The sequence below is a fragment of the Sandaracinobacter neustonicus genome, assembly GCF_006385875.1.
In the GTDB taxonomy this organism is placed as follows: domain Bacteria; phylum Pseudomonadota; class Alphaproteobacteria; order Sphingomonadales; family Sphingomonadaceae; genus Sandaracinobacteroides; species Sandaracinobacteroides neustonicus.
Genome location: NZ_VFSU01000032.1, coordinates 55,501 through 111,104, shown reverse-complemented (window position 1 = coordinate 111,104; position 55,604 = coordinate 55,501). Strand labels below are relative to the sequence as shown.

Sequence of the window (55,604 nt, the reverse complement as noted above, 5' to 3'; positions counted from 1 at the left end):
CCGCAAGGCGTTTTTCGTCGATCAGGTCGCAGACGATTCCTTGCCCGGCCGGTGCCACCGAAACTGCAAGCGTGGCTTCGGCCAGCCCATAGCTGGGGGTGAAAGCCTCCGCGCGGAACCCGGCGGGTGCAAAGGCATCGACAAAGGCCTGGCAGATATCGGGGCGGATCATGTCCGCGCCATTGCCCGCGATTTTCCAACGGGACAGGTCGAAGCGGTGCGCCACATCCGTCTGCGTGGAGACGCGGCGGGCGCAGATGTCATAGCCGAAGGTGGGCGAGTAAGAGAGGCTGTTGCCCGGATTGCGGCTGATCAGCGTCAGCCAGCTGAGCGGACGCCGGGCGAAATCGTCGGTGGCGATGAAATCCACCGACAGCTGCACCGCCATCGGCGACAGGAAGGTGCCCACCAGCCCCATGTCATGATACCAGGGCAGCCAGCTGATGCCGCGATCGCCCACGGCCAGCTCCATGCTCAGCGCATGGCCCGTCAGGTTCGCCGTCACCGCGCGGTGCGTTACGGCGACACCATGCGGGAAGCGGGTGGAGCCGCTGCTATATTGCAGATAGGCGATGGCGTCTGGGTTGGCGGCGGGCAGTTCGGCGGCGGGGGCAGGCAGCGCTTCGAACTCGGCCCACCCCAGTGCGAGGGAAAGCCCTTCGGCGGCTTCCGCGAACATTGGCTTCAGGCTGTCCGGCCCCAGCACCAGCACCGGATCGCAGCTGGAAAGCTGCACGCGAATCTGTTCCACATAGGCTTGGCGGCCGCCGAAGCTGGTGGGCAACGGCAGCGGCACCGGCAGCACGCCCGCATAGAGCGCGGCATAGAAGGCGGCTGCGAATTCAGCCCCGGTTTCAGCGATCAGCGCAACCCGGTCTCCGGGCTTCACGCCATGGGCGATCAGCCGCAGCGCATGGGCGCGCGCGGTTTCGCGCAGCTCCGCATAGGGCAGCACGCGCACGAGATTGGCCCGCGCGTCATAGAAATTATAGCCGGTGGCACCCGTGGCGGCATAATCCAGCGCTTCGGTCAGCGTCTGGTAGCGGCCCGTCACGAACGGGATTCCGGACAGAAGGGGGGTCGGCGTCAGCTCGGCGGCAGCCGGGATGGTGTTGGCGTCGTCCACGGTCATTCCAGATCAGGGCCTCTCCAGGGGCAGCAGGCGTGCGACTTGCCGAAATCCGGCCTGGCATCTTCGGCCCATAGCACGGTTAACGGCATCCTGCATGCCGCCAATGAACCCTCTAGTGGTTCAAAACAGGCCCGAACTGTGGCAGCAAGGTGGCAGATGGGCCGGGATACACGCAGCAAAGGGCCGAAAAAGCCCCCGCCCCCGCTGGATCAGGCGGCGCTGGAGGCGATTGCGCTGCGCTATCTGGAGCGATTCCAGACCAGCCGCGCCCGTTTGCTGCGATTGCTGCAGCAGAAAATCCGCGCGCGCGGCTGGAAAGAAGATGCCCCCCCACCAGACCCGGAGGCCATCGCCGAACGGATGGTGACGCTGGGCTATGTGAACGACGCCGCCTTCGCCGAAGCGCGAACGCGAGGGTTAGCCCGGCGCGGCATGGGGGCAGGGCGGGTACAGGCGGCGCTGAGCGCCTATGGAATCGACGCAGACACCCGCAGCACAGCGCTGGAAGGCCATGACCCATGGGCCGCAGCCCTCGATTTCGCCCGCCGCAAAAGGCTGGGGCCATTCGGCCCGCCGATCAACGATCCGAAGCTGCGCAACCGGCAAATGGGGGCCTTTGCTAGAGCAGGGCATCCACACGGGTTGGCGAATCGAATAGTGGCAGCACAGAGCGAGGAGGACTTGGAGAGCGAGTGAGGCGCGCTTTTAATGCTGCCGTCCGAAATCCGGGTCTGCCGTATCCTGTCCGGCGTCGATGATGGCGCGGCGGATGTCTCGGCTGCTGGCGAAGCGCTGGAACAGGGCGTCGCCTTCGCCCCAGCGGATCGCCCGTTGCAGCACGGCGAGATCTTCGCTCACTCGGCCCAGCACTTCCAGCACGGCGTCCTTGTTGGTCAGGAACACGTCGCGCCACATCGTCGGGTCTGATGCGGCGATGCGGGTGAAATCGCGGAAACCGCCTGCGGAATATTTGATCACCTCGCCGCGCGTCACCCCTTCCAGATCGGCGGCGGTGCCGACGATGGAATAGGCGATCAGGTGCGGGATATGGCTGGTGACGGCCAGCACCAGATCATGGTGGCGCGGCTCCATTAGATCGACTTTGGAACCAAGGCGGCTCCAGAATTCCGACAGCCGCGCGAGCGCCGTTTCATCCGCGCCGGGCGGTGGGGTGATGATGCACCAGCGACCCTCGAACAGCGTCGGGAACCCGGCGTCCGGCCCGGAGCGTTCGGTGCCCGCCACCGGGTGCGCGGGGATCAGATGGATCGTTTCGGGCAGCAACGGCCCCAGCGAATCGACGACGATCTGCTTGGCGGATCCCACGTCAGACACCACGGCACCCGCCGCCAGTTCCGGGGCGATCTCTGCGCCCACCGCCGCGAACGCGCCCAGCGGCACGGCCAGCACCACCAGATCGGCATCCACCACAGCCGCACCCGGCGAATCCGCCACATCGTCCAGCAGGCCCAGTTCGCGCACCCGTTCGCGCACGCCCGGATCGGCATCGGTTCCCGTGATGCGAACGGTCGGCATCTTCGCCCGGATCGCGCGCGCCAGGCTGGAGCCGATCAGCCCCAGCCCGATGATGGAGACGCGCGCGAACGGCAGCATCAGGCGCTGGCCGTGATGTCGTTCAGTGCCTCGATCACGCCGCCGGTTTCATCCGCCGTGCCGATGGAAATGCGCACGGCATGGGGAAGCCCTTGCCCCGGCAGCCAGCGGGTCATGAAGCCGCGCGCCGCCAGCCCTTTATACACCGCTTCCGCCGTCAACGGGCCGGTTTCGGGGCAGGTCATCAGGATGAAATTGCCTTCGGAGGGCACGGCAGTGAAGCCCTTGTTGCCCAGCCGGCCGATGGCGGCGGCCAGCCGTTCGCGCTGTTCGCGATTCCATGCGCGGCAACGGGCGACGAAATCCTGATCGTCGATGGCGGCTTCGGCTGCGGCCAGCGCGGGCACGGAAATGGGGAAGGGCGCGCGCACCCGGTTGATCTCGCCGATGATGGCGGCATGGCCGGTCGCCCAGCCCACGCGCAAGCCTCCCAGCCCGTAAATCTTTGAAAAGGTGCGGGTGACCAGCACATTGTTGGCGCTCTGCGCCAGTGCAAGGCCGCCATCCGGATCGGCTTCGTCCAGATACTCGCAATAGGCCTGATCCAGCACCAGCAGGATATCGTGGCGCAGCCCGGCGTGCAGCCGCGCGACTTCGCTGCCCGGAATCATCGTGCCGGTGGGGTTGTTGGGGTTGGCGAGATAGACGATGCGGGTGTCGGGCCGCACGGTGGCCAGAATCGCGTCGATATCGGCGGTGTAATCCACATCCGGCGCGGCCAGCGGCACGGCCCCGGCGCGGCGGGCGGCGATGGGGTAAACCATGAAGCCGTGGTTCACATAGACCACGCTGTCGCCCGGCTTGCAGTAGATTTGCGGCAGCAGCTGCAAAATCTCGTCGGACCCGGTGCCGCACACCACCAGCTCGGGGTTCAGCCCGTGCAGCGTGGCAATCTTGTGGCGCAGCTTTTCCGCCGTGCCGTCCGGGTAGCGGTTGCTGCCGTCGGCGGCCTCGGCCAGCGCCCGCAGCGCCAGCGGACTGGCACCCCACGGGTTTTCGTTGGAGGAGAGCTTCACCGGTTTCACAGCGCCGCTGCCCGCAGAGCCGGGCTTATAGGCTTCGATTTCGGTGATCCATGGATTGGGGGTCGGTCCGTTCATGGGCGTTGCCGTTACGGTGCTGGCGCGCAGGGAGCAAGAGGGCGAGCAAGAGAGCGAGCAAGAGGGTGGGGGCTTTGCCACGCGCCGCTTGCGCTGCTAGGCGCTCGCCTCGTGTCGCCCAAAGTCGCCCATCACAGCCTTCGCCTCCCCGCAGACCTGCCGCTGGACAGCGGGCAGACGCTGCCGCGCCCGGCTGTCGCCTTCGAAACCGTGGGGGAACTGAACGCGGACAAATCCAACGCCATCCTGATCTGCCACGCGCTGACGGGCGATCAATATGTGGCGAGCCAGCATCCGCTGACGGGGAAGCCCGGCTGGTGGCAGCGCATGGTGGGGCCGGGGAAACCCATTGATCCTGAACGGCATTTCATCATCTGTTCCAACGTGATCGGCGGCTGCATGGGCAGTGAAGGCCCCGCCAGCCCCCACCCGGAGGATGGCAAGCCATGGGCGCTGCGCTTCCCGGTGATCACCATCGCCGACATGGTCCGCGCGCAGGCGGGCCTGCTGGATATGCTGGGGGTGGAGAAACTGCTGGCCGTGGTGGGCGGCTCGATGGGCGGGATGCAGGCGATGCAATGGGCCGCCAGCTATCCGCACAGGCTGCGTTCGGTGCTGGTGATCGCCAGCGCGGCGCGGCACAGCGCGCAGAACATCGCTTTCCACGAAGTCGGGCGGCAGGCGATCATGGCCGATCCCAAGTGGAAGAACGGGGCCTATGGCGCGGGCGAAGGTCCGGCCAAGGGGCTGGCGGTCGCACGGATGGCGGCGCACATCACCTATTTGTCGGAAGCGGGGCTGACGGCGAAGTTCGGGCGACATCTGCAACAGGGCGATGTGAAAAGCTTCGGCTTCGATGCGGATTTCCAGATCGAAAGCTACCTCCGGCATCAGGGGATGAGCTTTGTCGACCGGTTCGACGCCAACGCCTATCTCTATATCACCCGCGCGCTGGATTATTTCGATCTGGCAGAGGGTTATAGCGGCCAGTTGGCGCATGCTTTCAAGGCGACATCGGCGCGATTCTGCGTGATTTCCTTTGACAGCGACTGGCTTTACCCCACTGCCGAATCGCGCCGCATCGTGCAGGCACTGGTGGCGGCGGGGCGGCACGCCAGCTTCGTGGAACTGAACAGCCCGTTCGGCCATGACGCCTTCCTGCTGGAAACGCCCGGCCTTACCGAAGTGGTGGATGGCTTCCTGAAGGCGGTGGAGCAGGAACCATGAGCGGCCTTCCCATCCGCCTGCAACAGGTGGCGGATCAGATTCCCACAGGTGCCTCCGTGCTGGACGTCGGCTGTTCAGACGGGCGGCTGCTGGCATGGCTGCGCGATATGCGGCAGGTGGACGGGCGCGGCATCGAGATCGACGCCGAACGGGTCGCCGCAGCCGTGGCGCGCGGTCTGTCCGTGGTGCAGGGCGATGCGACGCATGATCTGGCCGCCTTCCCCGGCGGCTCGGTGGATTATGCCGTTCTTTCGGAAACGCTGCAGGCAATGGAGGCGCCGCACAAGGTGCTGGCCGAACTGGTGCGGATCGGGCGGCGAGCTGTGGTGGCCTTCCCCAATTTCGGCTTTTGGCGGGTGCGGGCGCATCTGGCGCTGCACGGCCGCATGCCGGTTACGCGCAGCCTGCCCGTCAGCTGGTATGAAAGCGAGAATATCCACTTCTGCACCATCGCCGATTTCAAGGCTTTAGCGACGGAGATGGGGCTGACGATCGAACGAGAGGCCTATCTGAGCGGCGATCAGCGGGTCAGCAGCTGGCCCAACCTGCGCGCCGATCACGCGCTGTTCGTACTTTCAAAGTAACGAGCGCACCTGATCCGCACACAGGATCAGGAACAGCAGCGCCGCTGCGCCCAGCAACGCGTTGGAGAGCCAGCCGGAGCGCCATTCGCGCGGCGTCCGCGATGAATTCAGCAGCCAGATCAGCGTGATGGCAAGAAAGGGCATGAAAAAAGCCCCGAACGCGCCATAGGCGATGATCAGCGCGAAAGGCTGCCCCAGCAGCAACAGCAGCATCGGCGGAAACGTCAGCCAGAACAGATAGAAGCGGAACGGCGCGGTGGTTTCCAGATCATGTGCCAGTCCTGCGTCCGCGCCCCCGCGCAGGTTGCGCACGAAATCGGCGAACAGCAACGAAACCCCGTGCCAGACGCCCAGAATCGACGAGAATGTGGTGGCGAAAAAGCCGAACAGGAACATGGTGGCGACAGGCCCGCCAAAGCGCTGCCGCAGCACATCGGCAAGGTCCAGCAAGCCGCGATCCCCGCCGGACAGGGCGATATGGGCGCTGTGCAACAGCTCCGCACCCACGATCAGCATGGCGACGACGAAGATGCCGGTGGCGATATAGGCCACGCGATTGTCCAGCCGCATCATCGGAATCCACGCCGGGCCGCGCCAGCCCTTGGCATTCACCCAATAGCCATAGGCCGCCAGCGTGATGGTGCCGCCCACGCCGCCGATCAGCCCCAGCGTGTAAATGGCGGAGCCATCCGGCAGGCTGGGCACAAGGCCCGACAGCGCCGCGCCGAGGTCGGGCGCGACCAGAAAGGCAAGGCTGACGACTGTGATGAACATCAGCGCGATGAAGATCTTCATCACCGCTTCGAACATGGCATAGCGGTTGAACAGCACGAACACCGCCCCGGCGATGCCAGACATCGCCCCCCACGCCCAAAAGGGCAGCACATCCGGGAACAGCGCGGCCAGCGGCAGGGCCGTCGCGCTCATGGCGGTGCCGCCATACACAAAGCCCCACAGCAGGATGTAGATGCCGAAATACCAGCTGGTCCAGCGGCCCAGCGAGCGCCAGCCTTCCAGCATGGTGGAGCCGGTGGCGAGGTGGTAGCGCCCCGTGGCCTCCGCCAGCGCGATCTTCAGGATGCAGCCGATCACGGCCGCCCACAGCAGGGCATAGCCATAACGCGCCCCGGCGACGAGCGTCGCAACAAGATCGCCCGCGCCGACCCCGGTGACGGCCACGACGATTCCGGGGCCGACCATGCGCCAGCGGGACGTGCCGGTGGGCGGAGATTCAGGGGCGGACATCAGCGGAGATCCCAAGAAGTTCCTGCAAATTTAGAACTATTTCGATCAACCCATTGGTTCCAAAGAAAAAGGCCGCGGGCGGTTTCCCGCCCGCGACCCGTTTCAAGCCATCCGGCTATGATCACGCCTTGGCTTCGCCAAGCTTCGCCATCACCGCCTTGTGTAGCCAGATGTTCATTTCGGCGCTGCCGTCCAGCGCGCCGGTGTAGCCCAGTTCCTGCGCCATTTCCTTGCGGTTCGCCAGCGACGAATCCATGCCCACAAGCTTCATCAGATCGACGATGGACGTCTTATAGTTGGAGGGCTGGCCGCGCTTTTCCGCCATATAGGCCAGCGTTTCGTCCAGATCGACCGGCTGCAGCACCGGCGGTGGCGGCGCAACGGCGGCGGGCGGCGGCGGAGGCGCCTTCTTCACGGCCACTTCCTTCGCCTCGGCGCTGCCGAAGATTGCATCCTTCAAACTCGAAAACAGACCCATGTGATCCTCCTGTTGGGTGGTGCTCTGGCATGACTTTGCCCCGCCAGCCGCCGGTTGCAAGCTCTATCCGCCAAACGGCATGAAATCAGCGCCGGATCAGCACTGTTGCGGGTATGAAATATTTGAGTTATTAAGCGGTTGGCCTTCGGAGAGGGGAGGCCAGAACATGAGCCAAGGTCGCCACAGGCGCAGCTATCCGGCCGTTCATGGCGTTGGAAAACTGGCGTCGGACATCTTCAGCCGCATTGCAGGCGGCCACAACCAGCCGGGGGCGGCCACCAGTTTCGACTGGCTTGCCGGGCATGTCGATGCCCCGGCCCCCGATATTCTGGCGGCCCTTGCCGAACTGGAACAGGCGCACGCGCTGGTGCGCTGCCCGGATGGCTGGGAACTGGCGGGCTGCTGCCTCGAACCGCGCAATCCCGTGCTGGCGCGTCATCGCCCCGGCCTCGAATCACTGCTGGCGGCAGCGGTGGCCGGCATCACGCCGGGGCAGGCGGCAGGGCTGTTTTCCGCCTATGACAGGCTGGCGGGGCTGGCCGGAGACGGCTCGGCCGCAACCCGCGCGGCGGCCTATGGGCTTTACCTGCGGCGGCTGGCCGAAGCCACGCCGGACGCCGGATTCGCGCCCTTGGTGGAGCTGTTTCTGGCTGAAGCAGGTGAAACCGTCAGCGCCTTCACGGCGCTACAGATCGAACGCCGACCGCCCGATCCGGACGAACCGCTGGCCCGGCTGGCCCGCGCGTTGATGGCGGGGAGAGCTGAGGAAGCGGCTGCAGCATTCGCGGCCCATCTGGACGAACTGGCGGCGGCCTGAGCCCTCAATGGCTGCGCGACAATTCCCGCGTCGCGCGCTCCAGCCCGTCCAGCGTCAGCGGGAACATGCGGCCTTCCATCAGCGTCTTGATCATCTGGATGGACTGGCTGTGCCCCCAATGCTGCTCCGGAATCGGGTTCAGCCAGGCGGCCGAGTGATACACACCCGTCAGCCGCTTCATCCATGTGTCGCCCGGCTCTTCGTTCCAATGCTCCACGGAACCGCCCGCATAATTGATCTCATAAGGGCTCATCGAGGCGTCGCCTACGAACAGCAGCTTGTAATCATGCGGGAATTTGTGGAGCACATCGAAGGTCGGCGTGCGTTCGGACCAGCGGCGCTTATTGTCTTTCCATACCGCCTCGTAAGGGCAGTTGTGGAAATAGAAATATTCCAGATGCTTGAACTCGCTGCGGGCGGCGGAGAACAATTCCTCCATCACCTTGATGTGCGGGTCCATCGATCCGCCGACATCCAGAAACAGCAGCAATTTCACCGCATTGTGCCGTTCGGGGCGCATCACGATATCCAGATAGGCCTTGCGCGCGGTTCCCTTGATGGTGGCGTCCAGATCCAGCTCGTCGGCCGCCCCTTCGCGCGCGAACTTCCGCAACCGCCGAAGCGCGACCTTGATGTTGCGGGTGCCCAGCTCAACCGTGGAATCCAGATTCTTGAAATCGCGCTTGTCCCAGACTTTCAGCGCCTTGCCCTGACGATTCTTGTCCTGCCCGATGCGCACGCCTTCGGGGTTGTAGCCGTTCGCGCCAAAGGGGGATTTGCCCGCCGTGCCGATCCACTTGTTGCCGCCTTCGTGGCGCTTCTGCTGTTCCTCCAGACGCTTCTTCAGCGTCTCCATAATCTCGTCCCAGCTGCTCAGCGACTTGATCTCGGCCATTTCCTCCGGCGTCAGATACAGCTCCGCCAGCTTCCGTAGCCATTCTTCCGGAATTTCCGCCGTCTGTGTTTCAACATCGGTTTCCAGACCCTTGAAAACCTTACCGAACACCTGATCGAAGCGATCCAGCAGCCCTTCGTCTTTCACATAGATCGCGCGGGAGAGGTAATAGAAATCCTCCACCCGGTTCTCGATCACGCCCACCTGCATCGCTTCCAGCAGCATCAGATGCTCCTTCAGCGAGGCGGGGATTTTCGCGGCGCGCAGTTCATCGAGAAAGTGCAGGAACATGAATGCAGTCTAGGCGAGCGAAGGGCCGACGACCAGCCCGCCAAAAGCGGGGGGCTTACTGAAGGCGGACAGGCCGTGCGGTGTCGCGCCAGCCATCCTTATGCTCTTCCATGCTCTTGATCTGGGAGTCGGCCATTCCGGCAGTGATGACGATGTCCGTCGCCTTACCTTCGTCAGAGCGGGAGATGGCGACGAGCGCGCCGCCTTTTCCGGCCCCAGCCTTCCCGGCGAACATCCGCACGGCGCTGTCCGGCTCGTTCACCACCATCACGGCCTTCACGCCCTGTTCCTTCGCGCGGGCATCATAGAAGGCGGCGACCTTTTCAATGGAATCGGCGGTTTCGAACACCACCAGCCCACCCTTCGAGCTGTTCGCGGCATCCGCCAGCTGGGTGCGCACGCGGGCACCGGGATAGGCGGGCGCGAACGCGGGAAGCTCGGTGGACAGCTCCAGACTCTCTCCGGCGGAGGCGCTTTCAACGGTCGCCCCATCAGACGAGGTGATGAAGGCGGTTTTGCCATCGGTCTGCACCACGGCTTTCGGCTCATCCTTGCAGGCGGCCAGCAAAAGCGCGCCGCCAAGCGCCATCACAGCCACGGATTGCACGCGGAACGGGGAACGAGAGAGCATCCAGAAAACTCCATGCCTGGGCCGGACACAGCCAGCCATCCAACATTCCCCTCGCGGCGGTTCATGCGGAAATGATGCGGCGCGGCAACCGGCAAGATGGGCCATGCTGAACATGGGCCTTGCACTGCTGGGCAGGGTTGCCCGCCGTCCGGGCGGCGGACTTACACCGGCAGCAGGCAGGGCAAGTGGTGCAGAAAAAGGCCACACCACCTTGTTTTTCAAGCCATATTCAGGCCTTCCCCTTTCTTTTGCCCGGTTGCCATAAGGCGACGATGGCGCTCCCTTGCCTGCACGAACTGGCCGCGCGGCTTTGCTGCGGCCTTGATTGGGGAGGGATTCGAATGAGCAACCCATGGCCGGAATTCAAAGGCAAACGCGTGCTAGTCACGGGTGGCAGCCAAGGCATTGGGCTGGCCGCCGCGCAGGCGTTTAAGGCCAATGGTGCCACCGTGCTGATCACCGGCACGCGGGGCTCGGCGGCCGATTATGCGGATGATCTGTCTGGGTTCGCATATATCGCTGCCGATTTCACCCGGCCTGAGGCTGCCGCCCAAGTGGCCGCCGCTGCCGGGGCGATCGACGTTCTGGTGAACAATGCGGGCACCGGTCGCGCCGATGAATATAGCGATTCCGGCTTCCGCGCCGTGATCGATGTGAATCTGAACGCAGTCATGGCGCTCAGCGTGGCGCTGCATCCCGCACTGGCGGAGCGGAACGGATCGGTGGTGAACATTGGTTCGCTCGCGAGCTTCCTCGCACTTAGGGAAACGCCCGCTTACACCGCGTCGAAGGCTGGGCTACTGGGACTGACCCGCGCTCTGGCGGACAAATGGGCACCTGACGGCATCCGGGTGAACATGGTGGCCCCCGGATTCATCCGCACCCGGATGACGGAGATTCAGCGCACCGACGCCGACTATGAAAAGCGGCTGCTGAAGGCAGTTCCCATGCGCCGCTGGGGTGAACCGGAGGAAGTGGCGGAAACGGTCCTGTTTCTCGCCTCGACCCGCGCGCCCTACATCACGGGCCAGTCGCTGGCGATCGACGGTGGGCTGATGCTGCGCTGAAAGCCCGCTTGGGAAATCGGCAGTTGAGGGGCTGCTAGGGATTTTTCGGGTTGGTGAGGAGCGAATGCGGTTCGATGCGGAGCCATCGGGCCGTGTTTCGGGACAAAGCCAGCGCGGAAAAGACCCGCAGAAGCGACCCGCCAAATTCCCAAACGGGCTCTGAGCCCCCGCCTCAGCGTGCGGCGGTGTCTGCCGGTTCAGAAGGCGCTGGCGCTGCCGCAGGGGGCGTTGCGACCGGTTCCGCGGGCGCTTCGGCAACCGCTTCTCTGGGCGCGGCGACAGCCTTTTTCGGCGTGGGCTTGTCACGTTCGTCCTTGCCCGAATTGCCAGCGAGTTCAGCGACGGAGCGGTTGACGGTGACGGGCGCACGGGTGGCGGCTTCGGCGGCGCGGATATCGGCATTGGCCCGTGCCACGCCGTCTGCGGTGCTGCCGTCGCCGGTTTCGCCGGAGCTGCCGCACGCGGCCAATAGCGCCGCCAGCAGGATCAGGGGCAGTTTGCGGCCTGTCATTGCGGTTGCTCCGGGCTTTCCGGCGTTTCGGGTGCCAGCTGCGGATCGTCCGGCGGGGGAGGGATGTCATCTTCCTCATCGTCGGGCAGGTTGCCGTCGAAAATCTGGTAGCGCCGCAGTTGCAGCCAGGCTGAGCGGGTTGTGGCGTAAGGGTCCGCGGCACCAGCCAGCAGTTGCTCGCCCTGATCGCGCAGGCTGGATCGGATATCCAGCACCCGCACGCCCAGCGTCGCCAGCCGCTCTTGCTGCGACATCAGCCGATTCTGCACCAGATCCACGGGATCGAACAGGAAGTCCACGAAGAAGCCGACACTGTCCCGCGCGGTGTTGGGGCCAAGGAAAGGCAGCATCACAAACGGGCCGGATGGAACGCCCCACACCGCCATCGTCTGGCCGAAATCATGCGATTGTGATACCAGCCCCATGTCGCTGGCATGATCCGCCACGCCAAGGCCCAGGAAGCTGTTGATCAGAATGCGATCAAAGGCGCGGAAGGCGCTTTTCACCTTACCCTGCGCCACCGCATTGCCGAGATTCGTCGGCTCCTGCAGCAGATTATAGGCGTTGGAAATGCCATGGCGCGGGGCATCCGGGACAACAGTGCGGTACACATTGGTCACCGGCTTCAGCGCGTAACGGTCCAGCTTCATCGAAAGTTCGAAGACGTGCCGGTTGGTCTTTTCCCACGGGTCGCGATGGGCGACATCGGTGATGGCGACCTTGTCCAGTTTTTCCCCGCTATGAGCGCAAGCGCCCAGAAGGGGCAGGCAGAGCAGCAGGAACAGCGTGAAGCGCGGCATGCAATTGCGGTAAGGCCAGTTCTCTGCGCACACAAGAGGGGGCGGCTCGTTGCTCGTCTTGACCGGATATAAAGACATGTTTAAGTCTTTACCCGATGGATAAGGTTCAGGACGTTTTCGCCGCATTGGCCGACCCGACACGGGCGCGGATTCTGCTGCTGGTGCGCGACCTGCAATTGTCTGTTGGGGAATTGGCCGACATTCTGGATCAAAGCCAGCCGCGCGTGTCTCGCCATGTGCGGATACTGGCTGAAGCCGGGCTGGTGCGGCGGCAGAAAGAAGGCGCATGGGTGTTCGTGGGCGGCGGCGACCCGGCGTTGATCGAGCGAATTCATGACTTGATTTCAAATCTTTGCGACGGCGTTGATCCGATCGGGGCAGAACGGGCGCGGCTGGCGCAGGTGCGCGCCGAACGGCAGCGCCGGATCGACGGCTGGTTCGAGGCGAACGCCGGGGAGTGGGATTTGCTGCGCCGTCTGGGCGGGCAGGATGCAGCGGTAGAGGCTGCGCTGGTGGCGGCAGCCGGTCCGAATGTTGGGCGGCTGCTGGATATCGGCACCGGCACCGGCCGGGTGCTGGAACTGCTGGCCGGGCAGACCGAGAGCGCGACAGGGATTGATCGGTCGCCGGAAATGCTGCGGCTGGCGCGCGGAAAACTGGCGGGCCGCGGCAACCAGTCCGCCGAACTGCGGCAATCCGATATGGGGGCGCTGCCCTTTGCCGATGCCAGCTTCGAGACCGTGACGCTGCACCATGTGCTGCATTTCGCCGACGAACCGGCAGCCGTGATCGCGGAAGCGGCGCGGCTGGTTGTGCCGGGCGGGCGGCTGCTGGTGGCGGATTATGCGGCGCACGAACTGGAAGAGCTTCGCACCCGCTTCCATCACAGCCGCCTTGGGTTCGAGGACGAGGCTCTCGCCGACTATATGCAGGCGGCGGGGCTGTCGCCCCGGCTGCTCTCCAGTCACCCGGGGCCGGAACTGACTGTCAATTTGTGGGAGGGGCGGCGATGACGGCCGAAGACCTGGCCGCTGGCGCCCCGCTTTACGCGGATTTGCCCGGCGATATTGAAGTTTCGTTTGAATTTTTCCCGCCAAAGACCGAGAAAATGGCGGAAACATTGTGGAGCAGTGTGCAGACGCTGGCGCCGCTGAAGCCGCGCTTCGTCTCCGTCACTTATGGCGCGGGCGGCACCACGCGCGAACGCACCCACGCCACCGTGGCGCGGATCGTGGCGGAAACGGATATTCCGGCCGCCGCGCACCTCACCTGCGTAGACGCCAGCAAAGACGAGATCGCCGCCGTCGCAGATGCCTATTGGGAGGCCGGAGTTCGCCATATCGTGGCGCTGCGCGGCGATCCGCCCGTGAAAGACGGCCAGTTTCAAAAGTTCGTCGCCCATCCGCAAGGCTATCGCGACGCAGCCGATCTGGTGGCCGGGCTGGCCGCGCGCCACCCCTTCGAACTGAGCGTGGGCGCCTATCCCGAAACCCACCCGGAAGCCGCCAGCGCGGAAGCCGATCTCGCGCATCTGAAGCGCAAGCTGGATGCAGGCGCCAGCCGCGCGATCAGCCAGTTCTTCTTCGAACCCGAAGCCTTCTTCCGCTTCCGGGACCGGGCCGCCGCCGCCGGAATCACCGCCGATCTGGTGCCGGGCATCCTGCCGGTGGCCAGCTTCGCCAATGTGCAGCGCATGGCCGGGCAGTGCGGCACGCACATCCCGGATTGGATGGCGCGGCTGTTCGGAGGGCTGGACGACAAGCCGGAGGCGCGCCAACTGGTCGCCGCCACCATCGCCGCCGAAATGGTGCGCCGCCTCTATGCCGGCGGCGTCCGCCACTTCCACTTCTACACGCTCAACCGCGCGGAACTGGCTTATGCCATCTGCCACCTGCTTGGGGTTCGCCCACAATGATTGCGCCTTCCGCGGCCGAAGCCGCCTTCCGTGCCGCCTCCAAAGAGAGAATCCTTGTGAAGGATGGCCCCTATGGCACTGCGATTCAAAAGCTTGGACTTCAGGAATCCGATTATCGTGGGAATCTCACGGTCAACCATGACCAGAAGGGCAATAACGATATCCTGAACCTCACCCTGCCGGATGCGATTGCCGCAGTTGGGCGCAGCTATATCGACTCCGGCGCGGACCTGCTGGCCACGAACACGTTCAACGCCAACAGCATCAGCCAGGCCGATTATGGCACGGAAGGGCTGGTCCGCGAGATCAACCTCGCCGCCGCCCGCATCCTGCGCGCCGAGGCCGACGCCGCCACCGCGCGCGACGGCAGGCCGCGCTTCGTGGCGGGCGCGCTGGGGCCGACCAACAAGACGCTCTCGCTCAGCCCGCGCGTGGAAGATCCGGGCTATCGCGAAGTCGATTTCGATGGCGTGAAGGCCGTTTACCGCGAGCAGATCGACGCGCTGCTGGATGGCGGCGTGGATTTCATCCTCATTGAAACCGTGTTCGACACGCTGAACGCCAAGGCCGCTGCCTTCGCCGCGATGGAGGCGGAAGAGGCGCGCCAGCAACGCGTGCCGGTGATGATTTCCATGACGCTGACAGACCTCGCCGGGCGCAACCTCTCCGGGCAAACCGTGGAGGCCTTCTGGGTCTCCCTCGCGCATGTCCGTCCGCTGACGATCGGGCTGAACTGCAGCTTCGGCGCGACTGAACTGCGCCCGCATGTGCAGATTCTGGCGCGGCAGGCTGATACGCTGCTGATGGTCTATCCCAACGCCGGGCTGCCCAACGCGTTTGGCGGCTATGACGAGTTGCCGGAAACCACCGGCCAATTGATCCATCAATGGGCCGAAGCGGGCCTGATCAACGTGGTGGGCGGCTGCTGCGGCACCACGCCCGGCCATATCGCCGCCATGGCGGGGGCGGTCGCCGCGCTGCCGCCGCGCCCGCTGCCGCATGTGCAACCGGCGCTTCGTCTCTCGGGTCTTGAGGCTTCGGTTTTCGCATGAGCGCCACTGCATTCATCAACGTCGGCGAACGCACCAACGTCACCGGCTCCGCGCGCTTCCGCAAGCTGATCGTCGCGGGCGATTACACCGCCGCGCTGGACGTCGCGCGCGAACAGGTCGTCAATGGCGCGCAGGTGATCGACATCAACATGGACGAAGGCCTGCTGGACAGCGAGGCGGCCATGGTGACCTTCCTGAAGCTGCTGGCGGCCGAGCCGGACATCGCACGCGTGCCGCTGATGATCGACAGCAGCAAATGGAGCGTGATCGAAGCCGGGCTGAAGTGCGTCGCGGGCAAGGCCATCGTCAACTCGATCAGCCTGAAGGAAGGGGAGGAGCCCTTCCTCGCCCATGCCCGCACGCTCAGGCGCTATGGCGCGGCAGCCGTGGTGATGGCGTTCGACGAAACGGGGCAGGCCGACACGGCCGCGCGCAAGCTGGAAATCTGCGCCCGCGCCTATGATCTTCTCACGGCGAACGGCTTCCCGGCCGAGGATATCATCTTCGATCCCAACATCTTCGCGGTGGCAACCGGCATCGAGGAGCATGACCGCTACGCGCTGGATTTCATCGAGGCCTGCACCGCCATCAAGGCACGCTGCCCCGGCGTGCGCATTTCCGGCGGCCTGTCCAACCTCAGCTTCGCCTTCCGCGGCAACGAGGCCGTGCGCCGGGCGATGCACTCGGTGTTCCTCTATCACGCCATCCCCGCCGGATTCGACATGGCCATCGTCAACGCCGGGCAGCTGGACGTGTATGAAAGCCTCGATCCGGACCTGCGCGAGGCGTGCGAGGATGTGATCCTGATGCGTCGGCCAGACGCGACAGACCGGCTGATCGCGCTGGCGTCGCGCTTCAGTAATCAAACGCAATCCATTGAAAAACAGACGGAAGAATGGCGAAATCTGCCCGTCGAAGAAAGGCTGGCGCATGCGCTGGTAAACGGGCTGGACGCGCATGTGGTGGCCGACACCGAAGAGGCCCGGCTGAAAGCGGCGCGCCCCATCGAAGTGATCGAAGGCCCGTTGATGGACGGCATGAACAAGGTTGGGGATTTGTTCGCCACCGGGAAGATGTTCCTGCCGCAGGTGGTGAAATCCGCACGGGTCATGAAGAAGGCCGTCGCTCACCTGATTCCCTTCATCGAGGATGAGAAGGACGAAGGCGCGGCCCCCAAAGCGAAGATCGTGATGGCGACTGTGAAGGGCGACGTTCACGATATCGGCAAGAATATCGTCGGCGTTGTGTTGCAGTGCAACAATTACGAAGTGATTGATCTGGGCGTGATGGTGCCATGGCCGAAAATCCTTGAGGCCGCGAAGGCGGAGAAGGCCGATATCATTGGCCTCTCTGGCCTGATCACGCCCTCGCTGGACGAAATGGTGACGGTCGCCGCCGAGATGGAGCGCGCCGGCTTCGTGATGCCGCTGCTGATCGGCGGCGCGACGACGTCGAAGGTGCACACCGCGCTCAGGATCGCGCCCGCCTATTCCGGGCCGACCATCCATGTGCTGGATGCCAGCCGCGCGGTGGGCGTCGCCTCCAATTTGATGTCGGACACGCTGGCAGCACCCTATGTCGCGGAAATCGCCAATGATTATGCCGATATTCGCGCCAAGCGGCAGGGCGGTCAATCGGCGCTGGCCGGGATCGAGGCAGCGCGCGCCAACGCGCTGGCGATCGACTTCGCGGCCGAGCCGCCGGTGCGGCCCGCGCAAACCGGGCAATGGAATTACGAAGACTGGCCGCTCGCCGATCTGGTTCCCTTCATCGATTGGACGCCCTTCTTCCGCGCGTGGGAACTGCACGGCACTTACCCGCAGATTCTCGATGACAAGGTGGTGGGAGAGGCCGCGCGGACGCTGTGGCACGATGCGCAGGCGATGCTGGAGCGCATTATCGCGGAAAAATGGCTGACAGCGAAAGCCACTGCGGCGATCTGGCCCGCCCGGCGCGAGGGAGACGATATCCTTGTGTTCGCCGATGAAACGCGGGGCGAGCCGATTGCCCGGCTGCCGATGCTGCGCCAGCAGGTGGTGAAGCGCGAGGGCAGGGCGAATGAATGCCTCGCCGATGTGGTGTCACCTGAGGGCGACTGGATCGGCGGCTTCGCGGTGACGGCGGGGCATGGGATCGAAGCGAAGCTGGCCGAGTTCAAGGCCGCGCACGATGATTTCTCCGACATCCTGCTGAAGGCGCTGGCAGATCGCTTCGCCGAAGCGCTGGCGGAAGCGCTGCACTTCAAGCTGCGCACCGAACTCTGGGGCTATGAGGCGAAGGCCGAGCCGGATTATCCCGGCCTGATACGCGAGCAATATCAGGGCATTCGCCCGGCACCCGGCTATCCCGCCTGCCCGGATCACAGCCTGAAGCCCTTGCTGTTCGATCTGCTGGACGCGCCCGCGAAAACCGGGATCACGCTGACGGAAAGCTTCGCGATGCTGCCGACGGCAGCCGTCTCGGGCTTTTACTTCGCCCATCCGCGCAGCCATTATTTCGGCGTGGCGCGCATCGGCGAGGATCAACTGGCGGATTATGCGGAAAGAAGGGGCGTCAGCCCCGATCAGGCGCGGCAATGGCTGCGCCCGAATCTGGACTGACGCCCCCAAGGTTGTCGCTTAAGGATGCGTCGCTTAGGACTTCGGGGTTAGAATTTCGGCTGGGCCTGCTCAGGCTCCGGAATTCGCGCGTCCCCCGTTTTCGGCTTGCCGTCCGGCGTCAGTTCGCCCGGTGGGGGCGCGGGCGTGCCTTCGGTCGGCGGCGTGTCGCCGGGTTGAGGGGCAGGTGCGGGGGCTGGCTCCGCCGGCGGCGGCGGAGGTGTTTGTTGGCTGAAAGCGGGCACGGCCAGCAGCAGGCCGGCTCCGGCCATAAGGCCGGTCCAGAGATTTTTCATAACATAATCCAATCGGTTGCTGGCGGACTCTCAATCGCCGCCATCATTAATATCTGCGAAGGAATCGCGCCTGTCGCCCCTCAGGCGATGATCCGGGCAAAGATGTCGATGAAAATCAGCGCGCGTCGACGAGCCGATCCGAACCGGCCGGTGAGCCGTTGCGCCAGCGGCTAGATTGCCGATTCGGGGCTTTGCCGGGTCCAGTGCCAGAAGGGGCGCTCCACGGCGCGGCCATCCAGATGGCCTTCCACCACGTCCAGCACCGCGCGCGTGACGATCGGCAGATCCAGCTCGCGGCATTCGCCAAGGCCGAACCAGGCCACATCGCCCAGTTCGCGGCTGTCGCTCGGTTCCAATGATTGCAGCTGTTCGGCATCGGCCATCAGGAAACGCGCATCGAAGCGCTTGTGCCGGGCAGGCGGGGTGATCGCCCGCGCGACATAGCTGAGGCCGGAGAGGTCCGCCTCCAGCCGGTCCGAGTGGCGGCCGATCACCAGCCCGGTTTCCTCGAACGTCTCGCGGATGGCGGTGCGGGCCAGCGCACGGGCCAGCCGCGCGCCATCCTGCCGTTTCAGCCGCACGGACGCCGCGAGATCGGCGGCCACATCGGGCGCAAGGTCCTTCAGGATGGGGCCGTGATAATCGGCGCGGTCGATCCGCCCGCCGGGAAACACCCATTTGCCGGGCATGAAATCATGCCCTCCCGAACGCCGCCCCATCAGGATGCGGGGCTGCGGCCCGTCACGGCGGACAAGGATGAGTGTGGCAGCGTCACGAGGGCGGGCAACCGGCATGCAAACAGCGGTGCCGGGAAATGGCCGCAAAGCCAAGCTGAATGATTAGGGAAGGGCTGGCATCGCAACCGGTTCATTCCGTTGATGAACTGTATGCACCCGGATTGCCGGAATTTCCTGCATACGCATGCAGTTTACCAGAAAGCTTCATATGGCTTGACAAGAAAGCCGCCAAGGTTACCATACCAAACTTCTGAAGCCACGGGGGAAACCATGGCAATGACGGACGATCAACGCCCGCACCGGCCCAACTGGAAAGCCCTGCTTTCCGGGGCGCTCACCGGCTATGTGCTGCTGATGGGGGTCTATTTCATCTTCCTGCGCTGAATTGTGCGGCAGCTCGCTGAAGCTGCTCCATTGCCGGGCCTTTGCCGAGCGCCTATGGCAGACAGCGATGGCCATTCACTTTCATGAAGGCGACTTGCCCGGCGACCCGTTTGCGCCCGGCCCGATCGCTGTCGATACGGAAACGATGGGGCTGAACCCGCATCGCGACCGGCTCTGCCTCGTGCAAATTTCCGATGGCGGGGGCGACGAACATCTCGTCCGCCTCTCCGGCGATTACAGCGCGCCAAACCTGAAGCGCGTGCTGGCCGATCCGGCGCGGCTGAAGCTCTATCATTTCGCCCGCTTCGACCTTGCGGTGATCCGGCAATATCTGGGTGTCGTCGCGGCCCCCGTCTATTGCACGAAAACCGCGAGCCGGCTGATCCGCACCTACACGGATCGCCACGGCCTGAAGGATCTGGTGCGCGAACTGCTGGGCGCGGAAATCTCCAAACAGCAGCAATCCAGTGACTGGGGTGCCGCCGTGCTCAGCGACGCGCAAAAGGATTATGCAGCCTCAGACGTGCGCTTCCTGCACCGGATGATGCCCATTTTGAACGAACGTCTGGCGCGCGAAGGCCGCACCGAACTGGCGCAGGCCTGCTTCGATTTCCTGCCGCACCGGGCCGATCTCGATCTGCAGGGCTGGCCGGAAATCGATATCTTCGCCCATGTTTGAAAAAGCCCATGTCTGAACTGGCGGACCGCCAGCGGGAAGCGCGGCGGCGGGCGATGCTGCCCGGCGGGCCGCGCGACGCGGTGATCGCGGCCGCCAAATGGGTGCTGCCGCTCGCCTCCGTCGCGCTGTTCGCCGTGCTGGTGATCCTGCCGATGACGGCGACACAGGAATTCAGCTTCCTTCTGTCGAAAGACAGCGCCGCCCGCGCCGGGGAGCGCATGCGCATGCAGGAAGCCACCTATCGCGGCGAAACCGCGAACGGCGAATCCTTCGAGATCGTGGCGGAATCCGGCGTGCAGAAAACCAGCGCCGTGCCAGTGGTGATGCTCTCCGGCCTGTCGGCCCGGCTCGATCAGCAGCAGGGGCCAGCCACCGTCACGGCACCAGCCGGGGAATTCTTCATCGAGGAAAACCGCCTCGTGGTGGATGGCCCCGTCATCGCCCGCTCCGCCTCCGGCTTCAGTCTGGACGGCAACGCCATTGAGGTGGACATCAACAAAAATCAGGTCCGCACCAGCGAGCCGGTTTCCGGCACGCTGCCCATGGGCCAGTTCAGCGCCAACGCCTTTGCCGCCGATCTTCAGGGCCGCACCGTCAGCATGACGGGCGGCGTGAAGCTGCGCATCACCCCCAACCGGACAGTCGGATGATGAAACCCAGCTATTTTCTGATCACCGCAGCCCTGCTCGCGCCGCTGGCCGCCGCCCCGGCCATGGCGCAGGGCATCACCACCTCGGCGCTGCGCGGGCTGGACAATAAAGCCCCCATCGATGTCGACGCAGACCGCATCGACGTGCTGGACCAGCAGAATCAAGCCATTTTCACCGGCAACGTCCGCGTGCGGCAGGGCAATCTCACGCTGGAGGCAGACCGCATCAAGGTCGCCTACAGCCGCCCGGCAAAAGGCGATCCGGTGATCCAGCGGCTGGACGCAGACGGCAATGTCCGCCTCGCCACGCCCTCAGAACGCGCCACCAGCCGCTTCGGCATCTATGATGTGGACAAGCGCATCCTCACCCTCATCGGCAATGTCGTGCTGACGCAGGGCACGACCAAGGTGCAGGGCAACCGCCTGACCATCGACCTCGCCTCCGGCCGTTCCACGCTGGACGGCAAGACGTCGACTGGCCAGCCCGGCAGCCGGGTGAGCGGGCGGTTCGCGGTGCCGGATCGGAAGTAAACCGGAGCTCGGAGCTAAGTAAGGCCAAGGGGCTTTGCCCCCTGGACCCCCAGCAGGAGGGCGACCCTCCTGCACCTCCAAAATTTCATGCGATTGAAATCGTTGCAGACAGGCAGCGGTTGCTTGCCCTGTGTCCTGATCTTCCCACCCGCTCAGGCTGAGCTTGTCGAAGCCCCCCGGGCGTGAGAGCTTAATGGCTGAGCCAGGCGGATGCTCATGGGGGCTTCGACAAGCTCAGCCTGAGCGGAGGAGGGAAACGGCGGTAAAGGCCGAGAGGCCGCTGGACTCGCAACGAATATAAGCGCCTCTTTTCAAGGGCACTCAACTCCACCACGCACGCAATAAAAATCTTGAGGGGTCAAGGGGTTGATACCCCTTGCGGGGTGCAGGGGCGGAGCCCCTGCGTTCTCAAACCCGCACAGCCGTGCCGATATAAGTGATGCTGACATCATCCGAAATGTGGAACCCCTTCGCCGGGGACCAGTTCAGCCCTTTCAGCGTTTCCACCTTCAGTCCCGCTTCCGCGAGATAGCGGGTGAGTTCGTCGGGGGTGAGGAATTTGTGCCAGTCGTGTCCGCCGTCGGGGATCATGCGGGTGATCTTTTCCGCGCCCGCGATCAGCACAGCCCAGCTGAGCGGGGTGCGGTTGGGGGTGGAGAAGATCAGCAGGCCGCCGGGTTTCAGCAGGCTGGCGAGCGCGGCGAGGAAGGCGGGGATGTCGGCCACATGCTCGACGACTTCGAGGCAGGTGACGATGTCGAACCGGCCTTTGTGGGCGGGGGCGAAATCGGTGATGTCGGCGGCGGTGTAGCGGATCGGCAGTTGCTGCGCGGCGGCGTGGGCGCGGGCGGCTTCGATCAGGTCTGCCCCGGCGTCGAGGCCCTGCGTGTCTGCGCCCATGCGCGCGAGCGGCTCGGTGACGAGGCCCGCGCCGCAGCCGATATCGAGTGCGGAGAGGCCTTCGAGAGCGCGGCGCTTGCGCGGGTCCAGTCCGAAATGATGGACTAGCGAGTCGCGGATGAAGCCAAGGCGGGTGGGGTTGATCCGGTGCAGCAGCCGGGACGAGCCTTCGGGATTCCACCAGTCGGCGGCCAGCCCGGCAAACAGGGCGATATTCTCGGCGTTCTGCGTGGTCTGCTGCATCGGGGATGGATAGCCCGCCGCGCGGGCTGCGTCGACTGCTCTCAGCCGATGGTCACGCGCCGGTCCACAGGCTGGCTGTCCAGCCGCGGCATCATCCGCCAGCCGTGCGGTGTCAGCATTTCCAGCGGGGCGAAGCGGCGCTTGTAGTCCATGCGCGGGCTGCCCTTCACCCAATAGCCGAGGTAGACATAGCGCATGCCCACCTGCGCGGCGCGTGTGACATGATCGAGGATGATATAGGTGCCAAGGCCGGGCCGGGCGTTCGGCCCGGTATCATAGAAGCTGTAGACCATCGACAGCCCGTCCGACTGCTTGTCCGTCAGGCAGGCGCCGATCAGGCGGCCGGGCTTTCCGTTCACGGATGGCTCGCGATACTCCACGATCACCGTATCCACCGGCGAGGTTTCGATCATTTCGGCGAAATCATAGCCGTCCATGCTGGCCATGCCGCCCTGCGGGTGGCGATCCTTCAGATAGCGGCGGAGCAGATCATATTGTTCTTCCGTCGCCCACGGGTCGCAGGCGGCGATATCCAGATCGGCGTTGCGTTTCAGCAGCTTGCGCTGGGAGGTGGAGGGCTCGAACTGGTTGGCGACAATCCGCACGGAGACACAGGCGCTGCAGCCGTCGCAACTGGGGCGATAGACGACATTCTGGCTGCGGCGGAAGCCGATGCGGCCCAGCCCCTCGCTCATGCGCTGGGCGTCCGTTCCGCGCAGTTCGGCGAACACCTTGCGCTCGGTGCGGCCCGGCAGATAGGGGCAGGGGCTTTCCGCAGTCACGAAAAAGCGTGGAAATCGAGTTGGTTGCTCTGTCATGCGGCAACCATCATGCAACGGACCGGGCCGGGCGACATCAATTCCACGCGCAACATCGGTGCTGGCCCGATCAGAGCCTTGTTGCTGCTTTTCATGTCAAAGCCGACCGTCACAACTGGCTGATCCCGACTCCATCCATCCGCTCCCGAACCGGCTGATGATGCACATTGGCTGGAGTGGAGGCAACGGAGAAGCTGCACGGAAATGGTTGCCGAGGCCCCCATTAACCCTGCATTACATGGATCCTGCCGTTTCCGACGCGGCACGATCCTGCCTGTTCCGGTGCGGCCCCATCCGCCGCGATATCCATCCAGCTTGCCGGTGCGGACCCTGCGCGGCAAGCCGGGCAGGGCGCAGATACATCCAGATCGGTTCAGGCTGTCAGCCCAACTCCACCTTGGTCACTTCATAGCCCGCGCCGCGCAGCGCTTCGATCAGCCGGTCCAGATGGTCGCCGCCGCGCGTTTCGCACTCAATCTCTGTCATCAGGCCCTTGGCGGGCAGGTTGGTGAAGATGCGGTGGTGCGAAACCTCCAATATGTTCACCTGCTGCTGATCGAAGATGCGCGCCACGCCATAAAGCTGGCCATGGCGATCCTTCAGCCGGATGCGCAGCCGCGCCAGCCGCCCGTTGCGGGCCAGATCGCGCAGCAGCACGTTCGCCAGCAGGCGGGTGTCGATGTTGCCGCCCGTCATCACCAGCCCAACGGTGCGGCCGCGGAAGCGGCGCGGATGCGCCAGCAGAGCGGCAAGCCCGGCCGCGCCCGCGCCTTCCACCACCGTCTTTTCGATGGCGAGCAGCATGGAAACTGCCCGCTCCAGATCACGTTCGCCCACCAGCAGCACGTCGGACACCAGCTTGCGCACCACGGGAACCGTGTTCTGGCCGGGGAATTTCACCGCGATGCCCTCGGCCAGCGTGTCGCCGTCGGCCACCACCGGCTCGCCCATCAGCGTCGCCTTCATGGAAGGATAGAGTTCCGCCTGCACGCCGACGATGTCGCACTTGGGCGCGACCTTCGATGCGATCACGGAGCAGCCGGAGATCAACCCGCCGCCGCCCACCGGCACCACCAGCGTGTCGATATCCGGCGCATCCTGAAACATTTCCAGCGCCACCGTGCCTTGCCCGGCCATCACCAGCGGATCGTCGAACGGGTGCACGAACACCAGCCCGCGCCGCTCGGCGATCATATGCGCATGGGCGCTGGATTCCTCCAGCTTCTCGCCGTGCAGCACCACCTCGGCGTCATGGCCTTCCGTCTGCTGCACCTTCACCATCGGCGTGAAGCGCGGCATCACGATGGTGGCCGGAATCCCCAGCCGCCGGGCGTGATAGGCAAGGCCCTGCGCATGATTGCCCGCGCTCATCGCGATCACGCCGCGCTTGCGCTCCTCCGGCGTCAGCGCCAGCAGCCGGTTCAGCGCGCCGCGTTCCTTATAGGCGGCTGTAAACTGCAGATTTTCGAACTTCAGATAGACTTTCGCCCCCGTCAGCTCGCCCAGCGTGCGGCTTTCCAGCGTGGGGGTGCGCACGATCTGCCCGGCAATACGCGCGGCGGCGGCCTCCACATCATCCGGCGTGATGGCGAGCGGTTCGGCGAGATCGGCTGCGGCAGGCGAGGCGTTCATTGCGGTTCCTGACAATTGAAGCAGGCCGCATAGACCTGCCGTCCCCAAGGGGCAACAGCCTGAGGCGGGCTGTTCCGAATCACCCGCGCGCGATAACGCCATGGGCCATGGCACATATTGCATTTGTGGGGCTGGGGGTGATGGGCTGGCCCATGGCCCGGCACCTGACCGCCGCCGGGCACGAGGTCCGGGTTTTCAACCGCACGGCCGAGAAAGCCGCGCGCTTCGCCGCCGCCTATGGCGCGACGCCCTGCACCACCGTGGCGCAAGCCGCAGAGGGCGTGGACGCGCTCATCACCTGTGTCGGCAATGATGATGATGTGCGGCAGGTGACGGAAGGGGCGGACGGCGGCTTCACCACCCTGCCGGACGGTGCGCTGTTCATCGATCACAGCACCGCCTCTGCCGCGTTGGCCAAGGCACTGGCTGCGCGCCACCCGCGCCTCAACTGCATCGACGCACCGGTTTCCGGCGGGCAGGCGGGCGCGGAGGCCGGGCAACTGGCGATCATGTGCGGCGGTGACGCTGACGCCATCGAGGCGGCGCGGCCGATCCTCGATTGCTATGGCCGCCGCGTGGTGCGGATCGGGCCTTCGGGCCATGGCCAGCTGGCGAAGATGTCGAACCAGATCGCCATCGCGGGGCTGGTGCAGGCACTGGCGGAATCGCTGCACTTTGCGAAAAAGGCCGGGCTGGATACGGCGGCGCTGCTGGATGCGATCGGGCAGGGGGCCGCGCAAAGCTGGCAGATGGACAATCGCGCCCGCACCATGGTGGAAGGCCGCTTCGATTTCGGCTTCGCGGTGGACCTGATGCGCAAGGATCTGGGCCTCGTGCTGGAGGAAGCGCGCAGCAATGGTGCCAGCCTGCCAGTCGCCGCGCTGGTGGACCAATTCTATGCCGATGTGCAGAAGATGGGCGGCAACCGCGACGACACATCGTCCCTGATCCGGAGGCTGTCATGATCTGCCGCCTGCTTGCCGCAACGGCGCTGCTGCTGGCCGCGATCCCGGCGGACGCCGCCAAGACGCTGATCGTGAACGCCAATGGCTACACCATGGATTCGGCGGGCAATCTGCGGCGCTTTTCCACCCTGTTCGTGGGCGACGACGGCAAGGTGCTGGCGATCATGCCGCGCGGCACGGTGGAGCCGAAGCTGGTGGCGGGCGATTTCCGGCTGGATGCCAAGGGCCGCACGCTGATCCCCGGCCTGATCGACGCGCATGGCCATATCATGGCGCTGGGGCTGCAGCTTCGCAGCCTTGATCTCACGGCCACCACCAGCCTTGCAGATGCGCAGACCAAGATCGCCGCCTATGCCGCGAAGGATACGTCGGCGGGCTGGATTCGCGGCGGCGGCTGGAATCAGGTGAGCTGGGGGCTGGGCCGCATGCCCACGGCGGCCGAACTGGATGCCGCCTATGCTGCGCGGCCGGTGTGGCTGTCGCGCGTGGATGGCCATGCCGGATGGGCGAACACGGCGGCGCTGAAGGTGGCCGGAATCACGAAGGCGACGAAAGACCCGGCGGGCGGGCGCATCCTGCGCGATGCGGCGGGCAACCCAACCGGCGTGCTGATCGACGCGGCGATGGATCTGGTGGAGAAGGCCGCCCCGCCACCATCCGCCGGGGAGCGGGAGAAGGCGCTGGAAGCCGCGCTGGCGCATCTCGCCTCCGTCGGCCTCACGGGTGTGCACGACATGGGCAGCAGCGCGGAGGACTGGGCGCTGTTCCGCACCTTCGGCGACGAAGGGCGGCTGACCTTGCGCATCACCGCCTATGCCGCCGGCATGCCCGCGATGGAGGCGATCAGCCCGCTGCGCCCCACGCCATGGCTCTACAACGGGCGGCTGAAGTTGCAGGGCATCAAGCTGATGGCCGATGGCGCGCTGGGCAGCCGCGGCGCGTGGCTGCTGAAACCCTATAGCGACGAGCCGGGCACGCGCGGGCTGCAGTTCCTCGACGATGCGAAGATGAAAAACCTGTTCAGCCGGGCCAATTACCTCGGCTATCAGGTGGCGGTGCATGCGATCGGCGACGCCGCCAACCGGCAGGCGCTGGACGCCTTCACCGAAATCCGACCGGCCTATAGCGACAAGTTCCGCAACCGCATCGAACATGCGCAGGTGATCGACCCGGCCGACATCCCCCGCTTTGCCGAGCTGAACATCATCGCCTCCGTGCAGCCCACCCACGCCACCTCAGACAAAGCGATGGCGGCGGATCGGCTGGGCGAAGCGCGGCTGACGGGGGCCTATGCCTGGGCGACGCTGCGCAAGGCGGGTGTGAAGCTGGCGCTGGGTTCCGATTTCCCGGTGGAACCGGCCAACCCCTTCTATGGCCTGCACGCCGCCGTCACCCGGCAAGACAGGCAGAACCAGCCGCCGGGCGGCTGGCGGCCGGAGGACGCACTGACGCTGCAGCAGGCCTTCGCGGGCTTCACCACCGATGCCGCATGGGCAGGCGGGCAGGACGGGAAGGCCGGGCAACTGACGGAAGGCAGCTTCGCCGATTTCCTGCTGCTGGATCGCGACCCCTTCACCATCGGCCCGGCCGAACTGCCGCAGGTGGTGGTGGAGGAAACATGGCTGGACGGCAAACGGGTGTATGTGAAACCGGCGAAATAGAAGGGCGCGGGGCCATGCAGGTGCTGCTGATCGATGGCCACCCCGGATCGGCCCGGCTGACCAGCCATCTGCTGGATGTCTATGCGTCCGCGCTGCCGCCCGGTTGCACCATTACCCGCATCGCCGTTCGCGATCTGGTGTTCGATCCGGTGCTGCACGATGGCTATGCGAAGCGGCAGGCGTGGGAGCCGGATGTGCGCCGCGTCGCGGAAGCGCTGCTGGCGGCGGATCATCTGGTGATCGCCTTTCCGATGTGGTGGGGGGCAGAGCCTGCGCCGCTCAGCGGGCTGCTCTCCCGCGTGTTGCTGCCGGGATTTGCCTTCGCCTATCATCCGAAAGACCCATGGTGGGATCGGTTGTTAACGGGCCGCTCGGCCGACCTGATCGTCACGATGGATACCCCGCCTATCTGGCTGTGGTTCGCCTTCGGCAATGCGCTGCTCCGGCGCTGGCGTGGGCAGATTCTGCAGTTCGTCGGCCTGAAGCCGGTGCGGACCTTCGCACTTGGCCCGGTGAAGCAGGGCGGGGTGGAGAAGAACCTCGGCAAATGGGAGGCGCGGCTGGCGAAGGCCGCCCGATCCGCCGCCGGGCTGAAGCGGGTGGAAAAGGCGATGCCGCCGCTGCCGGGCGAGCGCACATAGCAGCCATCCTGACCAAAGAGCGGCCGCGGTAAGCCCTCAGGCGTCGGAGCGTTCGGCGGAAGGCGCGGATTGCTGTCGTGCCGCGAAGGGCAGCAGCGGGGCCATTTCGTCGGGCCGGTCGATGCCATAGTTGGGCGGGAAATGATCCGGCAGATGGTGGGTGCCGAAAATTCGATCCATCACGGGCAGCGAGAACATGCTGGAATATTGCGTGTCGTCGCCGAACGTCACCTGCCAGCGCTCCGTGGTCGGGCCGGTGAAGGTGTATGCTGGCCAGCGGCTTGCCAGAAGTTCAATTCATAGGTCTTGCCGACGGTCAGGCCTGAGATGATTTGGTAGGTCGGCGCGCGGAACGGCGGATCGCCATCCGCCAGCACGAAATCGCCACCATCCGGGCTGGTCGTCCTTCTTCATGGATGCCCCCATGTATTAAGGCTCCGGCCCTTTCGGAGGCCTGAAACCGGAATAGGAAGCAGAGGTTTTCGCGCACAACAGATAGTTGGCCGGATCGGTGAGACTTTTGGTTAACGCAATGAAAGTTTGATAGAAATGGCACAATCGCAAAACGGATCGTTCATCTTTATGAACGGCGGGAAATAGAAATCCTAATGGCCGTTAACTGGTTGACAGATGTCCACCATGATGTGTCGGGCGGCTTCACCGGCAAGCACCCGAGTCTCCAGCCTCAGCCCAGCAGCGCCCCGTCGCGCGCGATGGCGATCCGGCTCAGCCCGGGTGGCAGCGAAGCCTGTAATCGCTCGGCGATCCGGTCGGCCACCGCCTCCGGCTCTTTCAGCGTCTGCGGATCCTCTCCGGGAAAAGCCTTCGCACGCATCTGCGTGCGGGTGCCGCCCGGATCGACGATCAGCGCATTTACCCCCAGCGCCTGCATCTCGGCGGCATAGACGCCCACCAGAGACTCCAGCGCCGCTTTGCTGGCGGCATACGGCCCCCAATAGGCTTCCGCCCGGCTCGCCACAGACGAGGTGATGGCCACCACAGTGCCCCGGCCCAGCCGCAGCTGGCCATCGAAGGCGCGGATCAGCCGCCATTGCGCCGTCACGTTCAGCGCCATCACCGCTTCGAATTCCTTCGGGCTGACATGGGCGAGCGGAGACAGCGTGCCCAGCATGGCCGCGTTCAGCACCAGCAGATCCAGCCCGTTCCAGCGACCGGCGATGGCGGCGGCCAGCTTGTCGATATCCTCGCCCTTGGTCAGATCAACCGGCGCGATGGTGGCGCTGCCGCCTTCGGCATGGATCGCATCTTCGGTCGCGATCAGCCCGGATTCGCTGCGGGCCGTCAGGATCACATGATAGCCTTCGCGCCCCAGCCGGATCGCGGTGGCGGCACCGATTCCCCGGCTCGCGCCGGTAACGAGCGCGAGCTTCTGCCGATTTTCCGCCATCAGCCGCGCCGTTCGGCCAGCAGGCCCAGCTGCGTCGGCGCTTCGGCAGCCTCGTGGTCGGTCAGCCGGGTGGGATAATCCCCGGTGAAACAGGCATCGCAGAATTGCGGGGCGTTGGCGATGCGGGCCGTTTCGCCCAGCGCGCGATACAGCCCGTCGATAGAGATGAAGGCGAGGCTGTCGCAACCGATGTAGTTGCGCATCGCTTCCAAATCCATCTGCGCCGCCAGCAGTTTGGAGCGTTCCGGCGTGTCCACGCCATAGAAACAACTGTTGGTGGTGGGCGGGCTGGCGATGCGCAGATGCACTTCGGCCGCGCCCGCATCGCGCAGCATCTGCACGATCTTCACGCTGGTGGTGCCGCGCACCACCGAATCGTCGATCAGCACCAGCTTCTTGCCCTGAATCATCGCCCGATTGGCATTGTGCTTCAGCTTCACGCCCAAGTGGCGAATCTGGTCTCCGGGCTGGATGAAGGTGCGGCCCACATAATGGCTGCGGATGATGCCCAGCTCGAACGGAATGCCCGCCGCCTGCGCATAGCCGATGGCGGCGGGTGTTCCCGAATCGGGCACCGGCACCACCATGTCGGCCACAACCGGGGCTTCCGCCGCCAGTTCCGCACCGATGGATTTGCGCACCTGATACACCGAAAGCCCGTCGGAAAAGCTGTCCGGCCGGGAGAAATAGACCTGCTCGAAGATGCAGGGGCGGGATTTCACCGGGGCGAACGGCTTCAGGCTGCGGATGCCGTCGTCGTTGATCACCACCAGCTCGCCCGGCTCGATGGAGCGGATGAAGCTCGCGCCCACGATATCCAGCGCCACGGTTTCGGAGGCCAGAATCCACGCTTCGCCCAGCTTGCCCAGCACCAGCGGGCGGATCCCCAGCGGATCGCGGCAGGCGATAATGCCCTCTTTCGTCAGGCAGATCAGCGAGTAAGCGCCCTCCACCTGTTTCAGCGCATCGATGAAGCGATCCAGAAGGGTGCGGAAGCTGGAGGTGGCAACCAGATGGATGATCACCTCCGTGTCGGAGGTGGACTGGAAAATCGAGCCGCGCTGGATCAGCTCGGCCTTCAACGTCATCGCGTTGGATAGATTGCCGTTATGCGCCACGGCAAAGCCACCGGCGGCCAGATCGGCATAGAGCGGCTGCACATTGCGCAGCGCGGTGTCGCCGGTGGTGGAATAGCGGTTGTGGCCGATGGCCGCTTCGCCGGGCAGGGCGTCGATCACGTCAGTGCGGTCGAAATTGCCCGCCACATGCCCCATCGCCCGGTGGACATGGAATTCCTCGCCATCGAAGCTGAGGATACCGGCCGCCTCCTGCCCGCGATGTTGCAGGGCGTGCAGCCCCAGCGCCACCATGGCAGACGCCTGCGTGCCGCCCCAGACGCCGAACACGCCGCACTCTTCGCGCAGCTTGTCGTCATCGAAGGGATCGGTTGTAAGCTGGCTTGCCTCGAAAACGTCAGCCGCCTCTGCCATGGAATTCCTGCCTGTCTTGTGAGCCGCTCGCTGCGGGGCCATGTAGGCGGTTCCGCTGCGTTTGTCGCTATATCTGTTGTCATTGAAAGGTCATCAAGGCCCGCATGGCTGACATGTTCGAACCGAAACTGGATGCAAACGGCCTGCTGACGGCCGTAGTGACCCATGCGCAGACCGGCGCGCCGCTGATGGTGGCGCATATGAACGCGCAAGCCATCGCCAAAACGCGGGAGACGGGCAGGGCGCATTTCTGGTCCCGCAGCCGCCAGTCCTTGTGGCTGAAGGGCGAAACATCCGGCCATTTCCTGAACGTGACGGAGATTCTGGTCGATTGCGATCAGGATTGCCTCTGGCTGAAGGCGCTGCCCGAAGGCCCGGCCTGCCACACGGGTGCCGCCAGCTGCTTCTACCGGCGGCTGACGCCAGAGGGGCTGGAACCCGCATGAAGCTGCTGCTGGCCGGGGCGACGGGTCTCGTCGGCAGCCGGCTGCTGCAATTGCTGCTGGCCGATGGGCATGAGGTGGTATCGGTCGGGCGACGACCCAGCAGCGTCTCGCATCCGCTGCTGCACGAGTTGCAGGTGGATTTCGCACAGCTCCCCGCACTGCCCCCGGCCGATGCAGCGATCTCTGCGCTGGGCACCACCATGGCGACGGCCGGAAGCGAAGCGGCTTTCCGTGCCGTGGATCAGCACGCCGTGCTGGCATTTGCCCGCGCCGCCCATGCCGCCGGGTGCGGCCATTTCCTTTCCGTCAGCGCGGTTGGGGCCGACGCAGGCTCGCGCGTCTTTTACAGCCGGGTGAAAGGCGAGGTCGAGCAAGAGCTTGCAACCATCGGCTTCGACAGGATCGACATCGTCCGCCCCGGCTTGATCATCGGCCCACGCGCCGAACGGCGGCCGTTCGAGGCGCTGGCGCAGCGGCTTGCCCCGCTGTTCGATCCGCTGCTGATGGGCGGGTTGAGCCGTTACCGCTCGATTCGCGCAGAGGATGTGGCGGCGGCGCTGGCGCGACTGGCCGGGCGGGGCGGGGCGGGCGTGCATGTCCACGAATATGCCGCACTGGCGGCGCTTGCCGTGGAGCAGGGCTGAAAAGCGGCAAGTCACGATTCGTGACTAAACAAAGTCGTCGCTTTGGCGTATCAGGCCCTCAGTGGTGGCCTGTATGTCGCACAGGCTTTTGCACGTTTCAGGGTCGGTCACCACCGTCCCGCCGCCCATGGCCTGTGCCGGGGCGGCGGGCGGAAGAGGCGCAGTGGCTTCAGGTGACAATGGTTTCATAAGCCAGGTGCGGCATCTTTGCCTGCTGCCGCTCCACGTTCCCGGCTCACAGGCTGATCTCCCCCGCTCAGGCTGAGCCTGTCGAAGCCCCATGGAGCAGCGAGCCCCGGCTCAGCCATTGAGCATTCACGCCCGGGGCTTCGACAGGCTCAGCCTGAGCGGCGGAGAGAGGGTGGGCGCGATGCCTGTGTGCAAAAGATATAAGCGCCAGTTCATCTGCCCGGCAGAACGGATCATCGCGTCAGAATATTGACGTGAACGTAAAGGTGAGGCATCGGAGCGCGCATGGGAACGGGAGGCTTCAATATTCCGGGCGAAGCGCTCGACAGCGCCGGGCCTGCTCCTGCCGGGGGAATCGACCCTGCAGAGAGCGAGGCGCGCTTCACCATCACCGACCTGTCGCGCGAATATGCCGTCACCCCGCGCACCCTTCGCTTTTACGAGGACGAAGGGCTGATTCATCCCACCCGTCGCGGCACCACGCGGCTGTATTCCCGCGCGGATCGCGCCCGGCTTGCGTGGATCTTGCGTGGCCGCTCGGTGGGCTTCAGCCTGGCCGACATCCGCGACCTGTTGGACATGTATGCCCCCGGCCCGGCCCGGCGGCCGCAGATCGAGGCAACGCTGGCAAAAAGCCGCGAGCGTATCACCGCGCTCAACGAACAGCGTGCCGCGCTGGATGCGACCATCGCCGAACTGGAACAATTCTGCAGCACAGTCGAGGCGCAGTTGCTGCGCCCGAATCCCTGAGGAGAAACCCGAATGCCCGCCAGCTATCGCGCCCCCGTGAAAGACAGCCAATATGTGCTGAAGCATGTGGTGGGGCTTGATCGTTACCAGAATCTGCCCGGTTTCGGAGACGCCACGCCGGACATGGTGAACGCGATTCTGGAAGAAGGCGCGAAGTTCGTGGAAGGGGTGATCCACCCGCTGAACCAGAGCGGAGATCAACAGGGCTGCACCCGCCATGCAGATGGCAGCGTCACCGCGCCCGATGGCTTCAAGGCGGCCTACAAGGCTTTCACAGAAGGCGGCTGGGGCACGCTGATGCAGCCGAAGGAATATGGCGGGCAGGGGCTGCCGCATGTGCTCGGGTCCGTGTTCGAGGAGTTCCAGTCGTCCGCGAACATGGCCTTCTCCATGTATCCGGGCCTCACGCAGGGGGCCATCAGCGCCATTCTCGTCACCGGCTCGGATGCGCAGAAGGCGACCTATCTCCCCAACATGATCGCCGGCAGCTGGACCGGCACGATGAACCTGACGGAGCCGCACGCGGGCACCGATCTCGGCCTCATCAAGACCCGCGCCGAACCGCAGGCGGACGGCAGCTTCAAGATCACCGGCACCAAGATTTTCATTTCGGCGGGCGAGCATGACCTGTCAGACAATATCATCCACCTCGTGCTGGCGAAAACGCCGGACGCGCCGGACAGCGTGAAGGGGATCTCCCTGTTCATCGTGCCCAAGTTCCTCGTGAACGAGGATGGCTCTCTGGGTGCGCGCAACAGCCTGTCGTGCGGGTCCATCGAGCATAAGATGGGCATCCACGCCAACGCCACCTGCGTGATGAATTACGACGGCGCGACCGGCTATTTGATCGGCGAGGAAATGAAGGGCCTGCGCGCCATGTTCATCATGATGAACGTGGCCCGGCTGGGCGTGGGCGTGCAGGGGCTCGCGCAATCGGAAATCGCCTATCAGAATGCGGTCGCTTACGCGAAAGACCGGATTCAGGGCCGCTCGCTCACCGGCCCGAAGAACCCGGAGGCCAAGGCCGATCCGATCATCGTCCACCCCGATGTGCGGCGCATGCTGCTGAACGCCAAGGCGTTCAACGAAGGCGGCCGGGCGCTGGCGCTGTGGGCAGCGCTGCAGGCCGATCTCTCGCACAAGGCGGAAACCGCCGAACAGCGCGAACTGGCGGACGATCTGCTCTCTCTGCTGACGCCGGTGATCAAATCCTACCTCACGGACGAAGGCTATGCCAACGCCACCAACGCCCAGCAGGTGTTCGGCGGCCATGGCTATATCGCCGAATGGGGGATGGAGCAGTTCGTGCGCGATGCGCGCATCTCCATGATCTATGAAGGCGCAAACGGCATTCAGGCGCTGGATCTGGTGGGCCGCAAGCTGGCGCAGAACGGCGGCCGGGGCCTGCGGGCCTTTTTCGCGCTGGTGGATGGCGGCATCGCCGAGGCCCGTGCGGTGGACAGCCTGAAGGCCCATGCCGATGCGCTGGCCGAAGCCAAGGGCGCGCTGGAAGGCGCGACCTTCTGGCTGATGCAAAACGCCATGAGCAACCCGGACAATGCCGGTGCCGGGTCCGCCGCCTATCTGAAGCTGATGGCGCTGGTGGCGCTGGGGCATTTCTGGCTGCTGATGGCAAGGGCCAGCACGGCCGCGCTGGCAGGCGACCCCAGCGATTTCGGCAAGGACTTCCACGAAGCCAAGCTGATGACGGCAGCCCACTTCTTTGCCCGCCAGCTGATCGCTGCCCACACCCATGCCGCCGAAGTGCGGGTGGGCGCGGACACGCTGATGGCGCTGCCCGCCGATTCCTTCTGATGATTGCACCAGCTTGCCCCCATATGGGGCAGGCGTAGGACACACCCGTTCCGACTAGGGAGACTGAAAATGGCCGAAGCCTATATCTACGACGCCGTGCGCACCCCGCGCGGCAAGGGCCGCAAAGACGGCAAGCTGCACGAAATCACCCCGATCCAGCTCGCCACACAGGTGCTGCAGGCGATCCGCGATCGCACCAACATCGACACCGCCGACGTGGACGACGTGATCCTCGGCTGCGTCTCCCCGGTGGGGGAACAGGGCGCGGACATCGCCCGCGTCGCCGTGCTGAACGCCGATTATGCCGAAACGACGGCCGGCGTGCAGGTGAACCGTTTCTGCGCCTCCGGCCTTGAAGCCGTGAACATGGCGGCTGCCAAGGTGATCGCGGGCGAAGCCGAATTCGCCATCGGCGGCGGCGTGGAAAGCATGAGCCGCGTGCCCATGGGCTCCGACGGCGGCGCATGGGCGACCGACCCAGCGGTTGCCATCAAGAATTATTTCGCCCCGCAAGGCATCGGCGCGGACCTGATCGCCACCATCGACGGATTCTCCCGCGACGATGTGGACGCTTACGCCGTGGAATCGCAGCGCCGGGCAGCCAAGGCGTGGGACGAAAAGCGGTTCGCCAAATCCATCATCCCGGTGAAAGACGTGATCGGCGAAATCGTGCTCGGCCATGACGAATATATGCGCCCGCAGACGGATATGCAGTCGCTCGCCAGCCTTGCCCCGGCCTTTCAGGCGCTTGGCGAACAAATGCCCGGCTTCGACGAGATCGCCAAGCTGCGCTATCCGGAAGTGGAGCGTGTGAACCACGTCCACCACGCGGGCAACTCGTCGGGCATCGTCGATGGCGCGTCCGCCGTTCTGGTGGGCAACAAGGAAATCGGCGCGAAATATGGCCTGAAGCCGCGCGCCCGTATCAAGGGCATGGCCTCCATCGGCTCTGAGCCGCTGATCATGCTGACCGGCCCCACCTACGTCACGCAAAAGCTGCTGAAGCGGCTGGGCATGACGGTGGCCGATATCGACCTGTTCGAACTGAACGAGGCCTTTGCGTCGGTGGTGATGCGGATGATGAAGCATCTTGATATCCCGCACGAGAAGATGAACGTGAACGGCGGCGCCATCGCCATGGGCCACCCGCTGGGGGCCACCGGCGGCATGATCCTCGGCACGGTGCTCGATGAGCTCGAGCGCACCGGCAAGCAGACGGCGCTCGTCACCCTGTGCGTCGGCGCCGGGATGGGCACCGCCACCGTCATCGAACGCATCTGATTTTCCGGAGGAACCCATGACAGAACAAGCCATCCGTCAGGATCTGGATGCAGACGGCATCCTCCTGCTCACCATCGATTGCCCCGGGCTGTCGATGAACGTCATCAACGAAGACCTGACGCGCGACCTGATCGCCGCCGTGGAGCGTATCAAGACCGACGACGCCGTGAAGGGTGCCGTCATCACCTCCGGCAAGCCCAGCGGCTTTGTCGCAGGCGCAGACCTGAAAGGCATGAACTTTTCTGGCGGCGGGGCAGGGGCCTCATCCGGCAAATCCCGCATGGCGCAACTGTTCGAGGGCGTGTTCACCCTGAACAAGCTGCTGCGCGATATGGAAACCACCGGCAAGCCGGTCGCCTCCGCTGTGAACGGCCTCGCGCTGGGCGGCGGTCTGGAGATCGTGCTGGCAACGCATTACCGCGTGATCGCCGACAATCCGAAGATCGTGCTGGGCCTTCCTGAAGTGCTGGTGGGCCTGTTCCCCGGCGCGGGCGGCACCCAGCGGCTGCCGCGCCTGATCGGCGTGCAACCCGCGCTGATGTTCCTGCTGCAAGGCAAGAATATGAGCCCGCAGGAAGCGCTGGGCCTCGGCGTCGCGCAGGCCGTGGTGCCGGTGGAGCAAGTCGTGCAAACCGCGAAGGATTGGGTGAAGGCCAACCCCAAGGGCGGCGTGCAGCCGTGGGATCAGAAGAGCTTCAAATTCCCCGGCGGCGTCGGCGCGACCAACCCCAATTTCGTGCAGACCTTCATGGGCGGCACGGCGATGGCGCACAAGCAGACCTTCGGCAACATGAATCAGGTGAAGGCAATCCTGTCCGCCGTCTATGAAGGCACACAGCTGCCGATGGACACGGCGATCCGCCTTGAATCCAAATATTTCGCCAAGGTCGTCGCCGATCCGCAAGCCGGCAACATGATCCGCTCGCTGTTCGTGTCCAAGCAGGCCGCTGAAAAGGGCGCGCGCCGCCCGGCCAATGTCCCGCCAATGAAGACGAAGAAGGTCGGCATGTTGGGCGCAGGCCTGATGGGCGCGGGCATCGCCATGGTTTCGGCGCAGGCCGGGATCGAGGTGGTGCTGCTGGATCGCGATCTGGCGGCGGCTGAAAAGGGCAAGCAATACACCGCAGACCGCCTCGCCAAGAAGCGCACCGCGCCGGAAAAGGCCGCCGAAATCCTCGGTCGCATCCACCCGACCTCGGATTACGCCGATCTGAAGGGCTGTGACCTGATCATCGAGGCGGTGTTCGAAACCCGCGAGATCAAGGCGGACGTGACCAAGGCCACCGAAGCCGTTGTCGGCGCAGACACGATCTTCGGCTCCAACACCTCCACCCTGCCGATCACCGGTCTGGCGGAAGCATGGTCTAAGCCGAGAATTTCGTGGGCATCCACTTCTTCTCGCCAGTCGAGAAGATGCCGCTGGTCGAAATCATCGTCGGCAAGAAAACCGGGCCTGAGGCAATCGCCAAGGCGCTCGATTATGTGGCGCAAATCCGCAAGACGCCGATCGTCGTGAACGACAGCCGCGGTTTCTACACCAGCCGCTGCTTCGGCACCTATGTGCAGGAAGGTCTGACGCTGCTGGGCGAAGGCGCAAAGCCAGCCCTCATCGAAAATATCGGCAAGCAGATGGGCATGCCCGTCGGCGCGCTGGCCGTGAACGATGAAGTCGGCCTCGACCTCAGCTACAAGGTCGCGCAGCAGACGAAGGCCGATCTGGGAGACGCCTACAAGCCCGGCGCGGGCGAGGCCGTCATCGAAAAGATGATGGAACTGGGCCGCCATGGCCGCAAGAACGGCAAGGGCTTCTACGTCTATCCGGAAGACGGCTCGGCGAAATATCTCTGGCCCGAACTCGGCACCTACTTCCCCGTCTCCGCCGTGCAGCCCACCCCGGCAGAGGTGAAAGAGCGGCTGCTCTATCGCCAGCTGGTGGAAACCGCCCGCTGCTTCGCCGAAGGCGTGCTGGAAACGCCGGAAGATGGCGATCTGGGTGCCATCTTCGGCTGGGGCTTCGCGCCCTTCACCGGCGGCCCGTTCAGCGCGATAGACACCATCGGCCTCGAAACCGTGGTGCAGACGCTGGATCGCCTCGCGCAACAATATGGCGAGCGCTTCACCCCGCCGCAGATGCTGCGCGACATGGCCGCCAAAGGCGAAACCTTCTACGGCAACGCCGCGAAGAAAAAGGCCGCCTGATCCCCGATCAGGCCTGAACCGGGGCGGGTGCCTGTTCGCAGGCGCCCGCCCTATTCATATGCGCATCCTCCCAAAAGCCTAGGTTGTTCCGGCACGCGCGACATGGCTTTCCTGTCAGCAACAATGCAGACATCTTTGAGGGAGCAGCCATGATCAAAACCCCCCTGTGCGACATGCTCGGCGTCGAGCATCCCATCATGCTCGCCGGGATGGGCGGCGTGTCCTATGCGGAAGTGGTCGCCGCCGTCTCCAACGCAGGCGGCTTCGGCACGTTGGGCATGGCAGGCACCAGCGCCAAGTTCATCGAAGCGCAGATGCAGCAGGTGCGCGCCCTGACCGACAAGCCCTTCGGTGTCGACCTGCTGTCCGCCCAGCCGGAAACGCTCACCGCCGCCATCGATGTCATCATCGCCAACGGCGCCAAGGCGTTCGTCGCGGGCCTCGGCGTGCCATATCCCATCGTCAAGCAACTGAAGGATGCGGGCGTCCTTGTGTTCGCCGTGGTCGGCAAGGTCGATCATGCCGTGAAGGCGGAACAGGCGGGCTGCGACGGCGTTATCGCGCAGGGCACCGAAGGCGGCGGCCATACCGGGCAGGTCGCCTCCGTCGCGCTCTGGCCGCAAGTGGTGGACGCCGTGAAGATCCCCGTGGTGGCCGCAGGCGGCCTCTACGATGGCCGCGGCCTCGCCGCCGCCCTCGCCATGGGCTGCCAAGGCGTCTGGATGGGCACTCGCTTCATCGCCTCCAAAGAAGCCCATGCAGGGCAGGCTTACAAAGACGCCATCGTCGAGATGTCAGAGGCAGACACCACCATCTCGCGCGGCTTCACCGGCAAGACGCTCCGCGCGCTCAAGAACGACACCACAGACAAGTTCGAGAAGGAGCAAGCCAAGCCCTTCCCGGCGCAAGTCATGGAATCGGTGCAACTGAACCGCCTTGGGCCGATTGCAGGCATCACCGAAAACATCGACCGCAACTTTCAATGCTTTGCGGTGGGGCAGGGCGGCGGCGGCGTCCGCGAAGTGCTCAGCTGCGCCCAGATCGTGCAAAACACGCTTTCGGAAGCGGAAACAACGCTGAAGCGCATCGGCAAGCTGGCGGGGTAGGGCGGCTTCGTGGCCCGCCGCCCAGACTCACCGGCTATACTCCACACAAGAAAAAAGCCCCGGAACGTCCTCCAACGTTCCGGAGCCAGTGAGTCGCTGTCGTCTTCCTACCCAAAACTCAGTCCTGATCCCATCCCCCAAGATGGTTACGCAGCTTGTCCAGAGCCACTTTCTTGATCTGGCAAACCCGCGCTGCGCCGACGCCCAGCACCTGCCCGATCTCCTCCAGATTCAGCTCCTCCACGAAATAGAGCTGCAGCACCTGCGCCTCCCGCTGCGGCAGGTTGCGGATGGAATCCGCGATGGCCTTGCGCATCCGGCTGGATTGCAGCTGTTCCAGCGCATCCGGCTCCTCGGCGGCGAACCAGATGCTGTGATCGGAATAGACCTCGTCCATCGATTCATGCCGCACCGCCTGCGTGGCGTTCAGCAGATCGTGCAGGTCCGGCAGCTCCAGCCCCATTTCCTCGGCCAGTTCGGCATGGCTCGGTGCGCGGCCCAGACGGTTGTTCAGCCGCGATTGCGCCGCCCCCAGTTCACGCCGCTTGCGGAGCGCCGAGCGGCACAGCGTCGCCTGCTTGCGCAGCAGATCGATCATCGCCCCGCGAATGCGCACGCTGGCATAGGTGCTGAAGGCCGCCTGCCCGCGATCCTCGAAGGTGCGCGCCGCTTCGATCAGCGCGACCATCCCCGTCTGCACCAGCTCCTCGATATCCAGCGCGGAGGAGACGCGGGCGTGGGTGTGCCAGGCGATCTTGCGCACCAGCGCCATGTTCATCCGCACCAGCCGATCCGGATCGGGCCGAGCAACGGCGTCTGGCGAATAAAGCCCGAGCAGCGCAGCGCCGCCGGAGTGCATAAGGCGAGCGTCCATCAGGCTGGCTCCATAGTGGCGGGTTTCGGGGCCGGGTTATTGGCAAGGTCCCCACTGACGACGGCGACCACTTCGACGGCGCGGTGATCCTGCAATTCCGGGAAGCCCAGCACCGGGATCAGGATATGCGGGCGAAGCAGCCGCCACAGCGCCCGACGCGGTCCGGGCTGGGTGACGAGGATGACGGGTGTGCCAGCCGCCACCAGCGGACCAGCAGCGGACAGAACCGCCTCCATGATGCGGTTGCCAAGGCCGGGTTCGAAGGGAAAATCGCTCGCCGGGGCCGCGCGGTGGGCTGCGACCAGCAGCGATTCCAACTCCGGTGCAAGCGCGATCAGCTTCAGCGCGCCGCCGCCCGGCGCAATGCCGGACAGGATCAGCCCGCCGATGCGGCCCCGCACCGCCTCCACCAGCAACGCCGGATCCTGCACACTGCCCACATGCTGCGACAGGGCCGCCGCAATGCGCGGGAAGCCCTTAAGCGAAACACCTTCCTCCAGCAGCGATTGCGCCACCTGCGTTGTCAGCGCCAGCGGCACGGTGCGCGGGGAAAGGCTGGCGGCCAGCTGCGGCTGGCGGTTGCCCAGCGCATCCAGAAGGCCCTGCATATCATCCTGCGTGAACAGGATATGTGCATGTTCCTTCAACAGCTTGTAGATATGCGTTCCCACCACGGTGGCGCTGTCCACCACCGTATATCCGGCATCCAGCGCCTGCGGCTCCATCGACGGATCAATCCAGCGCGCCGTCATCCCGAACGCCGGATCGCGCACCGCCCGGCCGGGGATTTCGCCCGTCACCGCCTCCGCCTCCAGCGCCAGCAGGTCGGCGGGCCAGGCCTCGCCTTCGCCGGCCAGTTCCTCGGCAATGCTGATGCGATAGGATTGCGGCGCAAGGCCCAGATTGTCGCGAACGCGGGCCATCGGCAGCACAAAACCCAGTTCTTGCGACAGCTGGCGGCGGATGCCGGTGATCCGCGTCATCAGCGGGCCTTCCGCATCCACCAGCGGGATCAGCCCATAGCCGATCTCGATCAGGATCGGCGCGCTGTCTGTCACTTCGGCCCAATCGAGCTGGGCCGGTGGGGCGGCGTTGGCGATGGGCTCGACCACCGGTTCGGGGCGTTTGCGCAGCCGCCATGCCACCGTTCCGGCGAGCGCGGCGGCCGGGGCCAGCAGCATCGCAGGCAGGCCGGGCACCAGCGCCATCGCCCCCAGCACGCCCGCCGTCGGCCACCATGCGCTGGCGGACGCCACCTGCCGCCCGAGCTGGCTGGACAGGCCATGATCGTCCGCGCTGCGCGTCACCAAAATCGCTGCGCCGATGGAGAGTAGCAGCGCGGGCACCTGCGCCACCAGCGCGTCGCCGATGGAGAGGATGATGTAAGCGTCCGCCGCTTCGCCGAAGGAGAGGCCATGGCTGAGCATGCCGATGGCCAGCCCGCCGAAGATATTCACCAACAGGATCAGGATGCCCGCAACCGCATCCCCTTTCACGAACTTGGATGCGCCATCCATCGAGCCGTAGAAATCGGCCTCTGCCGCCACATCGGCGCGCCGCGCGCGGGCTTCGTCCGGCGTGAGCATTCCGGCGCTGAGGTCCGCGTCGATGGCCATCTGCTTGCCGGGCAGGGCGTCCAGCGTGAAGCGGGCGGACACTTCAGAGACGCGGCCTGCGCCCTTGGCGATCACAGAAAGGTTCACGATCATCAGGATCACGAAGACCATCAGGCCCACCACGAAATTGCCGCCGATCAGCGCATGGCCGAACGCCTCGATCACATGGCCGGCGGCGGCGGGGCCTTCATGGCCATGCACCAGCACCACGCGGGTGGAGGCGACGTTCAGCGCCAGCCGGAACAGCGTGGCCACCAGCAACAGGGTGGGGAAGGTGGAGAAATCCAGCGGCCGCTTCGCCTCCAGCACCAGCATCAGCATCAGCAGCGACAGCAGGATGTTGCCGATGAAGAAGATGTCCAGCATCCAGCTGGAGATCGGCACCACCATCAGCAGCACGATCGCCAGCATGGCCACCGGCAGCAACGCCCGGCCGCTGGCGAAGGGCAGGGTAGAGAGCGACAGGCGGGATATCAGGGCGGGCATGGGACGGGCCTAAACGCCGAGATCGGCGAGCAGGAGGTAGGCGAGGCGGGCGGCCTCCGCAGCGCGCAGCGGGGTTTCCGGCAGTGCCGCCGCTGTCTCTACCGTTCCAGCCGTTGCCGCCACCGCGACGGGCGCAGACTCCACGCCCAACCGCTGGCTGAACAGCGCGTGCACCTCCGCCAATGAGCGCGGCTGGCCATCCTGAAAGAAAATAGACGGGTTGGCGCGCGCTGCCGATGGCATCAGCGCTGCCGCCGATTGATCGGGCGAAGCGGAGAGCGCCTCCAGAAAGCGCGCCGCGCCGCCCGCGCCCAGAAAATGCGCGAGATAGAGATCGACAGGCCCGGCTTCGCGCCCCAGCCGCGATTCCAGCAGTTCGGCATTGTCTGCCATATGCTCGGCCGCCATCAGGCTTGCCGCGCGCGGATCGTTGCGCAGCGCCAGCGCATCCGCCTTCGAAGCCGCAGATAAGCCATGCCGCGCACCATGTTTGGCCAGCACGTTCAGCCAGCTGCTGTCGATGAACTGGAACAGGCCTGTCGCGGAGGAGGTGCGCGCCTTCGCATCGGGGTTGAAACCGGATTCGAGCCGGGCGGTATGGTAAAGCGCCGAAAAATCGACCCCTGTCCGCTGCGCAGCTTCTACCAACGCCGGAAGCACAGCGGCTGCGGCGCTGCTGGAACCACTACCGGAAACGGACCCGGAAAGAGGGCTGGCGGACATGCTTGCCCAATAGCAAGGACGTTGCCCGGGCGGCGCGGAGTTGGCACCAGAACGGACATATCGAGCCACTGTTCCGAAAAGAAACAGCCGGGGCTTGACGGGCGGCGGGTGACGCCCGACTTAGGCTCATATGGACCGCGATCAGTTCCTGATGGACCCCGCCGCCGCGCTTCGCGCAAACCTCATCCCGTCGACTGGCCCGCAGGCTGGCCTCGTCCCCATCGTGATCGAGCAATCGAGCCGGGGCGAGCGCAGCTTCGACATCTTCTCGCGGCTGCTGCGCGAACGCATCGTGTTCGTGAACGGCCCGATTGAGGACAATATGGCCTCGCTGATCGTGGCGCAGCTGCTGTTTCTTGAGGCCGAAAACCCCAAGAAAGACATCTTCATGTACATCAACTCGCCGGGCGGGGTGATCACCAGCGGCATGGCGATCTATGACACCATGCAATATATCCGCCCCAAGGTGGGAACGGTGTGCATCGGGCAGGCGGCTTCCATGGGCAGCTTCCTGCTGGCCGCCGGGGAACCGGGGATGCGAATCAGCCTGGCGAACGCGCGGATCATGGTGCACCAGCCGTCTGGTGGCGCGCAGGGTCAGGCGACCGACATCGAAATTCAGGCCCGCGAGATCATCCGCATCCGCGCGCACATGAACAGCCTGTACGCGAAATTCACCGGCAAGCCGCTGGAGGAAATCGAAAACGCGATGGAGCGCGACAAGTTCATGTCCGCGCTGGAAGCCAAGGACTTCGGCCTTGTGGACGAAGTGATGGATCGCCGCCCGACACCCGCCGACAGCGAGCTGAAGGCCGCCTGATCCAGCCTGCCAGTCGCATGATCGACGAACGATTTCACGGGCGGCCCGGTGCCGCCCGTGTGCGTTTCAGGGGTCGGTTTTCACCGCAACGAGGTTGTTTCCCGGCTTTGGCAGGCCCGATGTCTGCCATGCAGGCGGCTTTCGCACTTGCGGGAGAGGGAAACTGCGCTAACTTAAGTTGCTGCCGTCGCCCTCACGGCGCGCGGCTGAAAGAGAGACTATGACAAAGGCATCCAGCGGCGACGGGAAGAATATCCTCTACTGCTCTTTCTGCGGAAAGAGCCAGCATGAGGTGAAGAAGCTGATCGCCGGACCGACAGTCTTCATCTGCGACGAATGTGTCGAGCTGTGCAACGACATCATCCGTGAAGAGACGAAGAACGCGCTGGTGAAAACCCGCGATGGGGTTCCCACCCCGCGTGAGATCATGGGCGTGCTGGACAGTTATGTGATCGGCCAGCTGCATGCCAAGCGGGTTCTTTCCGTGGCGGTGCACAACCATTACAAGCGCCTCGCCCATGGGGTGAAGGGCGCAGAGGTGGAGCTGGCGAAGTCCAACATCCTGCTCGTCGGCCCCACCGGCTGCGGCAAGACGCTGCTGGCGCAGACGCTGGCGCGCATTCTCGACGTGCCTTTCACGATGGCAGACGCCACCACGCTGACGGAAGCGGGCTATGTCGGTGAGGATGTGGAGAACATCATCCTGAAGCTGCTGCAGGCGAGCGACTATAATGTCGAGCGCGCGCAGAAAGGCATCGTCTACATCGACGAAATCGACAAGATTTCCCGCAAGGCCGACAATCCCTCCATCACCCGCGACGTGAGCGGGGAGGGCGTGCAACAGGCCCTGCTGAAGATCATGGAAGGCACCACCGCGAGCGTGCCGCCGCAGGGCGGTCGCAAGCATCCGCAGCAGGAATTCCTGCAGGTGGATACCACCAACATCCTGTTCATCTGCGGCGGCGCATTCGCCGGGCTGGACCGGATCATTGCGGACAGATTGCAGGGCAAATCCATTGGCTTCGGCGCGCATGTTGCTGCGCCGGATGAACGGCGCACGGGCGAAGTGCTTCGCCAGTGCGAGCCCGAGGATCTGCTGAAGTTCGGCCTGATCCCCGAGTTCGTCGGTCGTCTGCCGGTGATCGCAACGCTGGAGGATCTGGACGAGGCCGCGCTCATCAAGATCCTGACAGAGCCGAAGAACGCGCTGTCGAAGCAATATTCGCGCCTGTTCGAACTGGAAGGCGTGAAGCTGTCCTTCACCGAGGATGCGCTGTCGGAAATCGCCAAGCGCGCCATTGAGCGTCGCACCGGCGCGCGCGGCCTGCGCTCCATTCTGGAGGGCATCCTGCTCGACACCATGTTCGAGCTTCCGGGCATGGACACGGTGGAGGAAGTCTCCATCGACGGCGAAGTGGTGAAAGGGCTGAAGCCGCCCGTGCAACTGCTGCGGGCCGATAAGGCCGCCTGAGAAGGGGCTGCCTGAAGCCGGGCGCCCTCGAACAGCCGAAACAGGAAGGCCCGTCAGCCGGTGGCGACGGGCCTTTCCTTTGCCTGCGCCACATCTTCCGCTTCCGGCACCGGGGCAGGGGCCAGCGCGTCGATCCGCACCGACCGGGCGGCTACCAACCCCTCTTCGCGTTCCAGCGCAGCGTCCGCCGCAACCGGGGCGGCTTGCTCCACAACCAGTCCGCGCGCTTCCAGCGCCGCCGCCACGGCTTGCCCACGCGCCACGGCCCGCGCCATCGGCTCTCCGGACAGTCGGCGGGGCGTCAGGCGCACGCTGTTGGTGCCGCGCCGCGACAAGGCCCAGACAAGCGCATCCAGCCCGCTGTCATCGGCCTTCGTCAGCCCGGCTTCGGGCACGGGCAGGTCTGGCAAAGGGCCTGCGATGGGCAGAATGCGGACAGACCAGCCCGGTGAGTCCTCGGTCAGCCGCTGTTCGGCCTGCATCAGTTCCACGAGCGGCCGCGCTGTCGTGACCTGCGCCGTGGCAAGGCGCGCGACCGGATCGACCAGCACGGCCTCCACCGGCACATTTGCGACCAGCGACAGCCGCGCCGCCATGTCCGCGCGCGCCAGTTGATCGGCGCGTGCGCTGTCGCTGCTGCGGGGGCGGTTCAGTTCGGCCTGCGCCGCGCTCTGGTTCACCAGCACCTGGCTCAGTTGCAGCTGCACCGGGCGGTTCAGCAGCTTCGTCAACCGCCGTTCCAGATCGTCCGTTGCCTTGCCGTGCATGCGATCCGTCAGCACTGTCGCCCGGATCACCAGCTTCTGGCCGGAGAAATCCGGGTCCAGCGCGACGATGCGGCTATGGTCCCCGAATTCCCGCGTGACATGGCCGCGAATGGTGCGTGTGGCCCATGCCTCCCACGCGATCTGCTTCAAAGACAGGCCCAGCGGCACCGCCAACGCCACGAACAGCAGCACCAACGCGACCGCTTGCCGCCGGGTCTGCCGGGGGGACAGGAACGAGCCGAAGCCGTAAAAGCGCCCCACCAGCGCCACGCTGAGCGCGATGGCGATGAAGTTGGTGAGGAACAACGCGAAACCGCCCGCCGCCACCGGCATGTTCAGGGTGGCAAGGCCATAACCCACCGCCGCCAGCGGCGGCATCAAGGATGTCGCCAACGCCACGCCGACGATGGTTTCGCCGCGCCCCTTGATGGTGGCATAGCCGCCTGCCAGCGCCGAAAACACCGCGACCAGCAGATCGAACAGATTGGGCCGCGTGCGGGAGAGGATTTCCGACGTCATGTCCTGCAAGGGGGACATCAGCACCAGCCCGCCCGTCACCGCGATGGCCAGCAGCGTGCCGACCGCCAGCGCGATCAGGCTTTTGCGCACCTCCGGCCAATCGAAGGTGGCCAGCGCAAAGCCCAGCCCGACGATGGGGGCCATCAGCGGGGAAATCAGCATCGCCCCGGTGACAATGGCGGGCGAGGACAGCAGCATCCCCATGATCGCGATGCCAGCCGACATCGCGATCATGAAGGCATAGCGCGCCGACCAGCTGGCTTCAGCCTGCACCCGCGAAAGGATGCCCGCATGATCCACCGGCGCGACGATGGAGCGGCGATGCCACGCCCGCAGCTTGCGAATCATGCGGGGCGATTGCGTGTCGGCCCGGTCCTCAATCCGGGTTGCGGCAGGGGCGTTGAGATCAGCGTCGGCCATGGCAAGGCGGACTAGCATGCCCTCGCGCAGACCGGAACCGCTGCGCCGCACCGGGCGCGATGGGCCGAGAGCAGCCCCCGTCCGGACTCAGTCGCCCGGCTTCAGGGCTCGCACGCCTGATCTTCGCCCTTTTTCTTCTTGCCGCCCATCAGGCCGCCGATTGCGCCGCCCATGGCGCGACCAATGCTGCCGCCCACGCCACCGCCGGCCGCTTTGCCCGCTTCCGTGGCGGCATCGGGCTTGCATTTCGGCTTGCCACTGGCCGTTGTGGCACCACCGGCTGCGGCCATATCCTCCATGCCCAATATGCCGCCAGAGCGGGACACGAAGCGGGCTTTCACCGCCCATTCCTGCACCCAATCCACCTTCGGATCCTTGGGGCGCGGCGGATAGATGATGTTCTGTTCCGGCCCATGCGAGACGAGCATGAATATCCCCGATTCCGCGACCTTCACGGCTTCCTTTGGAATAGTGCAACTGCTCTGGGAAGGCGGCATCAGCATCTTGCGCCCCACCAGTCGCTGCGCCTCAGACGGCGAGACGAAATCGGACATGCCCGAATAGAAGGTCTGCACCTCGCTGGAGGCCCAGAAGACGATGGTGGGCGCGCCGCCTTCCTCCTTCGCGCTCACCATCTGGGCGAAGTGGCCGGTGGCCCCGGGCACCACATTCCATTGCAGCGTCACCGCGCCGGACGGCAGCTTCTGCTGCTTGGTAGAGATGCCGGGCAGCCAGTCTTGCTGAAGCGTGAACTGCATGTCAGGGGCGAAGTTCCCCGCCACCTTGTGCTCGCCCAGCAGCGATGCGTTGGACGGCACCGGCTTGCTGCCACCCTGCCGATCGGCATTGGGCCAATAGACATAGGTGGGCCATGTGGAGGCGCTGGGTGGTCGCGCAACGCGCACCCGTTCGCCGCCGAACAGATTGGCCGGAATTTCCCCCGCCGCGACCTTGGCGAAATCAATGACGATGGGCTGGCCGGGCCGCGCATTTTCGCCGCAACCCCAGAACAGCAACAGCTTGCCCTTGGGCCGCTCAAACTCATCGGCTGGCGGGCCGGGCGTCCCTTTCTTCGGCGCGCGTAGCGGCAGGCTGGTGCCCATGTTCATCGTTGGCGGGATGCCATGTTCAGCCGTGGCCGGCGCGGGGGAGGGCGGCAGTTTCGACCCGAGATCGAGCGCCAGTTGCCGAACGGGGCCGCTGCTGCCCCCGCCCATCGCCATGCGCATCATGTCTGATGCGGAAGGCGCGCTGCCCAATCCGAAGCCGGACTGGGTCGCGGCGGACATCCAGTAAACCGTCTTTGGCGGGATGACCTTCTGCGCCTGCTGCGCCGTCGTCGAGGTTGTCAGCACGGCTGCAAGGCCGCAACATCCCAATATCTGCCACTTCATAATGACTTGCCCCTTCCACCCCCAAGCCCGCAAAGAATAAGGCCAGCGCGACAGAGGAGCAAGCCAGCATGACGGGCGGGGTGTTGATCGAACAACTGGGACTTCAGCCGCACCCGGAAGGCGGCTGGTTCCGCGAGACATGGCGCAGCCCGGCGGCGGATGGCGAACGCGCGGCCTGCACCGCGATCCACTTCCTGCTGCAATCCGGAGAGCGGTCGCACTGGCACCGGGTAGATGCCGACGAAATCTGGTGCTGGCATTCCGGCGCGCCGCTGACGCTGCGAATTGAGGGCGAGGCGGGCGTTCAAACGCACCGGCTGGGGCCAGATGTGGCGGCAGGCGAGCAACCGCAGCTGATCGTGCCCGCAGGGCGCTGGCAGGCGGCCGAGGCAGACGAGGGCTGGGCGCTGATGACCTGCGTCGTCGCGCCCGGCTTCCGGTTCGAAGGGTTCGAACTGGCCCCTGCGGGATGGACCCCGCCGGGATGAACCCGGCGGGTGCGCGTCAATCCACGGCGGGCAGGTAAAGCTCGCTACCCTTCGCGCGGAAGGTTTCGCTCATTTCAGCCATACCTTGTTCCGCGGTTTCGGCGGCGATGAATCCATCTGCCGGTTGATTCTGTTTCGCTGCGAAATCACGCACTTCCTGCGTGATCTTCATGCTGCAGAATTTCGGCCCGCACATGGAGCAGAAATGCGCCGTCTTCGCGCCTTCGGCCGGAAGCGTGGCGTCGTGGAACTTCTCCGCCGTTTCCGGATCGAGGCTGAGGTTGAACTGGTCGCGCCAGCGGAATTCGAAGCGCGCGCGGGACAGCGCGTCGTCGCGAAGCTGCGCGGCCGGATGCCCCTTGGCGAGATCGGCGGCATGGGCGGCGAGCTTGTAGGTGATGACGCCCACCTTCACATCGTCGCGGTCGGGCAGGCCCAGATGCTCTTTCGGGGTGACGTAGCAGAGCATCGCCGTTCCGAACCAGCCAATCATCGCCGCGCCGATGCCGGAGGTGATATGATCGTAGCCGGGCGCGATATCGGTGGTGAGCGGCCCCAGCGTGTAGAAGGGGGCTTCGCCGCAGCTTGCCAGCTGCTTGTCCATATTGGCCTTGATCTTGTGCATCGGCACATGGCCGGGGCCTTCGATCATCACCTGACAGTCCATTTCCCACGCGGTCTTCGTCAGCTCACCCAGCGTGTAGAGTTCAGCGAATTGCGCTTCATCATTCGCATCGGCGATGGAACCGGGGCGCAACCCGTCACCAAGGCTGAAGCTGACATCATAGGCGCGCATGATTTCGCAGATTTCGGCGAAGCGCGTGTAGAGGAAATTCTCCTGATGGTGGGCAAGGCACCATTTGGCCAAAATTGATCCGCCACGTGAAACAATCCCGGTAACCCGCTTTGCTGTCATCGGAATATAGGGCAGCCGAACGCCCGCATGGATGGTGAAATAATCCACGCCTTGCTCGGCCTGCTCTATCAACGTGTCGCGGAAGATGTCCCACGTCAGGTCTTCGGCGATGCCGCCCACCTTTTCCAGTGCCTGATAGATGGGCACGGTGCCGATCGGCACGGGCGAGTTGCGCAGGATCCATTCGCGGGTGTCGTGAATGTTGCGGCCGGTGGAAAGGTCCATCACCGTGTCCGCGCCCCAGCGGATCGCCCAGACCATCTTTTCGACTTCTTCGGCCACGGAAGAAGCGACCGCCGAATTGCCGATGTTGGCGTTGATCTTCACAAGGAAGTTGCGGCCGATGATCATCGGCTCCACTTCGGAGTGGTTGATGTTGGCCGGGATGATGGCGCGGCCGCGCGCGATCTCGTCACGGACGAATTCCGGGGTGACGAAATCGGGGATTTCCGCGCCGAAGCTTTCGCCGCCACTGGCCGCCTTCAGCGCCTCGGCCCGGCCCAGATTTTCGCGGATGGCGACAAATTCCATCTCCGGCGTGATGATGCCGCGCCGGGCATAGGCCATTTGCGTGACGGCCTGTCCGGGTTTGGCGCGCAGCGGGCGCAGGTTCGGGGCAGGGAAGGGCTTCACCTCGCGCTTGCCGGCGCGGGTCAGGCCATTGTCCTCCGGCTTCACCTGCCGCCCGTCGTAGCGTTCCACGTCTCCGCGCGCTTCGATCCAGCTGGTGCGCAGCTTGCTCAGCCCGGCGTTGATGTCGATCTGCATGTTCGGATCGGTGTAGGGGCCGGTCGTGTCATACACGCGCACGGGCGGCTCGTTGGCGCTGGCTTCCAGCGCGATTTCGCGCAGCGGAACGCGGATGTCCGGGTGCAGCAGGCCCGCCACATGAATCTTGCGCGACGCAGGCAGCGGCCCGGTCGTCACGTTCGCGGTTTCCAGATGCGAAGGGATGTCGGCCATGTGCGTTCCTCCAGTCAATTCGGACGGAAGGCGGGCCACTCTCTTGCCGCGCCCTCCCTCCGCCGGTGTCAGCCGGATCAGGTTCAACGGGTCGAAGGCTGCCGCCTCCCTCTCAGCCGCGCATCAGCGGCCCCCCGGGGTCTGTCGCCGATGTAAACTGCATTGGGCGGCTTGGCAAACGCGCGGCGGGATGCGACGGCAGGGGCGATGCTGATCGGCCACCTTCCCGCACGAGAGATGTTTCTGGACGCGCTGGCGGCCGGGCGGCTGCACCATGCCTGGCTGCTCGCGGGGCCGCGCGGGATCGGCAAGCGCGCCTTTGCCGATTGGGCGGCGCTGAAACTGCTGAGCGGCGGCAGCGGGCCGGGCGACACGCCTGCGGACGATCCGGCAGCGCAACTGGTCGCGGCCGGATCTCACCCGGATCATCGCGTGCTGGCCCCGCCCACCGAAGGCAAGGGCAGCGCCACCGAATCCATCGTGGTGGATCAGGTGCGGGAGATGGCGGATTTCCTGCACAGCTACCCCGCAATCGCGGGATGGCGGACGTTGATCGTCGATTCCATCGACGACATGAATCCCAACACCGCCAATGCCTTCCTGAAGGAACTTGAGGAGCCACGGCAGAAAACCGTCTATCTGCTCGTCAGCCATGCGCCTGCGCGACTGCTGCCCACCATCCGCTCGCGCTGCCGCATGCTGCGGCTGTTTCCGCTGAGCGATGCCGAGGTGCGCCGGGTGCTGGAAGAGGGCGAGACGGGCATCAGCGCCGCGGAGATCGACTCCATGGTGACGCTGGCGCGCGGCGCGCCGGGGGCGGTCGCGGCGCTGGCCGGGGCCGATGTGGCCGGGCTGGGCCGCACGCTGGACAGGATCGCGGCGGGCGGAGACGCGGCCTCTCTGGCGCGCAGCGTGGCCCCGCAGGCCGCAGCGCCCAAACTGCAGGCGCTGCTGGCGCTGGTGCCGCAGCGGCTGGCGGCAGCGGCGCGCAGCAACCCCGATCCGCGCCTGCTGGACCTGTATTCAGAGGCAGAGGGCCTCGCCAAAGACGCCGTGCGCCTTGCCTATGACCGGGCACAGGTGGCAATGGCGCTCGCCGATATCACCGCCCGGGCCGGGCGCATTCAGGACAAGAGATGAGCCGCTACTTCGTCACCACTGCCATTTCCTATCCGAACGGGCGGCCGCACATCGGCCACGCCTATGAAGTGATCGCGACCGACTGGCTGGCCCGTTTCGCCCGTCTGGACGGCCGCGACACCTATTTCATGACCGGTACAGACGAGCATGGGCTGAAAATCGCGCAAGCCGCCCGCGAGGAAGGCGTGGAGCCGCAGGCGTTCGTGGACGGCATGGTGCAGCATTTCGTCGCCATGTGCGACCGGCTGAACATCAGCCGCGACCGCTTCATCCGCACGACGGACCCGGATCACAAGGCCGTGGTGCAGGCGCTGTGGACGAAGCTGGTGGAAGCCGGAGACATCTATCTCGACCGCTATGAGGGTTGGTATTCCGTCCGCGACGAAGCCTATTATGACGAGGACGAGCTTTCCACCTCAGACGACGGCACGAAGCTGGCGCCCACTGGCACGGAAGTGGCGTGGACGGTGGAGGAAAGCTGGTTCTTCCGCCTCTCCCGCTTTCAGGAGCCGCTGCTGAAGCTGTATGCGGAGCAGCCGAATTTCGTGCAGCCCACCAATCGTCTGAATGAGATGAAGGCGTTTGTTGAGAGGGGATTGAAAGACCTCTCTATCAGCCGCACCAGTTTCGACTGGGGCGTACCGGTGCCGGAGTCTCCGGGCCATGTGATGTATGTGTGGCTGGACGCGCTGACCAATTACCTGACGCCGTCGGGCTGGCCCGCCGCCGGGTGGGAAGCCCGCTGGCCAGCCGACCTGCATGTGATCGGCAAGGATGTGGTGCGCTTCCACGCGATCTATTGGCCGGCCTTCCTGATGTCGGCCGACCTGCCGCTGCCGCGCAAGATCTTCGGCCATGGCTTCGTGCTGAACCGGGGCGCGAAAATGTCCAAATCGCTGGGCAATATTGTCGAGCCGATGAGCCTCGCCGACACTTTCGGGGTGGATCCGCTGCGCTATTATCTGCTGCGCGCGATCCAGTTCGGGCAGGATGGCGAATGGAGCCATGAAGCCATCGGCCGGCGCATCAACGCCGATCTGGCCAATGATCTGGGCAATCTGGCCCAGCGCACGCTGAGCATGATCGCCAAGAACTGCGACAACGCCGTCCCGCCGGACGGCCCCGCGACCGAGGCCGACACCACGCTGCTCGCCGAAGTCTCCACCATGCTGGCGGATGCCCGCGCCGCGCACGAACAGGTGCGCCCCGATCTCGCGCTGGACGCCATCTGGGCGCGCGTGAGCGCGGTGAACCTCTACCTCAACGAAATGGTGCCCTGGACCCTGCGCAAGACAGACCCGGCGCGGGCCGACATCGTGCTCTACCATGCCGCCGAAGCCATCCGCCGCATCGCCCTGCTGGTGCAGCCCGCGATGCCGGAAAGCGCCGCAAAGCTGCTGGACCAGTTGGCAATCGCGGCAGACGCGCGCAGCTTCGCCAGCTTTGATGCAAAGCTGATGCCGGGCACGCCGCTGCCCGCGCCGCAAGGGGTGTTTCCGCGCTGGGTTGAACCTGAGGTTGAGTGAGCCGTGAAGGTTTTTTTGCCTCCGGCGGGCAGGGCTCTGCCCTGCACCCGGCAGGGAAATGATTTCCCTGCACCCTCAATATTTGCGTTCTGGCCCCGTTCCAATGCCGTGCGAGTGATCAGATTCGATTGCCTGCGGCGCTACGAAGCCCTCTCCCCCTTCAAGGGGGAGAGATGGAGAGGGGGTGTCACCGCCGGCCCTGATCCACAACCTCGCTACAACCACAACCGTCACCCCGGACTTGATCCGGGGTCCAGCTATTCTTTACCAACGCTGGAGCAGAAGGCGGGGCCCCGGATCAAGTCCGGGGCGACGTGTGGAGAAGTGGGCGAGACACGCCCCCAAAGCGCCGCAGGCAATCAAACCAACCCCCAACCCAACCTACCCGATGAGCCTACAAATGTGGGTGCAGGGAGCACAGCTCCCTGCCGGGCCCCGGGCACAGAGCCCGGGCCGCCGGAGGCCTCAACGGAAGTGCGAAGAATCCCCGCCGCCGGTAAAGATATCGGCCTCGTCGGCATCTCGCACCGGCTCTCGGTGGACGAAGGCCAGAATGCCCAGCCCGATCAGGGCTGATAGCAGCGAACCGCCGTAAACGCCCATTTTCACGGCCAGTTCCACGCCCCCTCCGTGGAAAGCGAGCTTGCCGATAAACAGGCTCATAGTGAAGCCGATCCCGGCCACAAAGCCCATGCCGATGATGGAGGGCAGGCTGCCCGGCCGCTTCGCCTTCAGCAGCAGGCTGCCCAGCAGCGTGCCCAGCGTAATGCCGATGGGCTTCCCCAGCAGCAGCCCCAGCCCGATCCCGATGCTGACGGGGTGGGTAACTGCGGCGGCGAAGCCGGTTCCCACTGCTGCCCCGGCGCTGGCGAGGGCGAAGGCGGGCATCACGCCATAATGCACATAGGGGCGCATGCTGTGTTCCAGATCGATCAGCAGGGAACGGCCTTCGGCGTTGCGCATGGGAATGGCGAGCGCCGCCAGCACGCCCGCGATGGTGGGGTTCACGCCCGACATCTGCATGCACACCCACATCGGCATCGCCAGCAGCATGTATAGGCCGTGCCAGTTGCGGCGGTATCGTCCAAGGATCAGCATCGGCACATAAAAGACGGCGACGCCCGCCAGCCAGCCAGGGTGCAGCGTATCGGTGTAGAAGAAGGCGATCACCAATATGGCGATCAGATCGTCCACCACGGCGATCGCCAGCAGGAAAATCTTCATGGCAGGCGGCACCCGGCTGCCCAGCAGCGCCACCACGCCCAGCGCGAAGGCGATGTCGGTTGCAGTGGGGATGGCCCAGCCATGCTGGAAGCCGTTGCTATGGTTGAGTGCCAGATAGATGAGGGCAGGGCAGATCACCCCGCCCAGCGCGGCGATCAGCGGCAGCATCGCAGTTGAGACGCTGGACAGCGCGCCTTCCATCAGTTCGCGTTTCAGTTCCAGCCCGACATAGAAGAAAAACACGGCCATCAGCAGGTTCTTCACCCATTCCGCCAGCGTCATGGAGATGATGAGGCTGCGGAAGCTGACTGTGCCGACGCTTTGCAGGAAATCGGATTGCAGCGGTGCCCAGACAGAGTTCGCGAGGACCATCGCCACCACCGCAGACAGGAGCAGGACGATGCCGGGCCAGGCTTCGGTGGGGATTTTGCGGAACATGCGCCTTTCTAACCTGCTGTGGCCGGATTGAAAGCAGATGCAGCACGCGCCAAATGGGGCACATGCTGATCGATTCCCATTGTCATCTGAATTACCCCGGCCTTGTCGAGGATGAGGCGGGCGTTATCGCCCGTGCGCGCGAAGCCGGGTTGTCGGCGATGATCTCCATCTCCACGCGGGAGGAGGAATGGGCGGACGTGATCGCCGGGGCGGAGCGCAACGAAGGCGTGTTCGCGACCGTAGGCATCCACCCGCACGAGGCGGATCAGCACCCGGACATCGACACCGCCCGGCTGGTCGCGGCGACAGCGCATCCGAAGGTGGTGGGGATCGGGGAAACCGGCCTCGATTATTTCTATGACAAGTCTGACCGGGAGCGGCAGCGGCGGTCGTTCCTGT

51 protein-coding genes, 1 pseudogene and 1 riboswitch (2 of these 53 only partly in view) are annotated in these 55,604 nt (G+C 65.1%); of the genes and pseudogenes, 28 read left to right on the top strand and 24 right to left on the bottom strand.

The features are described from left to right. On the bottom strand, window positions 1-1,132 hold the 5' portion of the coding sequence (locus FJQ54_RS14990; RefSeq protein ID WP_140929232.1) for a fatty acyl-AMP ligase. The gene continues 644 nt to the left of window position 1, outside the view; the window shows 1,132 of its 1,776 coding nt (coding positions 1-1,132); its start codon is at window positions 1,130-1,132; the stop codon falls past the left edge of the window. A gap of 156 nt (window positions 1,133-1,288) precedes the next feature. On the opposite strand from FJQ54_RS14990, the gene FJQ54_RS14985 reads away from it, so the two are divergent. Further along, window positions 1,289-1,828: a regulatory protein RecX gene (locus tag FJQ54_RS14985; protein WP_140929231.1), complete on the top strand. Its 540-nt coding sequence runs from the start codon at window positions 1,289-1,291 to the stop codon at window positions 1,826-1,828. Between the two features lie 9 nt (window positions 1,829-1,837). Here FJQ54_RS14985 and FJQ54_RS14980 read toward each other — a convergent pair whose 3' ends face one another. After that, window positions 1,838-2,746: a prephenate/arogenate dehydrogenase family protein gene (locus tag FJQ54_RS14980; protein WP_140929230.1), complete on the bottom strand. Its 909-nt coding sequence runs from the start codon at window positions 2,744-2,746 to the stop codon at window positions 1,838-1,840. Beyond that, window positions 2,746-3,846, bottom strand: coding sequence for a histidinol-phosphate transaminase (hisC, locus tag FJQ54_RS14975; RefSeq protein ID WP_140929229.1), 1,101 nt, complete (start codon window positions 3,844-3,846; stop codon window positions 2,746-2,748). The genes FJQ54_RS14980 and hisC overlap by 1 nt, the downstream gene beginning before the upstream one ends. A 111-nt stretch (window positions 3,847-3,957) precedes the next feature. Here hisC and metX point away from each other — a divergent pair, with 111 nt between their 5' ends. Both metX and metW read left to right on the top strand, forming a co-directional pair. Further along, window positions 3,958-5,073 carry a homoserine O-acetyltransferase MetX gene (gene metX, locus FJQ54_RS14970; protein ID WP_268920590.1) on the top strand — a complete coding sequence of 372 codons (1,116 nt, stop codon included), beginning with the start codon at window positions 3,958-3,960 and terminating at the stop codon, window positions 5,071-5,073. Beyond that, window positions 5,070-5,657, top strand: coding sequence for a methionine biosynthesis protein MetW (gene metW, locus FJQ54_RS14965; protein WP_140929228.1), 588 nt, complete (start codon window positions 5,070-5,072; stop codon window positions 5,655-5,657). Before metX ends, metW begins: the two co-directional genes overlap by 4 nt. Here the strand turns inward: metW and FJQ54_RS14960 are convergent. Then, window positions 5,649-6,902: an Nramp family divalent metal transporter gene (locus tag FJQ54_RS14960; protein WP_140929227.1), complete on the bottom strand. Its 1,254-nt coding sequence runs from the start codon at window positions 6,900-6,902 to the stop codon at window positions 5,649-5,651. The two genes, metW and FJQ54_RS14960, sit on opposite strands and share 9 nt — an antisense overlap. A 121-nt stretch (window positions 6,903-7,023) precedes the next feature. Continuing rightward, window positions 7,024-7,380, bottom strand: a complete 357-nt coding sequence (locus FJQ54_RS14955; protein WP_140929226.1) for a DUF3597 domain-containing protein — start codon at window positions 7,378-7,380, stop codon at window positions 7,024-7,026. Between the two features lie 166 nt (window positions 7,381-7,546). Here FJQ54_RS14955 and FJQ54_RS14950 point away from each other — a divergent pair, with 166 nt between their 5' ends. Beyond that, window positions 7,547-8,197, top strand: coding sequence for a hypothetical protein (locus tag FJQ54_RS14950; protein WP_140929225.1), 651 nt, complete (start codon window positions 7,547-7,549; stop codon window positions 8,195-8,197). Window positions 8,198-8,201: 4 nt separating this feature from the next. On the opposite strand, the gene FJQ54_RS14945 is transcribed toward FJQ54_RS14950, so the two are convergent. Together FJQ54_RS14945 and FJQ54_RS14940 are read right to left on the bottom strand one after the other, a co-directional pair. Next, window positions 8,202-9,383 carry a vWA domain-containing protein gene (locus tag FJQ54_RS14945; protein WP_140929224.1) on the bottom strand — a complete coding sequence of 394 codons (1,182 nt, stop codon included), beginning with the start codon at window positions 9,381-9,383 and terminating at the stop codon, window positions 8,202-8,204. A gap of 55 nt (window positions 9,384-9,438) precedes the next feature. Next, a complete protein-coding gene (locus tag FJQ54_RS14940) occupies window positions 9,439-10,014 on the bottom strand; it encodes a hypothetical protein (protein ID WP_140929223.1) in 576 nt (191 codons plus the stop codon). Window positions 10,015-10,355: 341 nt separating this feature from the next. On the opposite strand from FJQ54_RS14940, the gene FJQ54_RS14935 reads away from it, so the two are divergent. Next, window positions 10,356-11,081, top strand: coding sequence for an SDR family NAD(P)-dependent oxidoreductase (locus FJQ54_RS14935; protein WP_140929222.1), 726 nt, complete (start codon window positions 10,356-10,358; stop codon window positions 11,079-11,081). 172 nt (window positions 11,082-11,253) lie between these two features. Here FJQ54_RS14935 and FJQ54_RS14930 read toward each other — a convergent pair whose 3' ends face one another. Both FJQ54_RS14930 and FJQ54_RS14925 read right to left on the bottom strand, forming a co-directional pair. Beyond that, entirely contained in the window at window positions 11,254-11,592 is a 339-nt protein-coding gene (locus FJQ54_RS14930; protein ID WP_140929221.1) for a hypothetical protein, read from the bottom strand. Beyond that, window positions 11,589-12,392, bottom strand: coding sequence for an MlaA family lipoprotein (locus FJQ54_RS14925; protein WP_181160187.1), 804 nt, complete (start codon window positions 12,390-12,392; stop codon window positions 11,589-11,591). Before FJQ54_RS14925 ends, FJQ54_RS14930 begins: the two co-directional genes overlap by 4 nt. Before the next feature lie 95 nt (window positions 12,393-12,487). Here FJQ54_RS14925 and FJQ54_RS14920 point away from each other — a divergent pair, with 95 nt between their 5' ends. Genes FJQ54_RS14920 through metH form a run of 4 tightly spaced genes read left to right on the top strand, consistent with a single transcriptional unit; the run spans window position 12,488 to window position 17,959 of the window. Continuing rightward, window positions 12,488-13,405, top strand: coding sequence for an ArsR/SmtB family transcription factor (locus FJQ54_RS14920; protein ID WP_140929219.1), 918 nt, complete (start codon window positions 12,488-12,490; stop codon window positions 13,403-13,405). Then, window positions 13,402-14,307, top strand: a complete 906-nt coding sequence (gene metF, locus FJQ54_RS14915) for a methylenetetrahydrofolate reductase [NAD(P)H] (protein WP_140929218.1) — start codon at window positions 13,402-13,404, stop codon at window positions 14,305-14,307. The genes FJQ54_RS14920 and metF overlap by 4 nt, the downstream gene beginning before the upstream one ends. After that, window positions 14,304-15,359, top strand: coding sequence for a homocysteine S-methyltransferase family protein (locus FJQ54_RS14910; protein ID WP_140929217.1), 1,056 nt, complete (start codon window positions 14,304-14,306; stop codon window positions 15,357-15,359). Before metF ends, FJQ54_RS14910 begins: the two co-directional genes overlap by 4 nt. Then, on the top strand, window positions 15,356-17,959 hold the full coding sequence (metH, locus tag FJQ54_RS14905) for a methionine synthase (protein WP_140929216.1): 2,604 nt from the start codon (window positions 15,356-15,358) through the stop codon (window positions 17,957-17,959). Before FJQ54_RS14910 ends, metH begins: the two co-directional genes overlap by 4 nt. Window positions 17,960-18,006: 47 nt before the next feature. Here metH and FJQ54_RS14900 read toward each other — a convergent pair whose 3' ends face one another. Next, window positions 18,007-18,252 (bottom strand): hypothetical protein, encoded by a 246-nt coding sequence (locus FJQ54_RS14900; protein ID WP_140929215.1) that lies wholly within the window; start codon window positions 18,250-18,252, stop codon window positions 18,007-18,009. Between the two features lie 170 nt (window positions 18,253-18,422). Further along, window positions 18,423-19,046, bottom strand: coding sequence for an NUDIX hydrolase (locus FJQ54_RS14895; protein WP_140929214.1), 624 nt, complete (start codon window positions 19,044-19,046; stop codon window positions 18,423-18,425). A 394-nt stretch (window positions 19,047-19,440) separates the two neighbouring features. Between FJQ54_RS14895 and FJQ54_RS14890 the strand changes: the two genes are divergently transcribed. The 3 genes from FJQ54_RS14890 to lptA are packed head-to-tail and all read left to right on the top strand — an operon-like array spanning window position 19,441 to window position 21,232. Continuing rightward, window positions 19,441-20,052 carry a ribonuclease D gene (locus tag FJQ54_RS14890; RefSeq protein WP_140929213.1) on the top strand — a complete coding sequence of 204 codons (612 nt, stop codon included), beginning with the start codon at window positions 19,441-19,443 and terminating at the stop codon, window positions 20,050-20,052. 8 nt (window positions 20,053-20,060) lie between these two features. Next, window positions 20,061-20,702 carry an LPS export ABC transporter periplasmic protein LptC gene (gene lptC, locus FJQ54_RS14885; protein ID WP_140929212.1) on the top strand — a complete coding sequence of 214 codons (642 nt, stop codon included), beginning with the start codon at window positions 20,061-20,063 and terminating at the stop codon, window positions 20,700-20,702. Further along, complete coding sequence (gene lptA / locus FJQ54_RS14880; protein WP_235890481.1) at window positions 20,699-21,232, top strand: lipopolysaccharide transport periplasmic protein LptA; 534 nt, start codon at window positions 20,699-20,701, stop codon at window positions 21,230-21,232. The genes lptC and lptA overlap by 4 nt, the downstream gene beginning before the upstream one ends. Window positions 21,233-21,640: 408 nt before the next feature. On the opposite strand, the gene ubiG is transcribed toward lptA, so the two are convergent. The 3 genes from ubiG to FJQ54_RS14865 all read right to left on the bottom strand — a co-directional run bounded on the left by ubiG (window position 21,641) and on the right by FJQ54_RS14865 (window position 24,825). Next, the gene (ubiG, locus tag FJQ54_RS14875) at window positions 21,641-22,375 is read right to left on the bottom strand and encodes a bifunctional 2-polyprenyl-6-hydroxyphenol methylase/3-demethylubiquinol 3-O-methyltransferase UbiG (RefSeq protein ID WP_140929211.1); all 735 of its coding nucleotides are present in this window, start codon (window positions 22,373-22,375) and stop codon (window positions 21,641-21,643) included. Between the two features lie 41 nt (window positions 22,376-22,416). Next, on the bottom strand, window positions 22,417-23,193 hold the full coding sequence (locus FJQ54_RS14870; protein ID WP_140929210.1) for an arginyltransferase: 777 nt from the start codon (window positions 23,191-23,193) through the stop codon (window positions 22,417-22,419). A 381-nt stretch (window positions 23,194-23,574) separates the two neighbouring features. Beyond that, window positions 23,575-24,825: a threonine ammonia-lyase gene (locus FJQ54_RS14865; protein WP_140929209.1), complete on the bottom strand. Its 1,251-nt coding sequence runs from the start codon at window positions 24,823-24,825 to the stop codon at window positions 23,575-23,577. Between the two features lie 107 nt (window positions 24,826-24,932). On the opposite strand from FJQ54_RS14865, the gene FJQ54_RS14860 reads away from it, so the two are divergent. From FJQ54_RS14860 to FJQ54_RS14850, 3 genes are read left to right on the top strand one after another with little or no spacing between them, the layout of a single operon-like run. Then, a complete protein-coding gene (locus FJQ54_RS14860; RefSeq protein WP_140929208.1) occupies window positions 24,933-25,790 on the top strand; it encodes an NAD(P)-dependent oxidoreductase in 858 nt (285 codons plus the stop codon). After that, window positions 25,787-27,451 (top strand): amidohydrolase, encoded by a 1,665-nt coding sequence (locus FJQ54_RS14855; RefSeq protein WP_140929207.1) that lies wholly within the window; start codon window positions 25,787-25,789, stop codon window positions 27,449-27,451. The genes FJQ54_RS14860 and FJQ54_RS14855 overlap by 4 nt, the downstream gene beginning before the upstream one ends. Then, window positions 27,409-28,092 (top strand): NAD(P)H-dependent oxidoreductase, encoded by a 684-nt coding sequence (locus FJQ54_RS14850; protein ID WP_235890480.1) that lies wholly within the window; start codon window positions 27,409-27,411, stop codon window positions 28,090-28,092. Before FJQ54_RS14855 ends, FJQ54_RS14850 begins: the two co-directional genes overlap by 43 nt. 36 nt (window positions 28,093-28,128) lie before the next feature. Here the strand turns inward: FJQ54_RS14850 and FJQ54_RS14845 are convergent, their stop codons facing one another. The 3 genes from FJQ54_RS14845 to purF form a co-directional block, all read right to left on the bottom strand. Then, window positions 28,129-28,323 carry a hypothetical protein gene (locus FJQ54_RS14845; RefSeq protein WP_140929206.1) on the bottom strand — a complete coding sequence of 65 codons (195 nt, stop codon included), beginning with the start codon at window positions 28,321-28,323 and terminating at the stop codon, window positions 28,129-28,131. 454 nt (window positions 28,324-28,777) lie between these two features. Then, window positions 28,778-29,500 carry an SDR family NAD(P)-dependent oxidoreductase gene (locus FJQ54_RS14840; protein WP_140929205.1) on the bottom strand — a complete coding sequence of 241 codons (723 nt, stop codon included), beginning with the start codon at window positions 29,498-29,500 and terminating at the stop codon, window positions 28,778-28,780. Then, window positions 29,500-30,990: an amidophosphoribosyltransferase gene (gene purF, locus FJQ54_RS14835; protein WP_140929204.1), complete on the bottom strand. Its 1,491-nt coding sequence runs from the start codon at window positions 30,988-30,990 to the stop codon at window positions 29,500-29,502. Before purF ends, FJQ54_RS14840 begins: the two co-directional genes overlap by 1 nt. Before the next feature lie 113 nt (window positions 30,991-31,103). Between purF and hisI the strand changes: the two genes are divergently transcribed. The 7 genes and pseudogenes from hisI (at window position 31,104) to FJQ54_RS14800 (ending at window position 39,420) form a co-directional block, all read left to right on the top strand. Continuing rightward, complete coding sequence (hisI, locus tag FJQ54_RS14830; protein ID WP_235890479.1) at window positions 31,104-31,436, top strand: phosphoribosyl-AMP cyclohydrolase; 333 nt, start codon at window positions 31,104-31,106, stop codon at window positions 31,434-31,436. Then, entirely contained in the window at window positions 31,433-32,080 is a 648-nt protein-coding gene (locus FJQ54_RS14825) for an NAD(P)H-binding protein (RefSeq protein WP_140929202.1), read from the top strand. The genes hisI and FJQ54_RS14825 overlap by 4 nt, the downstream gene beginning before the upstream one ends. A 474-nt stretch (window positions 32,081-32,554) precedes the next feature. Next, window positions 32,555-33,019, top strand: coding sequence for a MerR family transcriptional regulator (locus tag FJQ54_RS14820; protein ID WP_140929201.1), 465 nt, complete (start codon window positions 32,555-32,557; stop codon window positions 33,017-33,019). Window positions 33,020-33,031: 12 nt separating this feature from the next. Further along, on the top strand, window positions 33,032-34,834 hold the full coding sequence (locus FJQ54_RS14815) for an acyl-CoA dehydrogenase C-terminal domain-containing protein (RefSeq protein WP_140929200.1): 1,803 nt from the start codon (window positions 33,032-33,034) through the stop codon (window positions 34,832-34,834). A 69-nt stretch (window positions 34,835-34,903) separates the two neighbouring features. Next, the gene (locus FJQ54_RS14810) at window positions 34,904-36,115 is read left to right on the top strand and encodes an acetyl-CoA C-acetyltransferase (RefSeq protein WP_140929199.1); all 1,212 of its coding nucleotides are present in this window, start codon (window positions 34,904-34,906) and stop codon (window positions 36,113-36,115) included. A 16-nt stretch (window positions 36,116-36,131) separates the two neighbouring features. After that, a pseudogene (locus tag FJQ54_RS14805) lies at window positions 36,132-38,314 on the top strand (3-hydroxyacyl-CoA dehydrogenase NAD-binding domain-containing protein). Between the two features lie 149 nt (window positions 38,315-38,463). After that, window positions 38,464-39,420, top strand: a complete 957-nt coding sequence (locus tag FJQ54_RS14800) for an NAD(P)H-dependent flavin oxidoreductase (protein WP_140929198.1) — start codon at window positions 38,464-38,466, stop codon at window positions 39,418-39,420. Window positions 39,421-39,538: 118 nt separating this feature from the next. Here FJQ54_RS14800 and FJQ54_RS14795 read toward each other — a convergent pair whose 3' ends face one another. The 3 genes from FJQ54_RS14795 to FJQ54_RS14785 are packed head-to-tail and all read right to left on the bottom strand — an operon-like array spanning window position 39,539 to window position 43,119. Then, complete coding sequence (locus FJQ54_RS14795) at window positions 39,539-40,294, bottom strand: sigma-70 family RNA polymerase sigma factor (RefSeq protein WP_268920589.1); 756 nt, start codon at window positions 40,292-40,294, stop codon at window positions 39,539-39,541. Next, window positions 40,294-42,396: a flagellar biosynthesis protein FlhA gene (locus FJQ54_RS14790; protein WP_140929197.1), complete on the bottom strand. Its 2,103-nt coding sequence runs from the start codon at window positions 42,394-42,396 to the stop codon at window positions 40,294-40,296. The genes FJQ54_RS14795 and FJQ54_RS14790 overlap by 1 nt, the downstream gene beginning before the upstream one ends. A 9-nt stretch (window positions 42,397-42,405) precedes the next feature. Continuing rightward, window positions 42,406-43,119 carry a transglycosylase SLT domain-containing protein gene (locus FJQ54_RS14785; protein WP_140929196.1) on the bottom strand — a complete coding sequence of 238 codons (714 nt, stop codon included), beginning with the start codon at window positions 43,117-43,119 and terminating at the stop codon, window positions 42,406-42,408. A 151-nt stretch (window positions 43,120-43,270) separates the two neighbouring features. Between FJQ54_RS14785 and clpP the strand changes: the two genes are divergently transcribed. Then, window positions 43,271-43,939: an ATP-dependent Clp endopeptidase proteolytic subunit ClpP gene (gene clpP, locus FJQ54_RS14780; protein WP_140929273.1), complete on the top strand. Its 669-nt coding sequence runs from the start codon at window positions 43,271-43,273 to the stop codon at window positions 43,937-43,939. Between the two features lie 220 nt (window positions 43,940-44,159). Further along, complete coding sequence (clpX, locus tag FJQ54_RS14775; protein WP_140929195.1) at window positions 44,160-45,410, top strand: ATP-dependent Clp protease ATP-binding subunit ClpX; 1,251 nt, start codon at window positions 44,160-44,162, stop codon at window positions 45,408-45,410. 53 nt (window positions 45,411-45,463) lie between these two features. On the opposite strand, the gene FJQ54_RS14770 is transcribed toward clpX, so the two are convergent. Further along, the gene (locus tag FJQ54_RS14770) at window positions 45,464-47,116 is read right to left on the bottom strand and encodes a DUF389 domain-containing protein (protein ID WP_181160186.1); all 1,653 of its coding nucleotides are present in this window, start codon (window positions 47,114-47,116) and stop codon (window positions 45,464-45,466) included. A gap of 101 nt (window positions 47,117-47,217) precedes the next feature. After that, entirely contained in the window at window positions 47,218-48,510 is a 1,293-nt protein-coding gene (locus tag FJQ54_RS14765; protein ID WP_140929193.1) for a hypothetical protein, read from the bottom strand. Window positions 48,511-48,578: 68 nt separating this feature from the next. Here FJQ54_RS14765 and FJQ54_RS14760 point away from each other — a divergent pair, with 68 nt between their 5' ends. Next, window positions 48,579-48,998 carry a cupin domain-containing protein gene (locus tag FJQ54_RS14760; protein WP_140929192.1) on the top strand — a complete coding sequence of 140 codons (420 nt, stop codon included), beginning with the start codon at window positions 48,579-48,581 and terminating at the stop codon, window positions 48,996-48,998. Window positions 48,999-49,014: 16 nt separating this feature from the next. On the opposite strand, the gene thiC is transcribed toward FJQ54_RS14760, so the two are convergent. Continuing rightward, window positions 49,015-50,877 carry a phosphomethylpyrimidine synthase ThiC gene (gene thiC / locus FJQ54_RS14755; RefSeq protein ID WP_140929191.1) on the bottom strand — a complete coding sequence of 621 codons (1,863 nt, stop codon included), beginning with the start codon at window positions 50,875-50,877 and terminating at the stop codon, window positions 49,015-49,017. 37 nt (window positions 50,878-50,914) lie between these two features. Beyond that, window positions 50,915-51,024, bottom strand: a riboswitch (TPP riboswitch). A 60-nt stretch (window positions 51,025-51,084) separates the two neighbouring features. Here thiC and FJQ54_RS14750 point away from each other — a divergent pair. Further along, window positions 51,085-52,017: a DNA polymerase III subunit delta' gene (locus FJQ54_RS14750; protein ID WP_140929190.1), complete on the top strand. Its 933-nt coding sequence runs from the start codon at window positions 51,085-51,087 to the stop codon at window positions 52,015-52,017. Then, window positions 52,014-53,543, top strand: a complete 1,530-nt coding sequence (metG, locus tag FJQ54_RS14745; protein ID WP_140929189.1) for a methionine--tRNA ligase — start codon at window positions 52,014-52,016, stop codon at window positions 53,541-53,543. Before FJQ54_RS14750 ends, metG begins: the two co-directional genes overlap by 4 nt. A gap of 465 nt (window positions 53,544-54,008) precedes the next feature. On the opposite strand, the gene nhaA is transcribed toward metG, so the two are convergent. Continuing rightward, window positions 54,009-55,205 carry a Na+/H+ antiporter NhaA gene (gene nhaA, locus FJQ54_RS14740; RefSeq protein WP_140929188.1) on the bottom strand — a complete coding sequence of 399 codons (1,197 nt, stop codon included), beginning with the start codon at window positions 55,203-55,205 and terminating at the stop codon, window positions 54,009-54,011. Window positions 55,206-55,267: 62 nt separating this feature from the next. On the opposite strand from nhaA, the gene FJQ54_RS14735 reads away from it, so the two are divergent. Next, window positions 55,268-55,604, top strand: partial view of a TatD family hydrolase gene (locus FJQ54_RS14735; protein WP_140929187.1) — the start only. Its footprint extends 440 nt past the window's final position; the window shows 337 of its 777 coding nt (coding positions 1-337); its start codon is at window positions 55,268-55,270; its stop codon lies beyond the right edge, outside the window.

Excerpts from the sequence above, each read along its gene's own strand:
- FJQ54_RS14895 (WP_140929214.1), bottom strand. The coding sequence starts at position 19,046 with ATGCCGGTTGCCCGCCCTCGTGACGCTGCCACACTCATCCTTGTCCGC.
- FJQ54_RS14980 (WP_140929230.1), bottom strand. The coding sequence starts at position 2,746 with ATGCTGCCGTTCGCGCGCGTCTCCATCATCGGGCTGGGGCTGATCGGC.
- FJQ54_RS14815 (WP_140929200.1), top strand. The coding sequence starts at position 33,032 with ATGCCCGCCAGCTATCGCGCCCCCGTGAAAGACAGCCAATATGTGCTG.
- FJQ54_RS14790 (WP_140929197.1), bottom strand. The coding sequence starts at position 42,396 with ATGCCCGCCCTGATATCCCGCCTGTCGCTCTCTACCCTGCCCTTCGCC.
- hisI (WP_235890479.1), top strand. The coding sequence starts at position 31,104 with ATGTTCGAACCGAAACTGGATGCAAACGGCCTGCTGACGGCCGTAGTG.
- metW (WP_140929228.1), top strand. The coding sequence starts at position 5,070 with ATGAGCGGCCTTCCCATCCGCCTGCAACAGGTGGCGGATCAGATTCCC.
- FJQ54_RS14810 (WP_140929199.1), top strand. The coding sequence starts at position 34,904 with ATGGCCGAAGCCTATATCTACGACGCCGTGCGCACCCCGCGCGGCAAG.
- FJQ54_RS14770 (WP_181160186.1), bottom strand. The coding sequence starts at position 47,116 with ATGGCCGACGCTGATCTCAACGCCCCTGCCGCAACCCGGATTGAGGAC.
- thiC (WP_140929191.1), bottom strand. The coding sequence starts at position 50,877 with ATGGCCGACATCCCTTCGCATCTGGAAACCGCGAACGTGACGACCGGG.
- FJQ54_RS14870 (WP_140929210.1), bottom strand. The coding sequence starts at position 23,193 with ATGACAGAGCAACCAACTCGATTTCCACGCTTTTTCGTGACTGCGGAA.
- ubiG (WP_140929211.1), bottom strand. The coding sequence starts at position 22,375 with ATGCAGCAGACCACGCAGAACGCCGAGAATATCGCCCTGTTTGCCGGG.
- hisC (WP_140929229.1), bottom strand. The coding sequence starts at position 3,846 with ATGAACGGACCGACCCCCAATCCATGGATCACCGAAATCGAAGCCTAT.
- lptA (WP_235890481.1), top strand. The coding sequence starts at position 20,699 with ATGATGAAACCCAGCTATTTTCTGATCACCGCAGCCCTGCTCGCGCCG.
- FJQ54_RS14985 (WP_140929231.1), top strand. The coding sequence starts at position 1,289 with ATGGGCCGGGATACACGCAGCAAAGGGCCGAAAAAGCCCCCGCCCCCG.
- FJQ54_RS14960 (WP_140929227.1), bottom strand. The coding sequence starts at position 6,902 with ATGTCCGCCCCTGAATCTCCGCCCACCGGCACGTCCCGCTGGCGCATG.
- FJQ54_RS14750 (WP_140929190.1), top strand. The coding sequence starts at position 51,085 with ATGCTGATCGGCCACCTTCCCGCACGAGAGATGTTTCTGGACGCGCTG.
- FJQ54_RS14935 (WP_140929222.1), top strand. The coding sequence starts at position 10,356 with ATGAGCAACCCATGGCCGGAATTCAAAGGCAAACGCGTGCTAGTCACG.
- FJQ54_RS14860 (WP_140929208.1), top strand. The coding sequence starts at position 24,933 with ATGGCACATATTGCATTTGTGGGGCTGGGGGTGATGGGCTGGCCCATG.
- FJQ54_RS14765 (WP_140929193.1), bottom strand. The coding sequence starts at position 48,510 with ATGAAGTGGCAGATATTGGGATGTTGCGGCCTTGCAGCCGTGCTGACA.
- FJQ54_RS14795 (WP_268920589.1), bottom strand. The coding sequence starts at position 40,294 with ATGGACGCTCGCCTTATGCACTCCGGCGGCGCTGCGCTGCTCGGGCTT.
- FJQ54_RS14955 (WP_140929226.1), bottom strand. The coding sequence starts at position 7,380 with ATGGGTCTGTTTTCGAGTTTGAAGGATGCAATCTTCGGCAGCGCCGAG.
- clpX (WP_140929195.1), top strand. The coding sequence starts at position 44,160 with ATGACAAAGGCATCCAGCGGCGACGGGAAGAATATCCTCTACTGCTCT.
- FJQ54_RS14890 (WP_140929213.1), top strand. The coding sequence starts at position 19,441 with ATGGCCATTCACTTTCATGAAGGCGACTTGCCCGGCGACCCGTTTGCG.
- FJQ54_RS14800 (WP_140929198.1), top strand. The coding sequence starts at position 38,464 with ATGATCAAAACCCCCCTGTGCGACATGCTCGGCGTCGAGCATCCCATC.
- clpP (WP_140929273.1), top strand. The coding sequence starts at position 43,271 with ATGGACCCCGCCGCCGCGCTTCGCGCAAACCTCATCCCGTCGACTGGC.
- metH (WP_140929216.1), top strand. The coding sequence starts at position 15,356 with ATGAGCGCCACTGCATTCATCAACGTCGGCGAACGCACCAACGTCACC.
- metF (WP_140929218.1), top strand. The coding sequence starts at position 13,402 with ATGACGGCCGAAGACCTGGCCGCTGGCGCCCCGCTTTACGCGGATTTG.
- metG (WP_140929189.1), top strand. The coding sequence starts at position 52,014 with ATGAGCCGCTACTTCGTCACCACTGCCATTTCCTATCCGAACGGGCGG.
- FJQ54_RS14940 (WP_140929223.1), bottom strand. The coding sequence starts at position 10,014 with ATGCTCTCTCGTTCCCCGTTCCGCGTGCAATCCGTGGCTGTGATGGCG.
- FJQ54_RS14820 (WP_140929201.1), top strand. The coding sequence starts at position 32,555 with ATGGGAACGGGAGGCTTCAATATTCCGGGCGAAGCGCTCGACAGCGCC.
- FJQ54_RS14840 (WP_140929205.1), bottom strand. The coding sequence starts at position 29,500 with ATGGCGGAAAATCGGCAGAAGCTCGCGCTCGTTACCGGCGCGAGCCGG.
- lptC (WP_140929212.1), top strand. The coding sequence starts at position 20,061 with ATGTCTGAACTGGCGGACCGCCAGCGGGAAGCGCGGCGGCGGGCGATG.
- FJQ54_RS14910 (WP_140929217.1), top strand. The coding sequence starts at position 14,304 with ATGATTGCGCCTTCCGCGGCCGAAGCCGCCTTCCGTGCCGCCTCCAAA.
- nhaA (WP_140929188.1), bottom strand. The coding sequence starts at position 55,205 with ATGTTCCGCAAAATCCCCACCGAAGCCTGGCCCGGCATCGTCCTGCTC.
- FJQ54_RS14945 (WP_140929224.1), bottom strand. The coding sequence starts at position 9,383 with ATGTTCCTGCACTTTCTCGATGAACTGCGCGCCGCGAAAATCCCCGCC.
- purF (WP_140929204.1), bottom strand. The coding sequence starts at position 30,990 with ATGGCAGAGGCGGCTGACGTTTTCGAGGCAAGCCAGCTTACAACCGAT.
- FJQ54_RS14925 (WP_181160187.1), bottom strand. The coding sequence starts at position 12,392 with ATGCCGCGCTTCACGCTGTTCCTGCTGCTCTGCCTGCCCCTTCTGGGC.
- FJQ54_RS14900 (WP_140929215.1), bottom strand. The coding sequence starts at position 18,252 with ATGAAAAATCTCTGGACCGGCCTTATGGCCGGAGCCGGCCTGCTGCTG.
- FJQ54_RS14785 (WP_140929196.1), bottom strand. The coding sequence starts at position 43,119 with ATGTCCGCCAGCCCTCTTTCCGGGTCCGTTTCCGGTAGTGGTTCCAGC.
- FJQ54_RS14950 (WP_140929225.1), top strand. The coding sequence starts at position 7,547 with ATGAGCCAAGGTCGCCACAGGCGCAGCTATCCGGCCGTTCATGGCGTT.
- FJQ54_RS14850 (WP_235890480.1), top strand. The coding sequence starts at position 27,409 with ATGGCTGGACGGCAAACGGGTGTATGTGAAACCGGCGAAATAGAAGGG.
- FJQ54_RS14930 (WP_140929221.1), bottom strand. The coding sequence starts at position 11,592 with ATGACAGGCCGCAAACTGCCCCTGATCCTGCTGGCGGCGCTATTGGCC.
- FJQ54_RS14760 (WP_140929192.1), top strand. The coding sequence starts at position 48,579 with ATGACGGGCGGGGTGTTGATCGAACAACTGGGACTTCAGCCGCACCCG.
- FJQ54_RS14920 (WP_140929219.1), top strand. The coding sequence starts at position 12,488 with ATGGATAAGGTTCAGGACGTTTTCGCCGCATTGGCCGACCCGACACGG.
- FJQ54_RS14825 (WP_140929202.1), top strand. The coding sequence starts at position 31,433 with ATGAAGCTGCTGCTGGCCGGGGCGACGGGTCTCGTCGGCAGCCGGCTG.
- FJQ54_RS14855 (WP_140929207.1), top strand. The coding sequence starts at position 25,787 with ATGATCTGCCGCCTGCTTGCCGCAACGGCGCTGCTGCTGGCCGCGATC.
- FJQ54_RS14865 (WP_140929209.1), bottom strand. The coding sequence starts at position 24,825 with ATGAACGCCTCGCCTGCCGCAGCCGATCTCGCCGAACCGCTCGCCATC.